The sequence below is a fragment of the Pedobacter sp. Leaf250 genome (genome assembly GCF_920984735.1).
GTDB lineage: Bacteria > Bacteroidota > Bacteroidia > Sphingobacteriales > Sphingobacteriaceae > Pedobacter.
Window position 1 is genome coordinate 1 of record NZ_CAKLBU010000026.1, and the last position, 57,671, is coordinate 57,671.

Genomic DNA, 57,671 nt, shown 5'->3' on the forward strand with positions numbered 1-57,671 from the left:
TATTATATTTGTAATGAGAAAGAAATGTCCGGAAGAACGGCAGATAATAAATGTCTGCTGCTCTAAAGGAAAGCTTTGGCCTTTTCTATGCTAAATGACTAATATTAATCATAGGAGTATTTCCGTTCAATCGGGTTTATTGAACAAAGGTTGGTGCTTTTGGCTAGATATAAAACCCATAGTATTTATTGGCTAAAGTCCACTTGCAATTCTATTATCCGTTTATTGAATCCAAAGGCAATGGATTTAGCCTCATGCCTTTCCCGTTTGATATTTAATTGCCGTCTGCTTCAGCTGATAGTAATTTTTTTTAATTTTATGTTTTATGCAGCTTTTAATAGATATTATACAGCATCCAATCGGGAAAAATAAAGTTGAACACCTGGCAGCAATTGCTTCTAGCGAAACTTTTTCTGTCAAAGATTTAATTGATTTGAGTTTTGACAGAAATGAGCAGATTGGCTTCCGAGCGGCATGGATTTTAGAACGCTTGTACTCCAATCACCAGGAAAGGTTTTTGCCACAAGCAAATTACTTTCTCGAAAAACTTCCTTTTCAGCATAATTTATCGGCACTGCGGCATTATGTGAAAATTTTGGCCTTCATTACGCATAATAAAGCCAATGCTAATGTAAAAAACATCATCAATCATTACGATACAACACAAATTTTAGAAGTTGTTTTTGCCTGGCTAATTGATGAAAAAATTCCTGTTGCGGTAAAATCTCATTGCTTAAACATTCTTGCCAATTTAGTTCCTAAACATAACTGGATTAAAAATGAGCTGATAGAAACTATGGAGTTTTTAGTCGACAAAGAAAGCATTGCCTTTTTTGCAAAGGTAAAACAGATTAGGAAGCAGCTCAGGGTTAAAAGTTGAAAGTGAAAAGTACAAAGTGAAAAGTACAAAGTGAAAAGTACAGCGTAAAAAAGTGTAGAGTGTGAAGACATTAAAAAGTCAAATGTTTATGGAGTAATAGCCTTACAGCCTAATCCTTCCACCTTTTCCCTTATCTTTACACCATGAGCAATTACGATATAGTTTCAAAAGTTATAAAAGAACGCCGCAGTATTTTTCCGGCAAGTTATATAAATAAAGAAATTCCTGTAGAAGTTATCAATCAAATTCTGGAAACTGCAAATTATGCACCAACACATAAATTAACCCAACCCTGGCGTTTTACTGTAATCAGAAAAAACGGTTTGGCAAGGCTAGGCGAGGAGCTTGGTAAATTGTATAAACAACTTGTTTCTCCACAGCAATTCTTACAAAAAAAGTATGATAGCTTTGCCGAAAAAACCAGTCAGGCGAATTGTATCATCGCAATTAACATGGCTGTTAGCGGCAAAATTCCTGAGTGGGAAGAATTGGCAGCGGTATCTTGTGCGGTTCAAAATATGGCTTTAACTGCCGAAAGTTTAAGGGTTGGCGCTTACTGGAGTTCTCCACCTTTGATAGATGATTTGGGCGAATTTTTAGGTCTTGCCGAAAACGAAAAATGTATTGGTCTTTTCTATATGGGCTATCATAATGAAAAACCATGGGAGCCAAACCGCACTTCAATGGCTGAAAAAGTAAAGTGGATTGAGGAATAGATTAGTTGGTTAGTTATTTGGTTGGCTGGTTAGTAAAAATGTCTAGCAGTAGCAATAAAACAATAAATCGATTTCTTAAAATATGCTTAATCCATTAGATAATTTCTTCGAACAAAAAGATGAACCAATAAAGGGTTGCCTTCAATATTTAAGGTTGCTGCTTATTGGTTATGAAGATATTACTGAACATTGGAAATATGGCTTGCCTTTTTATTATTATAAAGGAAAAATGTTCTGCTATATTTGGATTCATAAAAAATACCGGCAGCCTTACATTGGTTTGGTTGATGGTAATAAAATTGACCATGAAGATTTATTGCGGGAGAAAAGAGCCAGAATGAAAATTTTACTGATTAATCATCTCGAAGATATCCCAGAAAAAAAGATAAAATCTATTCTTAGGCAAGCCCTTTATTTACGCAGTTAATCTATCTACTATTATCAAATTCTTTACCCTTTTCTTTCTCCCATTATTAAAACATGTCTACCTTAAAATCGGAACTTTATCAGCTTTGCTTAACCTTTATTCAAAATAGGATAGAGAACATTGAATATTCATTGCAACAAGCCAGGCAAGCATCAAACGACGATACAAAAAGTAGTGCCGGTGATAAATATGAAACCACCCGGGAAATGATGCAGCAGGAAATGGATAGGAATAGTAAACTGCTATACGAGGCTGGTCAACAGAAAATAACTTTGCAACAGGTAGAGCATGTAGATGCGGCTAAAGAAGTAAAAAATGGTAGTTTAGTATTAACTGCAAGCGGAAATTTTTACATCAGTATTAGTGCAGGCGAACTTAAATACGGTGGACAAACATATTTTGCAGTTTCACAAGCATCGCCGATTGGAAAATTATTTATAGGCAAAAAGGTTGGTGAGGAATTAAATTTTAACGGCAAGAAATATCTGATTGAAGAGATTTTGTAGGATTTGATTGTAGGGATTTGAAGGTCTGTTTATGCTTTGTTATAAAACTGACGAAGTTTCTCATCCACTCTTGCCGGCAAAACTTCGTCAGTTAAATTTACTTTAACCCGTTTCTTTCCGCAAATGCTGGATTTAAGTAAGGTTTCAACTCCGTAAATGGTATAAATACAACAATTTGACCTTGTGCATAACTGGCCACCTCGTAAGGATTGTACATAAAAGCCAAACCGTTTTTATTGAAATAGAAATTCTTATTCGGCTTTAAAAAATCGTCAAAAAGAACGCTGCTTATTTTATCTTGGGTCTTGATATTATATTGTTTCCTCAGGTTTTTTTCTAATAGTGATTGCAGTGTGTTAGAATCAATTTTAACCACATCACTTAAAACCATTTGTTTTTTATTTTTCACATCAAAACAAAACATCGTGCTGCCGTAGTTCCCGTGTGCACCACCTGTGTAAGCATCTGCTAAGAAATCGATTACTACGTAGCCGTTTTGATTGTAGGAGACAGATTGCTGACTGTTACTCGAATAATTCATCCATTGCTCAAAACCTCGATCTGGTCCGGTTTTTTGCTGATCTGCAATTTCCTTTCTATAATCGGCAAGATAATCACTTGCGATTTTTTTTAAGCCAGTTTGCCTATCTGTTGTGGCTAAATTAATGCCTGAAATGCGTTTAAGTTGATCATCTATCCACTTACTATTTTCATCTTTTTCAGTCACCTCTAAATATTCAAAATCAATCGTTGCCATTGGAGATTTTTCTTTATCGGCAAAAGCTTTAATCGAATCTGCATAAGCGTTGGTAGTAAATTTATAACTTCCTTCAGGATATTTTTCTGTTAATAAAATAGGGAAATTTTTAGATCCTTTCCCGTCTAACCACATTCCTTTGAAGCCATTTCCTATCCACTTTAGGGCTAAACGATTCTGCTTTGCATCTTTATCGAAATAATAATCGTAAAAACTATTCTCAAATAATACTAAGCTGTCAGTTCCAATTGAGGTGTCTGTAGATAGATTTAGCCATGATCCCCCGTAAAAATAGTTTCCATCAACCTCTCCATTAACTTTTTGCAAATTCACCACAACAGGTTTACCAGCAACGGTGCCTTCTAATCTTTTATAAAAATTATCAGGTAATTCTGTTTTTGTTACTGCTATACTATCGGTTGTACTTTCGGTATTCTGATTGTTTTTTGAATTGTTGCAAGAAGATAAAATGAACAGACTAAAAAGAGCAAGATGAAAATATTTTCTCATGGTAAAACAGTTAGGTATTGTACCTATTTTACAGTTGAAACTATGATTTTGTTTTATTAAAACTCTTGTTAATGCTGTAATAAAGGTTTTTGGCCGAATATCTTCCCGGATCTATAATTCTGCGGATGGTATACAAAGGATAATTTTCATCTCTAGCTGTAGACAATATAAAAGCGGCTTTAAAACCATGTTCTTTTAATTTATGCAAGTTTGAAGCTTTGAAAACACCGTATGGATAGGCAAAATATTCCACCTTTTTTCCTGTGATTTCTTCCAGTTTTTTAGTGGGTTCATCGATCTGTGTTTTCCAATCTTCATCGGTAAAGTGTGCAAAATTTTTATGATCATAAGTATGGCTCGCAATCGTATTTCCTTCATCCGATAACTGTTTAATATTTTCTTTGGTCATGTAATTGATTCGACCTTTTCGCCCGATAGAAACCGTCATGATAAAATACACACCTTTAAAGCCATACTTTTTTAATGTTGCGTTGCCTACCGTAAACTGATCCATATCGGTATCGTCAAACGTTATCATAATAGGTTTTTCAGGAAGTTTTGCGCCAAACACAAGATAATTATAAAGCTGATCTGGCAAAACGGTGTGGTAGCCACTATCGGCCAGCATTTTGATATGATCCCTGAATTTATCCGGCGAAATAATATCATCGCCAGCTCTTTTGCTATCGCTTGCTAAAGCATTTCTAATTTGGTGATAGCACAAAACAGGGACTTCGCGTCGGGCAAGAATAGTTTTGGCATCTGCGGGTTTTTGTTGAGCGGTATCAACTTTAGTTTCTATGGAAGTGTTCAGTTTTTCAGCGTTTTCTTTTGCCTGATTATTAGAACATGAAATTAAAGTGAATGCAAAGAATATTGCAGTAAAAAGGGATTGAGCGGTTGTTTTAAGATTTATTTTCAACTTCTTATTATATTATTTAATCAAAGATACAGCGTTTTAAGAAATTATAAATATTTTTTCAAAAGTTGTTCATTCATGATCAGTAATGCCTGGTTTTAATGTTTGCCTTGTAAAAGGGGTTTAAATTAAAAACCCCGACTTTCGCCGAGGTTTTAATGCTTAAAAACTATTTTTAATGCTGTTGCTTAATGTTTTCGGACTCCAGTAGCCACTTGCTATAATTCTGCGGATAGTAAATAAAGGATCCTTTTCATCGCGTTTCGTTGATAACTGATAAGCCATTCTGAAACCACGTTTTTTCAACTCTGGAATTCCCTCGGCATTCCACAAACCAAATGGATAGGCAAATTCAGTCATTTTTTTACCCGTAATTTCTTCCAATCTTTTTGTTGGTTTATCTAATTGTTCTTCCCAATCTTTACCAGCGTATTTTTTAAAGTTTTTATGGTCGTAAGTATGTGAGCCAATTACGTTGCCTTCATCAGAAAGTTGTTTAATTTGGTCGCTGCTCATATAATCTACAAATTTTCCTTTTTTGCCAATGGAAACAGTCATGATGAAATAAACTGCTTTGTAGCCTAACTTTTTCAATGTTGGGTTTACAATGGTAAACTGATCCAGATCGGTATCATCAAAAGTTAACATAATCGGTTTGCTTGGCAAAGCAGCGCCCGTATTTAAATAAGCATAAAGCTGATCGGGCAGAATGGTATGGTAACCGCTATCGGCCAACATTTTCATCTGGTCTTTAAAGTTTTGAATCTCTACGATATAATCCTTACCCACTTTGCCATCCGTTGGTTTCCAGTTTCTTACCTGGTGATAACATAAAATCGGAACCTGTTTTCTAGCTAAAATCGTTTTGGCATCGGCTACTTTTATTTTCGAAACATCAACAGGTGTTGAAGGATTTTCTTCTGTTTTTGATGTTTGTTCAGTTGAATCTATTCCATCTTTACTTTCCGTTTGAGATTTAGACTGGCAACTGGTAAATAAGATAATTCCAGCCGTTATAATGGTTAATAATTTGTATTTCATAGTTAAATATTATGGATACAAAACTATAAAATCTGCTAATGAATTATACTTCAAATAGGAGTTGTTGATAAATAATTTCCATAGAGAAAAATTTCGCTAACTAACTGTTTTATTACAATATCTACAGATCACAATCAGCTTTTATTAAATAATTTAGCGCCTCAAACAAATTTTGATGAACAAACTTTACAAACTCGTTCTTTGTGCGCAATTTTTATCCCTAACAGTAGCGGCACAAAACAAAACTTTCACATTAACTGAAAATATTCAATCGCAACCAAAAGCCAATTACCAACTCGCTTCGCGATTTTCGCCGAATAAGCTAAAAAAAATGGTTTATTCCACATCGGTTGATCCACATTGGTTAAAATTGAGCAATCGTTTTTGGTATACCTTCGAAAATCCTAAGGGGAAGTTCTGGTATTTGGTAGATCCAGCAGCGAAAAGCAAAAAACAAATATTCGATAATGCTAAATTGGCTGCTGATATTACTATGGTAGTGCGTGATCCTTTTGATGCAGAACATTTGCCTCTAGAAAATTTAAAATTTGCTTCCGATGAAAAAAGTATTTCTTTTGAAGTAAAGAGTTCTATTGACGAGATAAAACCTGATCGTAAGGATAAAAAAGCTGCTGATTCATTACAAAAAAAGATCTTCTCTTTTAAATATGATCTGGCTACCGCAAAGTTAACTGAAGTTCCAAATTTTAGTAAACCTAAACCAAAACCAAGCTGGGGATCGGTTGCGCCAGATTCATCGGCCATTATCTTTTCACGCAACTACAATTTGTATTGGATGGATAAAGAAAACTACAAGAAAGCGGTAAAAAATGAAGAGGATAGTACCATTGTAGAGCATCAACTGACAAAAGATGGCGTAAAATTTTACTCGTATGGGAGTGATGGCGATGGTGAAAACAATGTAGAGAACGAAAAGAACAATAAGAAACGACGTGGTGCTTACGTACTTTGGTCGCCAAATTCAAAATACTTTGTTTTGGATCGTACCGATTCTAGAAAGGTTAAAGATTTATGGGTAATTAACAGTGTAACACCTGGCCGACCAACGTTAGAAACCTATAAATATCAAATGCCTGGTGAAGCAGAAGCGCCACAGGATGAAATTTTACTTTTTGATTTTCCTGCAAAATCATTTAAAAAATTAAATGTTGCTGCTTTTAAAGATCAAAGTATTTCTATTTGGGGAAAACCTGCTTTGGCAAAAGATCGTGATAATGAGTTTCGTCCTTCTGTTTGGTTGGGCGATGATAGCAAACTTTATTTTTCCCGCACCAGTCGCGATTTAAAACGAATTGATATTGGAACCATCGATATTGCAACCAGCAAGGTTACACCATTAATTGATGAGCGCTTTAATACTTATGTTGAAGTTAATCGCCCAGGATTGGTAAACAATGGAAAAGAATTAATTCACTGGAGCGAACGTGATGGCTGGGCTCATTTTTACCTTTTTGATGGTAACGGGAAACTTAAAAACCAAATTACCAAAGGTTCTTTTCACTGTGAGAGCATTGTAAATATTGATGAGAAAAACCGAGTGCTATATTTTACTGCAAATGGGAGAGAAGGGAAGGAAGATCCATACTATTTACACTTGTACAGCATTAATTTCGATGGTTCGAACATGAAGTTGTTAAATGCTGGCAATTTTGATCATGCCATTAGCATGAATGATAACAATACTTATTTTATTGATAACTATTCAAGGGTAAACACGGTTCCAAAATCTACGTTGTACGATAAGAGTGGTAGAAAAGTGATGGAGCTTGAAGCAACAGATCTATCTTTACTAATGGCTGCAGGTTATAAATTTCCTGAGCCTTTTACTGTTAAGGCTGATGATGGCATCACCGATTTATATGGTGTAATGTATAAACCGTTTGATTTCGATCCGAACAAAAAATATCCAATTGTAGAATATGTTTATCCTGGTCCGCAAACAGAAGCGGTAAATAAAGCTTTTAGCAAAGCCATGGATCGCACAGAGCGTTTGGCACAGTTTGGTTATATTGTAATTACGGTGGGCAATCGTGGTGGAAATCCTTCACGTTCTAAATGGTACCATACTTACGGTTACGGAAATCTTCGTGATTATGGGCTAGCTGATAAGAAAACGGCAATTGAACAATTGGCTTCAAAATACAGTTATATAGATGATACGAAAGTTGGAATTACCGGTCATTCAGGTGGTGGGTTCATGTCTACTGCAGCCATGTTGGTTTATCCAAATTTCTTCAAAGCGGCTGTTTCAAATGCTGGTAACCATGATAATAGCATTTATAATCGTTGGTGGAGCGAAAAACACCATGGTGTAAAGGAAGTGATTTCGTTGAAAGGCGATACCTCTTTTAAATACAGTATTGATAAAAATCCTGATTTAGCTAAAAACCTAAAAGGGCATTTATTATTGATGCATGGTGATGTTGATAATAATGTGCATCCTGCTAACTCCATTCGAGTAGCAAACGCATTGATGAAAGCTGGAAAACGTTTCGATTTTCTGATTATTCCAGGTCAGCGCCATGGTTTTGGAGATATGACAGAATATGCATTTTGGAAACTAGCAGATCACTTTAACAAATATTTAATCGGCGACTTCTCCAGCCCGGAAGATGTGGATTTGGTAGAAATGGATCGGGATATTGAGAAGACTGGGAAGTAGAAATTAAAACTTCATTCTAGATCAATTATGGATGAGATTGCCACGTTGTGCCACCTCGCAAGGACGGCGAATGGGTTGGTTTGACGCTCAATTAATATACTCGTCATTGCGAGAAAGAATTTTTAATCGTTTCGTGGCAACCTCATCGTTGAATAAATATTGAAATAGCGAATATGAGATTGCCACGTTATGCCTCCTCGCAAGGAAGGCGAGTGGTTTAGTTTGGCGCTCAGTTAACACACTCGTCATTGCGAGAAACAATTTTTCATTGTTTCGTGGCAATCTCATTACGGAATAAATAATGAAATAGAAGGAGATTGCCGCTTCCTGCATCCTTGCAAAGAAGGCTAAATTTTTTAGTTTGAAATGAAATTTTCTCTAAACCCTCAACCAAAATTTTGTGCTTTGCTCCCCAATTTTCAAGCGCTTTAATAATCGGTTTAAGTGCATATCCAATTTCAGTAAGTTCATATTCCACCTTTGGCGGAACCTCTGCATAAACCGTTCGGATGATGATTTTATTTTCTTCCAATTTGCGCAACTGCAGGGTTAACATCCGTTCTGTAATATTAGGCAAACGCTTTTTTAGTTCGCCAAACCTTAATTTTCCATCCAGTAGCCAGGAGCAAATTACCAAAGTCCATTGGCCACCAATAATATTTGTGGCATAAGCTTCCGGACATTCATCTGCCAAAGCTTGTTTATTGGCGAAATTGGTCGATGTTTCTTTAATATCAGTCATTACTTACATTTTATATAGTACATAACAATGGGTTGTTAATATACAAAAGCCATGCTAAGGGTGTTACTTTTGTATCAAATAATTTAAAATTTCGATAAAATGCAAACATTAATCATTGTCACTCACCCAGATATTAAAAACTCATTAATCAATAAAAGATGGATAGAAGAACTTCAAAAATTTCCTGATCAATTTGTTGTTCATCAACTTCACGAAGCTTATCCAGATGGAAAAATAGATGTGTTGGCAGAGCAAAAACTGATTGAAAAATATGATAAAATTGTTTTCCAGTTTCCTTATTATTGGTTTAATAGCCCCTGGTTTTTAAAAAAGTGGTTAGATGACGTTTTACTCCACGGATGGGCTTACGGTAGCAAGAGCGGATATCCCATATTGAGAAAGAAAATTACTTTAGCCATATCATTAGGCGTTACCGAAGAAGAATTAAATCCTGGAGGGATTTACAAATATCCTTTGGCAGAACTTACCCGACCATTTGAACTTAGCTTTGAATATGTTAAAGCAGATTTCAGACCAATATTTGCTTATTATGGCATAGAATATCATGCAACGCCAGATAGGATTGAGCAAAGTGTAGATCAGTATTTAGATTTCTTGAGGGCTTTGTAGCAACTTATTTCTTTTTGGGTTGAGCAACTTCATTGTATGCACTTTCTAATGCTTCCAATAGCAGTTCATCTCTTAAATTTTCGATTTCGATGGAAGTCCATCCACTTTTGCCCCAACTGCCATTAACCGGATAAATTGATTTGCTTAATGCGCAAAACTGCTGTTGGTCAGCAATCGAAAATTTGAGATTGGCTAATTTTTGATCAATATTCAGGGTAGCGAAAATTTTTCCTTTTACCCTGAATGAAGTTTTCTCAAAGTGTGGTGCTTCAACGGTATTTGGAAACGATAATGAAAATTGCTTGAAAGTTTCTAAATCTGCCATAGTTAAATATAAGAATAGTTTTCTTATCCATTATTTTAGAAATCGTAAATGGTGAATCAAACTCTGCCCTTAAAACCCAAAAACATCAAATCGCTATTTTTTCCTAAATTACCAGCCTAAAATATCCTTAATGAACAAAATTTTATTTTATGGAGCGGCAATTGCCTTGTTTGCAAGTTCTTGTCAGCAAGCATCAGAAAGCGGCAATGCCATTGGGCCAGATTCGTTGGCCATTAAAGCGATTAACGATTCGAGCTTAACTCAATATTTATCTGCTATTGCTGCGGATAGTCTGGAAGGTAGAAAACCCTTTACCAATGGCGAAACCAAAACCATTAATTACCTAAAACGTGAGTTTGAGAAACTGGGCTTAGAACCAGGAAATGGCGATAGTTTTTTTCAGGAAGTACCTATGGTGGAAATTAAATCGGTACCTGAAAGTAAAATGGTAATCAAAGGAAAGAGTGGTAATTTAAATCTGGATTATTTAACGGATTTCGTTGCCGGATCCCGAAGGGTACAAAATGAGGTAAGTATTAGTAACTCGCCTTTGGTTTTTGCAGGTTATGGTATTGTGGCGCCAGAATATGGATGGAATGATTATAAAAACCTGGATGTGAAAGGGAAAACAGTCGTGGTGATGATCAATGATCCTGGCTTTTCAGATTCAACGCTGTTTAAGGGCAAAAATATGACGTACTATGGTCGCTGGACATATAAATTTGAGGAAGCTTCGAGACAAGGCGCTGCTGGGGTTTTGATTATTCATGATACCGAACCTGCGGCTTATCCTTGGAGTGTTGTGAGAAGTGGCTGGTCGAAATCAAAACTGACCTTGCAATCGGCCGATAATGGGATGAACCGAACAGTAGTAGAAGGTTGGATCTCATTGGATAAAGCCAAGCAACTTTTCCAATTGGCTGGCCAAAGCGATGCTTTATTTGCAGCTGCTAGAAAGAAAGATTTTAAAGCGGTGGATCTGAATGCTACTACTTCGCTCGTGGTAAAAAATAACATTAAAAAATCGGTGACTTATAATGTTTTGGCTAAAATACCGGGCGATAAAAAGAAGAATGAGGCCATTATTTATTCAGCACATTGGGATCACTTGGGGGTTGGAGAAAAGATTCAGGGCGATTCGATTTACAATGGTGCAGTTGATAATGCAACCGGTGTGGCTTCATTGTTTGAGTTGGCTTCGGCGTTTAAAAAACTTCCTAAAAAACAGGAGCGTACCATTTTGTTTATTTCCTACACAGCGGAGGAACAGGGTTTATTGGGCTCAGAGTATTATGCTAAACATCCTTCATTCCCTCTGGATAAAACGGTGGCCAACATCAATATGGATATGATGGGCATCGCTGGTAAAACAAAAGATATTGTGGTGTATGGTTTCGGTCAGTCGGAGTTGGAGGATTACGCTGCAGAATCTGCCAAAAAACAGGGAAGGGTTGTGGTTCCTGATCCAGTTCCATCATCGGGTTTATATTACCGTTCTGATCATTTCAACCTGGCAAAAGTGGGGGTACCTTCTTTATTTACGGGTTCAGGAGTAGATAATGTGAAAAATGGAAGGGAATGGGGCTTGAAACAAGTCGCCGATTTTACGAAGTTTAGGTACCATTCTCCACAGGATAATTTCGATGCCAAAACCTGGGATTTATCGGGGATTGTAGAAGATGTGCGATTGGTTTTCGATATGGGTTATCGTTTAAGTAACGAAGATGTTTATCCAAAATGGAAATCGGGTTCGGAATTTAAAGCGATTAGGGAGAAGAAGAAATAATAAGCTCAGATTAAATTTGCATCTAGTTGATAATCGTTATTCCTGCGTATGCGGGAATCTTAAAGCGGATAACCTGTTATTAAGTACAATCCTCATTGCGAGGAACGAAGCAATCTCACATCATAAGAAATGATGAGATTGCTTCAATTTATAAAAAAGACGATTTCCCAAAGACGTAAACTTAAGGTTGACGACTGTTCATTATCGGCGATCCTTAAACTTTACAAGCACCAATCAAGTTCTCGATTTTTCTTTGAATTAAACTAATCGTTTTCTCATCGGTCAAATTCCCCTCCTCATCAAATTTAGTCTGTGCTTGGGCAATCAATACTTCAGGTTGCAAAACCGGATTCATGTTAAGAAAGGTAAAAACTGGGAGAAAGGCAGTTTGCATACGCACCGTTCCCCACATACCTTGTGTAGCACCTAGCATGGCAACAGGTTTATGCATTAGAGGTGCATCTTTACCTCTACTCGCCCAATCAATGGCATTTTTCAAGCCTCCTGGAATCGAATAATTGTATTCCGGAGAAGCGATAATAAAAGCATCGGCTTGTGCCAAAGCCGCTCTAAATTTAACAACGCTTGCTGGTCTTTCTGCTACTTCTGGCGTATCATCATCTGCATTATATACAGGAACATCATCAAAAGGAACAATTTCAAATTCAATTCCTTCGGGAACTAAACTACCTGCAAATTTAAGCAACAAGGCGTTGTATGAACCTTTTCTCAGACTTCCACACAAGCCAACAATTTTTTTATTCTTTTCCATATCGATTAAACCACAGCATAATCAAAATGTTTGAGCGCCACAAGGACATACCGTTCAGAATAAAAAATTATAATTGCTATTTTTGTATACCAGCAATCCCCTTATGACCGAGCAAAATCCCTCCAAAGCAATTATCGAAAAAACAGTATTCCCAATTTTATTTGCGCTTAGTTTTTCACACCTATTAAATGATACGATCCAATCGCTGATCCCAGCGATTTACCCAATCATTAAAACAAATTATAGATTAAGCTTTTCACAAATTGGATTAATTACACTTACCTTTCAATTGGCAGCATCGTTACTTCAGCCTTTTGTTGGTTTATATACCGATAAAAAGCCTCAACCTTATTCGCTTGCCGTGGGAATGGGTTTTACTTTGATAGGGTTAATTACTTTATCGCAATCCACGCATTTTTATACAATGCTGATTTCCGTAGCCCTAATTGGTGTGGGTTCATCGATATTTCATCCGGAAGCATCAAGAATGGCACATGCAGCATCCGGAGGGAAAAGAGGTTTAGCGCAGTCGGTTTTTCAGTTGGGTGGTAACGCAGGAAGTTCTTTAGGACCGCTATTGGCCGCCTGGATCATTGTTCCATACGGACAATTTAGTGTGGTTTGGTTTTCCATTATCGCTTTACTGGCCATTGTAATTTTGAGTTATGTAGGCAATTGGTACAAAGGTTTTGTGGTCGCCAGAAGTAAAAAGGCTGCTGTTGCAAGTGTTGTTAATCAGTTTTCAAGAAATAAAATCGTTTTCTCGGTTGTTATTTTACTCTTGCTTATTTTTTCGAAGTATTTTTATATGGCCAGTTTAACTAGTTATTTCACTTTTTACCTGATCAATAAATTCGATGTTTCGGTTCAAACTTCACAGATTTATTTATTTGTGTTTTTGTTTTCGGTTGCTGCGGGAACATTATTAGGTGGTCCGATTGGAGATAAGATTGGCCGTAAGTATGTGATTTGGGCTTCGATTTTAGGAACGGCACCATTTGCATTGCTTTTGCCACATGCCAATCTGTTTTGGGTTGGCGTTTTAATAGTTCCTATCGGGATGATTTTAGCTTCGGCATTTTCAGCCATATTGGTTTATGCCCAAGAATTGATTCCTGGAAAGGTAGGCTTAGTAGCTGGATTATTTTTCGGCTTCGCTTTTGGAATGGGCGGTATAGGATCTGCCCTATTGGGTAAATTGGCTGATTCTACCAGTATTGAATATGTATTCAACATTTGTGCTTTCCTTCCGCTAATTGGGCTGCTCACCGGCTTTTTGCCAAATATTGAAACAAAGAAGAAATAAAAAAAATCCCGCCTTGATAAAAGGCGGGATTTTATATGACTAAAAGTGGAAGTTAAATCCTAAACTTGGCACAAAGGTATCTAATCCAAATCTGAAGCTGTTATTTTCACTCGCTTGGGAGTTGGATGAATTAATACCACCATCATCTTTTATGCTAGTGTTATTGTATGATAACAATGGGAAAGAAAATTCGATGGCCCATTTCTTTGCTGGAAAAAATGCAAATCCTGGATTAATTGAGGCACTATACGCTCCAGTTTTGTAATTTGAACGCTGATAATTGTAACTACCGCTGCCACTTTGTGATTGGCTAGACTTGCCAAAGGCAATATCAAAACTTCCTTGTCCGAAAAATTTGAACTTTTCTACAATGTCTACATAATATCTAACAAAAGGCCCCACATTAAAAGACTTATTTCTTTGGATTGAAGTTGAGGTAATTAAACTATTTCCATCCAGGAAATTTAAATCTGAAATATTTTTAGTTTCGTAATATCCGATACCTAAACCTATCGCTAAATTTTTGCTAAAAAAATGACCAAACTTTGGATTTACATTGAAGGATGTCGATTCTCCATCCCCGTAAGCGTAATTATTTGGGTATGTGATTGTGGGTTTGCTTTCACTTTTTGAATACCCAATTGAACCACCAATTAAGTTTTTACCTTTTTCAGTTTGGGCATTAACTGTGAATGCGACAGCGCATAGCACCGCCAGAGATAATAATTGTTTTTTCATTTCATTTGTGTTTTTGTGTCCTCAATGATAACACAAAAAGGTTGTAAAACTATTTCGTTAGTTATTTTAATTTTTAAAATATTGATTATCAATAAATAAAAAATGCAGCTTATGGCAAGCTGCATTTTCCAAAATTTTGATTAGTAATTTTATTGGTGGTTTAGCCTTTCAATGAAATAATAAGTGTCTAATGCATTTTCCGAATCGAGATTTTCACCATCATTACTAATCGATTTCACTTTGCCTTCGCTGTTATTAAAGCCGCTGCTATTATATTCAAATTTTATACTGCCAATTGATTTAAGTTTTCCATTTTCTGAAGGAAATACCGAATTGTAATAATCCAAACGCACATTACCAATTGATTTTATTTTGCCATCTTCAGAAGGAAAAACACTGTTGTAATATTCTACTCGGGTATCGCCAATTGATTTTACTTTTCCATCTTCAGATTTAAAAACAGAATTATAGTATTCAATTTTAGTGTTGTTGATAGATTTGATCTTCCCATCTTCTGAAGGAAATGCACTGCTGTAATATTCTATTTTGCCACGAAAGTGTTGTGCATTTACGTGTAGGGAAAAAGTTAAAAATAGGAATATGGCTAAGCTTTTCAAGTTTAAAGCTTTTACGAATATATTTTTCATGAGAGGGGAGTTAAAAGTGTAAATTAATGGTAAAAGTAGGGGTGAAGTTATCTAACGCCAAACGTAAATTGTTCTTCTTATCAAAATTATAAAGTGATTCTTCTGCATAATAATTCTGATGAAAAAATGTCAGTATTGGGAATGAAAAATCGATACTTGAATCATCCGAAAGGAGATAAGTGAAGCCTGGAGTTAAGCTGGCGCCCCAACCTTTTGGCCTGACGTCGGTTCTGATCAAATAACCGGCATCATCTATTCTATTGAATGTATTAATTTGCAAAAGCAGGTTAGCTTGTACAAAAAACTTAAACCTTTCTTTTACATCAACATATTTTCTTATAAAAGGAGATAAGCCAAAACTGAATTCTTTTGGTCCGTAGCGATCTTCATATCTACCGTCTTCTTCATCCCAAGAGATATAACTTTCTCCGCGAAGCCTAGATAGATTTAATGGAATTTCCAGACCAATAGCTAGATTGTTTTTGATAAAATAGCCACCCCTTGGTGTTGCGGTAAAGGTATTGATGGATGGTGTTGAATTATTTTGTTTCGAAGTTCCGAAGCTGAAGCTTATTCCGGCAAAGCCTGATCCTTTTTCAGTTTGGCCATAGCTATGCCAACTGACGGCACATAACAGTGCCATGATGATTAATTTAGGTTTCATTTTGTGTTGTTTTTGTGTGTAATCAATAATAATCAAATTTGATACAAAAAGCAATACCGAAATTTGGCTGTCATCCTCATCTTAATTGTGGATTTTAATTTACTTAGATGCTTTAAGATTCCCGCTTTTGCGAGAATGATGGAAAACACTACTGATATTTTATGAACTTATTACATCAACGGTCGTCATCCAGCTTGACTGGGGATCTTAATGCTTTTAGATTCTTAAATACGCGGGAATAACTGCTTTGGATAAATTAACTTAATCAGATTGCCACTTATGAAAAAAAAAACCTCGCAATGACGATTATCCAATTTTTAAACACAAAAAAAATCCCGTAGAAATTAATCTACGGGATCTTGTTTAAATGATTTTGCTTAATCCTGGTTTTGGTTCAGAAACACAAAATTATGATCAAACATATCGAGCTTAATTTTGCTGTCTTTATCTATTTTACCGGCCAATATCTCTTTCGACAATTCATTTAATATTCTCTTTTGAATAACACGTTTCAATGGTCGTGCACCAAATTGCGGGTCGTAACCCAATTGTGCCAACCAGTCTAATGCTTCAGGCGATGCATCCATTTCAATACCCATTTCAGCTAAAGTTTGCTGAACATGTTTAAATTGAAGTGACACAATATCTCTGATTTCGTTGCGATTTAGAGGCGTAAACATAATCAGTTCATCAATACGGTTTAAAAACTCCGGACGAATTGTTTGTTTCAATACCTCGAACAATTCGTTTTTCGTTTTCGCAATTACTTCATCACGGTTTTCATCACTCAAATTTTTAAAATTATCCTGAATCAAATGAGCACCAATGTTCGATGTCATGATGATGATGGTGTTTTTAAAATTCACCGTTCTGCCTTTATTATCAGTTAAACGGCCATCATCTAAAACCTGAAGTAAAATATTGAACACATCAGGATGGGCTTTTTCAATCTCATCGAGCAATACAACAGAATACGGTTTGCGTCGAACAGCTTCCGTTAACTGCCCGCCTTCATCGTAACCTACGTATCCCGGAGGCGCACCGATTAAGCGAGAAACCGCATGGCGTTCCTGATATTCACTCATATCAATTCGGGTCAAAGCATTTTCATCGTTGAATAGAAACTCAGCAAGTGCTTTCGCCAACTCTGTTTTACCCACGCCGGTTGTGCCTAAAAAAATGAAAGATCCGATGGGTTTACGTTTGTCCTGCAAACCTGCACGAGAGCGACGGATGGCATCAGAAATGGCTTCAATCGCTTCATCCTGACCAGCTACGCGTTGGTGCAATTCCGCTTCCAGATTCAATAATTTTTCTCTCTCACTGGCGATTAGTTTCGTAACCGGAATCCCTGTCCAACGGCCCACTACACCCGCAATATCATCAGCTGTAACTTCCTCTTTAAGCATTCGGCTATCCGTTTGCTGACTCTCTAAATCTGATTTCAGTATTTCTACCTGATCTTGTGCTTCCTTAATTTTTCCATAGCGGATTTCGGCAACTTTACCATAATCTCCAGCACGTTCAGCCTGTTCGGCTTCCAGTTTATAGTGTTCAATTTGCTCCAATTGATTATTTACCGCATCAACCAGGTCTTTTTCACCTTGCCACTTTGCTTTAAATTCATCACGCTCTGCGGATAAATTGGCAATTTCTTCAGATAGTTCTTTAACTTTCCGATCATCTTTTTCGCGTTTGATGGCTTCACGTTCAATTTCCAAGCGCATAATCTCACGATCTAAGGCATCAACATTTTCAGGAACACTATCCATTTCCATACGTAATTTTGAAGCTGCTTCATCCATTAAATCGATGGCTTTATCTGGCAGGAAACGGTCGGCAATATACCGCTGGCTCATTTCTACTGCCGCAATAATGGCCTCATCCTTAATCCTCACTTTGTGGTGGGTTTCGTAACGTTCTTTCAAACCACGAAGAATGGAAATGGCATCCTGAGTATCTGGTTCTTCAACCATTACCTTTTGGAAACGACGTTCGAGTGCTTTGTCTTTCTCCAGATATTTTTGATATTCATCTAAAGTAGTAGCTCCAATTGCCCTCAATTCTCCACGAGCCAAAGCAGGCTTTAGAATGTTTGCAGCATCCATAGCGCCTTCTCCACCACCTGCGCCAACCAAGGTGTGGATCTCATCTATAAATAAAACAATGTCTCCATCACTCTGCGTAACTTCTTTAACAACTGCTTTTAACCGCTCTTCAAATTCACCTTTATATTTCGCACCTGCGATAAGTGAACCCATATCTAAAGAATAAACGGTTTTGGTTTTCAAATTTTCGGGAACATCACCTTTAATAATTCTAAACGCAATACCTTCGGCAATGGCAGTTTTACCAACACCAGGTTCTCCGATTAAAATGGGATTGTTTTTCGTTCTGCGTGATAAAATCTGAATCACCCGACGAATTTCTTCATCGCGACCAATAACCGGATCAAGCTTGCCACTTTCTGCGTATTCATTTAAATTACGGGCATATTTGCTTAAAGCTTGATAAGTTGCTTCTGCATTTTGATCAGTAACTCTGTTATCGCCACGCAATTCTATAATTGCTTTTTTAAGGTCTTTTTCATTAACACCTTGTTCCTTTAATAATTTTGAAGTGCTGTCGTTAACCGCTAGAATTCCCAGTAATAAGTGCTCTACAGATACGAACTCATCTTTAAATTCTTTTAAAAATGTTTGCGCTTTCTGCAAAACGCTATTGGTATTTGATGACAAATAGACATTGCTTCCGCTTACTTTTGGAAATTTTGCAATCTCTGCATCTAAATTTTGATTTAAGGAATTAAGGTTAACGTTTAGTTTTTTCAAAACATAAGAAACTACGTTTTCATCAACAGTAAGCAAACCTTTAAGGAGGTGTGCCGTTTCAATAGCCTGTTGCTGATTGCCTTGGGCTATTTCAGAAGCCTGTTGAATTGCTTCCTGGGCTTTTATTGTAAAATTGTTGAAGTTCATATAACCGTTTTAGTCAAAACAAATGCCATAGCCAATTTGATTTTTGAATCGGAAATTTTGTCGGTATGTTTTTGTTTTGTGTGACTAATTTTCTGATTATTAGTGTTTTGTGCTGAAATTTTGGCGTTTAAAGGTTTTTTAAAATGATATGGAAATGTGCGTTTGTTATTTTTGGAAACTGTACTTCTTTCTATTTACTCTTGAAAAAAATATTGGGATTTATATCAGTAAGGTTCAGGTTACGAAATGTTATAAATAAAGAGCTATAATTTATATCTACGTTCGATAACATACTTTCCAGCTACCAAATTAATTCTCTCAATATTATTTGCTCTTCCATTTACAAAAATGTCTGATCCACGAACAAGACTTAAACTAATTGTAGCGGTTGAATTAGCGGGAATAGTGATATCGTACTGAATACCTTTAGTCGTTTTTTTCCATGCGCTGATAATTTTTCCAAATGGACCAACATGGCTGGCCTCGAAAGAATCTAATCCTTCCATAATGTGTGGATCTAAAATCACATGCTTAAAACCAGGTTGGCTTTCATCTGGCTTGATACCACCAGGAGATTTATATAGCCAAGCACCAATTTCTCCAAACATGATATGGTTCATCGAAATATCGGATTTTGCATCAATTGGCCAATTTTCGTATAATGTTGTGGCACCATTTTCCATCCACCAGCCCCAGCTTGGATAAGTTTTCTGCGCTGCCACTTTATAAGCCACATCGCTGTACCCATTTTCTGATAAGGCATTTAGAATCGCTTTTGTGCCTAGTAAACCAACATCTAAATGAAAACCATCAGCTTCTACACGTTTTGCTAAATTTTCTGCAACTAATTGAATTGATTCCTCTGGTACTATTTTCCAATATAACGGTACGCTCATTTCTGTTTGTACTCCGGAAGCATAAATACCTGTAGCTTTGTTTAAGTATTTAGCGTTGAAGGCATCTTTAATCCTTTTTGCTAACGCTGTATATTTCTGAAAATCAGCTTCCTTTCCTAAAATTTTAGCTGCCTTTGTTAAAACTATAACATCAGCATAATAATAACAGGTAGAGGTTAATTCAACTGGTGATTTGGATTTTACCGGAATCCAATCGCCCAAACCCCAGGTGGTTAAGCCTGTCGGATAAGTTTCATCGATATGATTTACATACTTTTTGATATTATCGTAGCAATCGGCAAGTAGTTTTTTATCACCATAAAATAAATATATATTCCAGGGAATTATTGCAATGGTACTTGTCCAATCTGGTCCATTTCCCCATTCATAACCCCAACCATCGGTAGGGATAATAGATGGAAGTACGCCATTTGGCTGTTGTTCATCTCGATGATCGGCCAACCATTTTTCGTAAATGGTGATCCCATCAAAACCATACAGTCCGGTTTCAATGGCAATTTGCGCATCTCCAGTCCAGCCATTTTTTTCCCGCTGCGGACAGTCAGTTGGGTAACCAAAAAGATTAGATAGGTATGAATTATTTGTTGCGTAATATATTTTGTTAATGATGGATTCTGATGATTTTATATCGCCAGAAACCGGAACATCGCTATGCATAAAATAACCAACAAGATCTTCTTTCTTCAGTTTAATAGGAGCGGAGGTAGTAATTTCTACGTATTGGAAACCTTTATAATTAAAATGTGGCATGAAACTTTGCTCACCTTTACCACTTAAAATTAAAATATCGGTTTGAAAGGGATCTGTATTATCCGTTGGGCGATAATGTGCATCGATATTTGAAATGTCCAATCTGCCATTTGCATATAAACGTTCTCCATGTTTTAACCTCACTACTGTACCAGCGGGGCCATCAATTTTTATTTTGCTTACACCAGAAATATTTCTTCCCAAATCAAAAAGGTAAGTGGTATCGTTAATTTTTTTGATCATTTTGGTTGAAATTTCTTCCACATTTCTAATGGGGTGAAGGGCTTGAGCAACAATATTTTTGGATGGGGCAGAGCGATACATCACAGCTTTCCACTCTTTATCATCAAAATTAGCAGTATTCCATCCGGGTTTTTCCATTCGGGCATCGTAATGTTCGGCGGTATAAATGCTATTAAAAACGATCGGACTTAAAGCTGTTTTCCAATCTTTACCTGATTTTATGGTTTCAGTGGTTCCATCCTCATACGTTATGCGAACATCTAAACAAAATGCTGGTCGGTTTCTCCATGGCGCTCTGTCAAAATACCAAACCGCAGTTGATTGATGGTTATACCAACCGTTGCCTAACAAAACTCCAATGGCATTTTTTCCTTGATTAATTTCTTGGGTCACATCATAGGTTACATACAATGTTCTTCTGTCGAAGCGGGTATACATAGGATCCATGCGATGATTGCCTATTTTTTTTCCATTGATCGATAATTCGTACAAACCTCCGGTAGCAATATAGGCCCTGGCAGATTTCACTTTTTTTGCAGAATTGAACGTACTTCTAAAATACGGTGCAGGTTTAAGTTTAATATTTTCATTGTCTGATATCCAAGCCCCTTGCCAATTGGCCATGTTCATCATTCCCATTTCGAAACTTGCTATTTTACTCAAAGTTTTTTTGCTTCCATTAATTACATCAATCCTCCAAAAATATTTAGTAAAAGGTTTTAGTGGTTTGCCGGAAAAAGAAGCCAAATTCCCGTCAGATTTAATCCAACCAGTATTCCACATGACTGCTTTTTGATTGACCAAAGATGTGGAATCAACATCAACCAGTATTCGGTAAGCTGTTTGTTTTGCGCCTTGGCGGGCATCATTCATTTGCCAGGTAAACCGAGGATTTGGATTATCCAATCCGATTGGGTTGGTTAAATATTCAGCTTTTAATGCAGTTAGTGATTGTGCAAAAACATTGGAAACTGTGAAAAGGAATAGAATCTGAATGGAAATTTTCAGGAAATTAAATCTCATAATTTGGGGCTTAGCTTTAACTAAGGTATCAAAATTTAATATTGATAAATAAACATCAATAGAATTTTTACGCATAAAAAAAGCGAAGAAAAATCTTCGCCAGAATTATATTTAAAATGAACTTAACTTGTTAAAATTAACCCAAAATCTCTTGTAATTTCTCTGTTTGATGATCTACTAATTTTTGAAGCGGACCAGATGCCAACATTTTCATCATCATATTTAAATCTGCTGAAATAATATGTTTAGCTGTAGTAGTTCCGTTTCCATTATCTTCAACTGTCCATTTTAATTCTATATCAAATGGAACTTTTTCCGTTGGAATGGCTGTTAATTCCTGGTTTTCTATACGATTAGAAATTTTGATAGCCAATTTAGCCATGTTTTGAATGGTAAAACGAGCATCATCTTCAGTTGATTCCCAATTGTAAATATTTTCGGGCATTAATTGTTGATGATTGTTCATATTAGAGAGAAAAGCATAAACCTCGGCAACAGGTTTATTTACTTCTACAGCGCTTTCAATTATTGTCATTATAATATTTTATAGGTTAGTTTCTTATTCTGTGATTAAGATTCAGGACTTACCACCTGACCCCATTCTGATGGATTTAAGCGCCATTTGCCTAACAACTCCATATCGTTTTTTGCAATTATACTGTGCTCGGCAGCATATTCAATTAATGCAGCGTAGTTAGATAAAGTTAAGTAACGGCATTTTGCAGCGGCGAAATTTTCGTCAGCTTTTTCAAACCCATAGGTGAAAATTGCGGCTAAGCCTGCAACTGATAAACCTGCAGATCGTAATGCTTCAACTGCTTGTAAACTGCTTTTTCCTGTAGAAATTAAATCTTCAATAACTACCACGCGTTGGCCTTCTACAACCTCACCCTCAATTAAACTTCCGGTACCGTGTTCTTTTGCTTTTGCCCTAACATAGATGAAAGGTAAACCCAATTCTTGTGCTACTAAAACACCTTGGGGAATACCGGCTGTGGCTACACCAGCAATTACATCTACCGAACCAAATTCCTCCTGGATAGCTTGTGCCAGCTTCTGGCGAATGTACGTTCTAACTTGTGGATGAGATAACGTAATCCGGTTATCGCAATAAATTGGCGACTTCCAACCAGATGCCCAAGTAAAAGGATTATTAGGTTGCAATTTAATTGCCTTTATTTGTAATAAAAATTCCGCTACCTTTAATTCAATATCACTTTTATTATACATGGCTCAAAAATACAGAATTTATATTAACGATAACACCCTCTTTATATCAGATGTTTTGCCAGAACAAAAAGAAAAAATTCAACAGCTTGAATTTCAGGATTTTGATTTGCAGACATTTTATAAAAAATTAAAAAACGGTTCAAAAAAAAGCTACATTTTTTTAAGTAAAAACCCACAAGAAACATTCAGGAAGCTGAAAAAGAACTGCGAGATTATAAAAGCAGCCGGCGGTTTGGTAGAAAGTGCAAATGGTAATTATCTATTTATTTTCAGAAATAAAAAGTGGGATTTGCCAAAAGGAAAGCTTGAGGATGGCGAAAAAATGAAAGAAACCGCCGTTAGAGAGGTAGAAGAGGAGTGTGGAATCAAAGTGTTTAAACGTGAAGAAAAGCTTTGCAAAACCTATCATGTTTATCCAATTGGATCAAGAATGGTAATTAAAAAAACCAGTTGGTATAAAATGAAAGTTAAAGGCGAACCAAAATTAATTCCTCAAAAAGAGGAGGGAATTGATGAGGCGGTTTGGTTAGATAAAGGGCACATTGGTCCTGTGGTAAAAAACACTTTTCCATCGATTATGGATGTGTTGAAGGCTGGCGGAATTTTATAAGGTTTGATTTCGTCCCTAATCGAAAACTTAAGTTTGCTTGTAAGTTGAAAAGTTGATAACCTGTTACATCAACTATTATTCAATTGTAGGTGATGTAAAGAATCTGTGTTCATCCTGTACATCTATGGTTAAAATTTTTATTAATTCTCAAAATCCAACTCATCAACTATTTTTTTAACACGTTTAAGATACTTACCGTAATAATACCAAGCCCAGAGTTCGGTTATAATGCCGATAATAATAATAGTTACGAAACAATTCAAAAGTATATAAGTAGGCGAAAGTTTGGCTAAAACTTTATTTATTGCACCAGTTTTTTCTATAAGCAAATAAACAGCGATAAAACCTACCCATATAAAAGCAATAATGTAAGTGAGTGCTTTGTATAGCTCGATATTTAGTTTCATTTCGTAGAAAAACCAAAGAATACTTTTTCTGCTGTCCATGGTCATATCATATGAATTTTTATAGAAACGGTAAAATTTAGAAAAATAATGAGCTGTAAAACCACACGTAATTGCATAAAAAGCCAGATATACCAGTTTCATTTGGGGCGAAAGTCCGAATAGGTAAGGAAATGCAGCCATTAAAACTAATGCAACTAACTGATAATTTAATTCGTGTTTCATTTTTCTCCTGATGATATCAATAGGTGTTCGGGCTTGTTTAATTTTAAGCATATCTTCCGAAATGTTGGTTTCTTCAGCACCATATGCATTCCATTCGTTTTTTAATTCGTCAAAATTCATAACCATTTTTCTTTATGATGAATTGTAATTTTTCTTTAGTTCTGTTGAGTTTTACCCGGGCATTCACTTCACTGATACCGAGGTTTTCGGCAATTTCTTTATGTGATTGATTTTCAAGAAAGAGGAATATTAAGGCTTTTTCAATTGCATTTAACTCCTGAACGGCTTTGTACAGGTAGGCGAGTTTCTCTTCTTTTGATTCATTTTCATTAATATCAATCACATCGATATTTTCATCAAGCGGTGTTTTGTCAACTTTTCGATTGTCCTTTTTGAAGTAAACCAAAGCAGTATTTAAAGCCACACGATACATCCAGGTAGAGAATTTACTATTGCCCTTAAAAGTTGGGTAGGCTTTCCAGAGTTGCATCACGATTTCCTGAAACAAATCCCGCTGTTGCTCGGCATCGTCCATATACATTTTCGAAACTTTATGTATAATCGCTTTATGCTGATTAATCAGGGAGAGAAATATGTTTTCAGCTTCTTTCATTCAGTGCTTTAGGATTTGCTAAATGAATAGAATTATTTGAAAATGTAACTGAGTTTTCTAAAAACCTTCAGCGATTGAGCTTTCATAATTTGATTTATTTACTCAATTGGTATTCGATTTTTAAAAACGTTACATCATTTCAGAAAGATTTTTTTGAGTTAAATCTTATGGTTTGTACAAAAACCCTAAAGCCTCTTTTGGCACAAACGGACTCACATCGCCGTGGTTTCTTAAAATATCACGAACAATAGTAGAACTGATGGCTGAATATTCTGGTTTGCTCAAAAGTAGAATGGTTTCCACTTCGGGCATCATAGTTTGGTTGATTTGAGCAATGGCTCTTTCGTATTCAAAATCTGATGCTGAGCGAATACCTCGAACCATATAAGTTGCATTTATTTTGCGACAGAAATCGACGGTTAAACCTTCGTAAGTTTGAATTTCGATGTTTTTATAACCCTCAAAAACTGTTTCTAAAATTTGAAGCCGCTGTTCGGCAGTAAGAAAATTTTGCTTGGAACTATTTAAACCGATGCCAATTACAATCTTATCAAAAAGGGGTGTAGCACGTTGCAAAATGTTTACGTGGGCAATTGTAATGGGATCAAATGAACCTGGAAATAGCGCTATCTTCATATTTCAAATATAGATTTTTAAGCGGAAAGGAGAAAGGCTAAAACGGCATATCATAAAGGGTCGTCTTTTCGACTGGAACGCAGCGAAATGGAGAAATCTTGAAACTAGATTATTTTTAATTTTCAAAGATTTCTCCACTGCGGTCGAAATGACGAGTATGTTTTTAGCCATTTGGCTTTGCGTCCTTTGCGAAAAACTTAACGCTCTTTGCGGTTAACCAAATTCAAAAAAACTAAAAGAAGAATTTCCGTATTTTCTGGTTTCAGTATAGCCTGGCTGGCTGTTTAGTTTCATGTTGCTTTGATGTTCTACAACTAAAAGTCCATCAGGTTTAAGCAATTTTTGCGCTTCAATTATCACTGGGATTTGTGGAATATTCGGCATGTTGTAAGGCGGGTCGGCGAAGATTAAATCATAAGAACCTGTCATTTGTTTCAGTAACTTGAAAACATCTCCTTTGCGAACATCTACCTGATTAAATTCGTGTTTTTTAGCTACTGTTTTAACCCAATTAACGCAGCCATAATCCATATCAATAGCCAATACACCTTCGGCGTTGCGAGAGGCAAATTCAAAAGTCAGGTTTCCTGTTCCGCAGAATAAATCAAGAACGGAACAAGTTTCTAAATCGAACCGATTATTTAAGATATTGAAAAGTGCCTCTTTTGCCATATCCGTAGTGGGGCGCACAGGTAAATTTGCAGGCGGCTGCAAACGAATTCCTTTTAATCTGCCTCCTATTATTCGCATAAATCTAAAGCAAGCAACCCGCTGAAATAGTGTTTCGGCATATCGGCCAATAATTCACTGTTTTGTTTTCCTGCGGGAAGAAAAAAATAAAGGTTATTGAAATATTTTAGAAGCGTGTTATAATAATCATCGTCTTCGTTAATAATGCCTTGTAAATAAACCGGAGCAGATTCTGTTAAACCCAATTGCTCAATAATTAATAACAAAAAGTAATTAAATTCCTCTGCCGTTTCTGCTTCGTAATGGTTTTGAAAATTGATTTTTTTATCTTTTACAAACAGGACATTAAATGAGGATGCCGTAAAATCAATCAATAAAGCATCGCCAGATAAATGACTGAACAAAGCCAACAGCGGAGAAGATTGAGGGTAAAAAACCGTGTTTTCGGGAAGCTTTTCTTCCACCTTTTCATCCAATGAAAAAAGCGTATTAAAGCCCAATTCATCATGATGTTTGGTGTAAACTTTACCTTCCGGACCCAGAAATTTAGAATAAACGGAAAGGTTATCTTTATCAAACCATTCATCGGGAATGAAAATGAAATTCGAAGTGTGAATAGCAGCTTTTATAGCTGAATATTTCTGAGATAAAAAGGAGTCTGATTCAAAAGCTACCTTCAAATCTTGCTTTAAATCCTCACAACCTTGTTTATCAAAAATTACATTAATCTCCTCTGAATCTTTATTTATAACGGCGTAAGAAAAACTGTCATTCGTTATTTTTAATAATAAATGGCAGTTCACCGATGTGTCAGCTTTAAAATTCGGGTCGACTAATAAAAGGCTGTTTTTACTCATTAAAACAAAAATAGAGTTTTTTAGAGATTTACCGCAACCCAAAACCAACAAAAGAAATTAACAACAGATAAATAGAATAGACACAGATGTTTTTTTGCCACAGTTTTTTGCCACGGAAACACGGATTGACACGGAAGTTTAATCGATTTCTTTCCGTGATTTCAGAGTTTCCGTGGCAAATGTTTTAGACATAATAATCCGTGTTTATCTGTGTACATCTGTGGTAAAAACCCAACTAAATCTTTTTACCAAAATCAAACCTTTCGCTTATCTGAAATCCAAAATATTCAGCTTAAATTCGAAACATGAGTTACAAGCCTACTTATAAAGCAGCAAACACAGTTGCGGCTAAAATTGAGCAACATTTTATAAAACTGCATGCAAATGCAGCGGCGCAGGGCGAGTTGGATTTGGCGACACAGCCAGATAAAAAAATTATTGAGGCACTGATTGATGTTGCTTTTTGGAGTAGCTTGCGTAAAGAAGAAGGGCATTCGCCTCGCATTTCTGTGGCTTTTATGCCTCCATCGCAAACTTCTAAACCGCTAAAATTTGCTAAACCTTTGCCTTTAAATGCCAATACTTTGACCAAAATCGCTCCTGGTATTGAGCGTTCGGGTATTCACTTAGGTGTTTGGGAAGAAAATGGCGAACTATATATATGGGGCACAACATTAAACATTCCGAATTTTTGTTTCGTGGTTGATGTTTCTGAACCAGGACTTATTGTAATTAAACACCGTAGGATTTATGGCATTGGGAAATATACCAATGTTGCCGTTTTAAAGGGCGAGCAAATTAGAATTGTTGACGATACTTCTTGCTCTAATCGCGATTGTCCGCCGATTTTAAAAGCCTTGCTTGATTTAACTGTACTCGCCAGTTGGAACGATCCGATAAATATTTTGATTCAGTTTTCTGTTTCTATGCGTAGCCATGGGCGGGGCGGGGCGTTACTGATTGTTCCAAAAAATGATACCAAATGGGAAGAATCTATTATTCATCCGATACAATACTTAGTTGAACCACCTTTCTGTGGTTTATCAAACCTGGCCAAACAAAGTGGCAACCAAAGTGAGATTTTTTCTCAAGGTGCTTTACGTCGCGAGGTGGAGCATTTGGCAGGGTTAACCGCTGTTGACGGTGCAACTATAATTAATGAGCAATTTGATCTGATTGCTTTTGGAGCAAAGATTGGCCGTGCGAAAGGCAAACCTACAGTAGAGCAAATTGCTTTTTCTGAACCGATTGTTGGTGGCGAAGACAAAATTTTATATCCAGGACAATTGGGTGGTACAAGGCATTTTTCAGTTGCGCAATTTGTTAACGACCAGCCGCAGGCTATTGGTTTAGTGGCTTCGCAAGATGGGCATTTTACTATTTTTAGTTGGAGTAAGCAGCAGAAGATGGTAATGGCACACCGTATTGAAACGTTGTTGTTGTAATTGGAAAGGCGTCATTGCGAGGTACGAAGCAATCTCTTTACTTTTTTTCTTTTTGTCCTGGCCGGACGGGCTTTTTTCTTTTTGACAACAAAAAGAAGCAAAAATTGCCGGGCTGAAAATTTTCTTTTGAAATTAGTGGTTTGGCTTTGACAAGCTATCCCGAAAAATTTGATAGGCCGGATTTAAGTGGAACGGAGATAGAGTGGTAAGGCTTAGCTGGGTGGGTTTGGCGTTCATGCATTTCGCAGGGACTAACATTAAAAAGAGCTTGTATCTTTGCTACCTAAACCGTATTGAAGCGGCATCTTTTTTGTTTCTGTACTTCGACAGGCTCAGTATGACATTTACAAAAAAGATACAGCGGAAAGACGGGCTGCTGCAAACGATTCGCAATACAATTGCTTTCCAAATTAATTATCAAAGCGAACAATTAACCGATTACCCAGTTAAAACAATTAAACAACCTACATGTACATCGATAAAAGTCAACTAATTGCCCAATCTTACGAACATATGCCAACAAAAGAGCAGTTGCTTTTTTGCGAGCAGATGTCGAGGTTTTTGCAGGAGGCTGATGAGTACAAATGTTTTGTGCTGAAAGGTTATGCGGGTACGGGAAAAACGACTTCGGTAGCGGCATTGGTAAAAGTTTTGGCAAAGTTTAATCTGAGGAGCGAATTATTGGCGCCAACCGGGCGGGCGGCGAAAGTAATGAGTCAATATTCTTATCGGAAAGCATTAACCATTCATAAAAGAATTTATAGAAAACGTTCAGCGGCATCGCCTGAAATGCAATTCCAACTAGCGCCAAACCTATCAGAAAATACACTTTTTATTATCGATGAAGCTTCGATGATTGCTGATGAATTTAATGAAACGGGTTCCTCAATTTTGAGGGATTTATTGGAGTTTGTATACAACACGAAAAACTGTTTTCTGCTTTTTGTTGGCGATACCGCACAGCTGCCACCTGTTGGGAGTTTGGATAGTCCTGCTTTGAACGAACAGTATTTGAAAGATAAATTTGCATTAACTATAACCTCAGTGGAGTTAAAAGAAGTGGTTCGGCAGGAAAAAAAATCGGGCATTTTAGCCAATGCAACGATGTTGAGGAACCAGATCTCTAAAAATCCTGAAAATCCGCTACCTAAATTTCTAACTAAAAAATACAAGGACATTTATAATATGGCGGGCGCCCGATTGGTTGAGGGTTTGGAATATGCCTACCGAAAATTCGGAATTGAAAATACGTTGGTGGTTTGCCGGTCTAACAAATCGGCGAATGTTTACAATCAACAAATCAGGGCTAGGTTGCTTTATCGTGAGGAAGAATTAACAGGTGGCGACCAGATTATGGTGGTTCGGAATAATTATTTTTGGCTGCCCGAAAATGAGGAAACTGCTTTCATAGCCAATGGCGATATGGCCAAGGTAATTCGGGTGCGTGGCGAAGAAGAACGTTATGGTTTTCGCTTTACTGATGCTACGTTAGAATTTTTGGATTTTCCTGCTGCAGGACAAATTAGCTGTAAAGTGATGCTGGATACCTTGAACTTGGAATCAGCAAATCTGCCATACGAGCAGAATAAGAAACTTTTCGATGGTTTAAATGCAGATTATGAACACATCGCAAATAAAAGAGAACGTATGCTGGCCATAAAAGCCGACCCATTTTATAACGCATTGCAAATTAAGTTTGCCTATGCGGTTACTTGTCACAAGGCACAAGGCGGTCAGTGGGATGCGGTTTTCGCCGACCAGGGTTATTTAACGGAAGAAATGATCGATTTGGATTTTCTACGCTGGTTGTACACGGCAGTAACAAGAGCTAAAAAGGAGTTGTATTTGGTTAATTTTGCTCCACAGCTTTTTGCGAAAACTGCGCAGGAAGATTACTTTTAGGAGATGATGAATGATATTAACCACAGATATACAGGATAAACACAGATAAGTTTGCCATTATTTCAGATTAGAATTCATTATATAACACATCAACTTAAATGCGCTAAAATGTTTTACATGGTTCAAAAAATCGATAACATCTGCGGTCAACCACGCTTTAATTTTTACCTTGAATCGCTAACCAAAATTATACTATGAAATTCGCATTTAGCCTTAAAAATAAGCTGAAAGTTGCATTCTTGCTATTCTGTATCATGTGTTGCACTTTGCTTATTCGTTTTTTGGAAGATAAAAGTGTAACAAAAATTAACGAGTCTTTTATCTCAATGTATAATGATCGATTGGTTCCGGCAACTGATTTATTTTTTATTGCCGAAAACCTTTATCATAAAAACGCCATTCTACAGGATGTTTTTTCAAGTGGAATGGATCCGTCGACCATCATTTCAGAAATTAATAAGAACAATCTAAAAATCGATTCTGTTATCACTAAATACGAATTGACACTATTGGTAAAGCAAGAAAAAACCTTTCTTAACGATTTTAAAGAAGCCTTGAATATTCAACAACAATTGGAAAATAAGATGTTGACTTTAGCAAGCAATGAGGGAAAACAAATCTACGAGTCGATTGGAAGAACTGCATCGACGAAAACACTCGAGAAACTTTCTGCATTGATTAAAATTCAATCGAAAGTGGGAGACGAGCTGATTAAAGATTCTAAAATCTTTGTCTCAGGAACGAAAATTTACTCCACATTTCAAGGTATTCTGGCCGTTATCATCGGCATCATGATTGTGTCGATTATCTCAGCATCCAACATGGTAAAAATTCAGAATGATAAGTTTAATCTGAATTAGTTTTATCGCAGTTAAAAATTAACCACATAAGAAACATAAGAACATATCAGCTCAAATGACCTTATATGTCTTATATGGTTCAAAAATTGTAGCACCCTATTCCGCATCCTCATCGGTTAACAACCGAATCGAATCATCAGAAAGTACAATTAACCGCTCTTTATAAAGCGAACCTATCGTTTTCTTAAAGGCACTTTTGCTAATCTGAAAACGGTGGTAAATTTCCTCTGGAGAACTTTTATCACCCAATTCAATTACACCGCCACTCTTTTTCAATTCAGCCAAAATCATTTCTTTCGAATCAAGAATATGCCCATAACCGCTGGGTTGTAAAGTCAAATCAATTTTACCTTCAACTCTAATTTTTTTAATCCAACCTTTGCGCTGTTCGCCAACTTGAAGGTTATCAAAAACCTCGTTGTGGTACAATAAACCAATATAAGTATTATTAATAATCGCGTTGAAGCCCAAATCAGTTTCTTCAGTAATTAACAAACTAACCTCGTCGCCCTCTTCAAAATCGAAGTCTTCCTCTTCAACAAAATCGTACAATTTCGATGATGCCAAAAGGCGTTCGCTATTTTCGTCCAGGTACAAATAAACTACGTATTTGTAGCCTTTTTGCATTGGTCGTTTTTGTTCTTTAGTTGGCACATAAACATCTTTATCTATACCTAAATCGATATAAGTGCCATCTTCGCCATCAGCAACAACTTTTAAGAAAGCAAAATCTCCTACTTCGGCATAAGCTTTTTGCGTAGTTCCAGTTAAGCGGCCATCTTTTTGAATGTAAACAAAAACGCTCACATTATCACCAATTTCCAAACCTTTTGGTACATATTGGTAAGGCAAAATGACTAATTTATCGCCATCAGTTAAGTTTAAACCAGCCTCGGTTTTGCTTAAAACTCTTAATTCGTTGTATTTTCCTATTTCAATCATAATATGGGCACCATTTTCTTCAATGGTTACAACAAAGGTAGCAATGTTTGAGTGGATTATATTTTAATTATTTGGAAAGGTGCTGTTATGTTTCATCGGATTGGTTCTGTCGGGCTGTTCGCTAAATCTTTTAAAACATCTGTCATTCCGAGGAACGAAGAATCTGTTTCATCGGTTGCAGAGAATGTGAACTTAGGTAGTTGCAATTTTAAAAGTATACCGCTGCCATCCCGTTTAGAAACAAAGGATTTTGCAAAACGCAATAAACTTTGGGAGTTAATTTCTATTTGATTCCGTTGGTTGAAACCAACAGCAATGAATATCGAGCGCTAGCCATTATGCTATTCATTGCAGGCTGATTTGACTGCCTTTCATCAAATAATTGACCAAGGCTTTAGCCGAATTAATGTAACCAAATCACAATGGTAAAAATTAAAATAAACATACCATCTATTCAGATAATTGGGTTAAATTTGATGTTTACAATAGTTCATATCACAACATGGCAAAACTCAAAGAGGCTAAAAAACCAAGTGTTTTTAGTTTACTTGCATCATATAAAGGCTTAATTTTCCTGCTGATTTTATTTGCGTTATTAAGTAATGGCATTAATTTATTATTGCCAAAAATTATTGCCCATGGAATTGATTCTTATACCAATAACACTTTTGATTTAGATTCGATTTTATTGCAGTTTGCGCTTGCGATTGTATTGGTTTTTATCTTCACTTACCTGCAGAGTATTGTGCAAACCTACGCATCAGAAAGGGTAGCACGAGATTTACGAACCAAACTATCCGACCAGATTTCGCGTCAAAGTCATGCCTATATTATTCAGGCGAATCCATCTAAGCTACTTACTAACCTTACTTCCGATGCCGATTCAATAAAGATGTTCGTATCGCAGGCAATTGTTTCTCTTGCATCCTCTATATTTTTAATTGTTGGCGCCAGCATTTTATTAATGATGATCAATTGGAAATTGGCTCTTTGTGTCATTGCCATTGTGCCTATAATTGGTGGTGCTTTTTTCTTCGTTTTGAAAAAAGTAAGGGTGTTGTTTATTAAAAGTCGTGAAGTGATCGATTGGCTGAATAAAGTAATCAGCGAAAGTATTTTAGGGTCTGCCTTAATTCGTGTAATCAATTCGCAACAACTTGAATACAACAAATTTCTGGATGCAAACGCGAAAGCCAGAGATTTAGGATTGTCGATTCTTCGTCTTTTTGCAGGTTTGATACCAATTATTGTATTTGTAGCTAACCTTGCAGGTTTAACTATTTTAGTTCTCGGTGGTCATTTTGTGATTAACGATACCATGAGTTTGGGTGAATTTGCCGCATTCAATAGTTATTTATCACTTATTATCTTCCCGATTTTGGTGATTGGCTTTATGAGTAATGTGATTGCACAGGCAACGGCATCATACCAAAGAATAGAAAGTGTTTTAAACGCACCAGAAATTAAACATCCGGGAACTTTAACAGATGAACTGGTAGGCGATGTAGAAGCCAAAAACATAACACTAACCATCGGACAAAAACCGATATTAAAATATATTTCCTTTGCAACCAAAGCTGGTTCAAAAACGGCAATTATTGGTCCTACAGCTGCGGGGAAAACTCAATTACTTTATATTCTCACGGGTTTAATCCATCCAAATAGTGGAGAAGTTCTTTTTGATGAAAAGGAAATTAATCAATATAACCAAGAGAATTTTCACAGGCAAGTGGGTTTCGTTTTTCAGGATAGCATCATGTTTAACATGAGCATTCGCGAAAATATTGCGTTCAGCGATACCGTTACCGATGAATCATTAGCAAAAGCAATTCAAACTGCCGAATTAAAAGATTTTGTAGACAATCTACCCGATAAATTGAATACCATCGTTTCTGAACGTGGAAATAGTCTTTCTGGAGGGCAAAAACAGCGAATTATGTTGGCGAGAGCACTGGCTGTAAATCCGAAGATTTTATTGCTCGATGATTTTACAGCAAGAGTGGATAACAATACCGAAAAACGAATTTTGGAAAACATTCAACAAAATTATCCTGGTTTAACCTTATTATCAGTTACTCAAAAAATAGCATCTGTTGAAAATTACGATAAAGTTATCTTGCTGATGCAGGGCGAAATCATCGCAGAGGGAACACATCAGGAATTGCTAAAAAGCAGCCCTGAATACGTTCAGATTTACAATTCACAACAGAGCACCAGCAATTATGAACTACAATCTTAACCAGCTTACTCAAAAGCAGGAAAAGCAATCTACCTACCAGGCGCTTAAAAGATTGCTTAAATTTATTTCTGGCGAACATAAAAATTTATGGCTGGCACTAATTGCAATTCTGGTAAATTCTGGCTTGCTGTTACTTGGGCCACTTTTGATAGGCCATACTATCGATGCCTATATCCGAACAAAACAGTTTAATGGTGTATTAATGTTCGCCGGAATTATTCTTGTAATGTATTCGATTGCCATGGTTACAGGTTACACGCAAACTAAATTAATGGGTGGCATTGGTCAACGAATGCTTTTTACCTTGCGCAATGCTATTTTTAACAAACTTCAAGAATTACCAGTTTCTTTTTTTAATGAAAATAAAGCTGGCGATTTAATTTCTCGCGTAAACAATGATACCGATAAGCTAAACCAGTTCTTTTCGCAATCACTGATGCAATTTGTAAGCAGTATTATCACCATGATTGGCGCTGGCATTTTCCTGTTGTCTATCAATTTTGAACTAGGTGCTGCAGCACTTTCGCCTGCAGTTGTAATTGTACTTTTTACCGTGATTTTATCTCCATGGGTAAAGAGAAAGAATGCAAAGAATTTAAAAAGCGTTGGCGGAATGAGTGCCGAAATTCAGGAAAGCCTGAATAATTTTAAAGTTATTATTGCTTTTAACCGTCGCGATTACTTTAGGAAACGTTTCGATGAAGCCAACAGAGAAAATTACAAAACAGCAATTGGTGCAGGTTTGGCTAACAATATTTTTGTACCGGTTTATGGTTTACTTTCGAGTGCAGCACAATTAATTGTTTTGCTTTTCGGTATATATTTAATTTCCATTGGAAATTTTTCTTTGGGCCTGTTAGTGAGTTACATTTCTTACTGCACTAATTTTTACAATCCGTTAAGGCAGTTGGCGGCACTTTGGACAAGCTTTCAAGTGGCAATGGCCAGTTGGGATCGGATTTCGCAAATCCTGTTGCTGGAAACAAACCTTACTCAGGTTGACGACGATAAATCTGTCACATCAGATGCTTTGCTGGAATTTAAAAACGTTCATTTCTCATATAATGATTCGAAGGAGATTCTGCATAACATCAATCTAAAATTCGAAAAAGGTAAAACTTATGCCCTGATTGGTCCAACGGGTGGTGGTAAAACTACAACCGCATCATTAATTTCTCGTTTGTACGATGCTACAAAAGGTACCGTTTTACTAAATGGAAGAGATATTCGCTCATTTACTGCAGAAGAACGTACCAAGAAAATCGGATTCATTTTACAAGAGCCATTTTTGTTTACAGGAACCGTAAAAGATAATATTCTTTATGGCAACAGTCAGTATAAAGACGTGAGTGATGATGAATTAAAAAAAATCATTCAGGATGCTAACCTCGATGCACTTCTGGCCATTTTTGATGAGGGATTAAATACCCAAATTACATCAGGTGCTGATAGTATTAGTTTAGGGCAAAAGCAGTTAATTGCTTTCATGAGAGCAGTATTGCGTAACCCTGAATTGTTGATTTTAGATGAAGCAACAGCAAATATTGACACCATTACAGAGCAATTGTTAAGCAGTATATTGAATAAATTATCAAAAGAAACAACCCTGGTGATTATTGCGCACCGCTTAAATACCATTGAAAATGCCGATGAAATTTATTTCGTAAATGAAGGTGAGGTGCAAAAAGCTGGAACACTAAATGATGCTCTTGATATGTTATTAAAAGGGAAGAGGGTAAGTTAAATTTTCCAAACAACAAATGGTTCATCGCTCAAATCAATTTCAGAACCATATAGCTGATTTATTAATTTTATTTTCAGTAAATTTTGAAAGTTTAAAACATTAGGCTATTTTTGTTTGTAAATTAATATTTATGAAGCAATCTAATAAGAAGGTTTTAGGTTTTATCATTCCGAATTTGGTCATTTTATCCATTATTGGTAACAATAAAATGCTCAATCCAGCAAGTGGTGGTGTGTTGGTGTTTTCCGAATTTGTAATTCTGCCAATGCTTATGGGCATTATGAGCGCCTGGTTTTGGAAAGACTTTAAGCTATCGAGTAAAGCATTAATCTGGAATTCTATTTTAAACGGCTTTATTGCCATATTACTTAGTTTTTTATTCTTGGGAGAAGGCACTATTTGCTTAATTATCGTATCTCCATTGATATTTGCATTTGTTATTACCGGGGCATTTATTGGCAAAACAATGTTCAAAAGAAATAATCAAAAATTTAATGTCAGTTTTGTTTTCTTACTACTCTTCATTTTTATCACCGATTCCATATCTGATCATCATTATGAAAATATGGTTTCAGATAAAATCGTAATTAAAGCAACGCCAGAAAAAATCTGGAAAAATGTTGTGGCATTTGAAAAAATCAAAGAACCAAATCAGTACTGGCTATTTAAAGTTGGTATGCCAAGCCCAATGCAAACTACCGTAACAGCAAATAAGCTTGGCGCCGGCAGAAAATGTATTTTTAGTAATGGTTACACTTTTGATGAAAAGATAGTTGCTTTTGATGTAAACAAAAATCTAACTTTCGATATCGTCAATCAGCCTCAAGATCCGGAAATAATGGGGCACATTGATATTGATAGGGGGCAATTTATTTTAAAAGATAACGGTAACGGTACCACAACGCTCATCGGGAATAGTTGGTATAAACTTCATGTTTTCCCTATTTGGTATTATGATATTTGGGCAGAAAGCATCACCAGAAATGTGCATTTAAGAGTTATGGAACATATCAAAACCCTAAGTGAAAAATGATATTTCGTTTTGTTGTAAAATACCTGGGTTTTTTGAAATCAATACCATTTTTCTCATTGATTTATGATAGCTTAATAAAACTTTGGATAATGATATCAAATCCACATATGTTATCATGGTGTGATGATATAGAAAATGAAGTACTAAAATGGGAGGGCACCTCCATCTCCTTACACAAATTTGGTGGTACCCAGTTTAACTTTTATAACAAAGAGTTAGGTCATTTGCATAGCAATGGCATTTTAGATATACGCTTGAACCAAAAGTTGAAAAAAATACTTACCGATAAAAAGCTTGCTCATGATCATCATATTTTTGAACAATCAGGATGGATTAGCTTTTATATTCATAACAAAGCTGATGTGGTTAGTGCTATATCTTTATTACGCCTGGCTTATGGTAAAATGCAGGAAATTTATTTCAAAAACCAGATTGTACAATAATAATTTTGTTCAGTTTATTCATCCAGCGAAATTGTAAATCGTGTTAATTAATTTTGTTATTCCTAATTATATAGGGATAGACAACTAAAAAAGCCCTTTCAGGATTGAGGGGCTTTTTTAATATTCTGAAAATTATGCTAACTAGGCTGCTTAAAATAATCTTGAATCAGCTGATGTTTTTCTGATGATACTGGTTGTAGTGTACAATTTATTAATCTGTGCTGAGATGAATTGTATTTCTCAATAAAGGTTGCTTCAGTATTACTGAATTTTAAATATCCTTGTTCAAAATATCTTTCTTCAATTTCGGCTGATGAATCCATTGATCTAAACCATAATTTAACCATCGATGAAGTTATTTTATCCAGGTAAAGCCAGTGATAAACCTGCGAGATATCTGTTCCTTCAGGCAGATCAGTTCGCTTAACTTCCATTATTAAAGTTTCAGCGTTTTCAAAAAGATAGAGTATTTTATAGTTGGACAACATTGTGGGCAAAAGTAATACAACAATTATAACTTCTAACAGGATGTTTTCAACATAATGAATTATAAAAGTTGAACACGTATTTTTTTATTGCTGATGACTCCAGGGTAGAGACTATAATTATTATTTACAGCTGTCTTTAAAAAAAGGGCTGCTAATACTAATGCCCACATTTATAGAGATTTTTAGAGTAAGATGATATAAACAATGGATAAAGATATGCTGTTGTTTAAAGTAAATAACATATCGAATAATATGAACGAGCCAAAAAATAATACTGATCAAAATCAGGGTACAGAATTAAAAGGATCGAATACAATTAAAGATCCAAATGATTGGAGTACAGGAGAAGAGCCTATGACAGGCGCACAGCAATCTTATTTAAAAACTTTATCTGATGAAGCTGGAGAACCATTTGACGAAAATTTGAGTAAAGCGCAAGCTTCCATACGAATTGATGAACTTCAGCATAAAACTGGTAGAGGTTTAGATCAAGATTAATATATTGATAAGCTAAATCATGTATGAATTAATAAAAATAAAGTCTGCAATTTTTTGCAGACTTTATTTTTTAGTAAATTTTCGCAAGAATTATGGAGCCGAAATAAAATGTTCATAAGTGCTCATTTAATTTTTATTGAACGATACTAATTGGATATTTTTTTAACGACTAAATAGGCCATAAGCAGCCCTCATTACTATACCTAAAATAGCCTTAAAAATACAAAAGACCCGCATAACTTAATATGCGAGTCTTTAATTGTGGAGCCGAAGGGAGTCGAACCCTTGTCCAGTTGTGAGATAACCTATACCTTCTACATGCTTATTTTTCAATTGATTTTCGGGAAATAAACGGGCTGAAAACCGACCTTATTTAAATCCTTAGATACTTTATCTCACTTCAAATCGCATCTCTTTGAAGCCAGCTTTGTTGTTTCGATGCCCCGATTTCTAACCCAACAATGCAGCAGTTAGAGGGACAAAAGCTAAGTAGTTCTAAACTAGGCAGCTAAGGCGTAAGTATTTTCGCCAACTAAAATGTGAACGTTCACTTTAAGTGCTCTCCGTACAACGCACTGCATGCTAACATAACCTTCGCCACCCTGTCAAATCCAAGAACGGCCCCAATAATCAATTATAAAATTGAAAATCGAATAACAAATGTACAAAAAATACGCCAAAGATGAATGATTGTTGTCTATAATTCAATCATTCTTCTTTATTGGAATTAAATCGTCCGCCCAGGATATTGTTGCAATGCAATCTCCAAACAATCCATTGCAGCATTCAAATCATCTGTATTTAATACATATGCCATACGCACCTCATTTTTGCCAGAACCTGGCGAAGAATAAAAGCCAGTTGCTGGGGCCATCATTACTGTTTGGTTGTTTTGGCTAAAATCTTCTAAAATCCACTGACAAAACTTATCTGCATCATCAATGGGAAATTTAGCCACCACATAAAATGCGCCACCAGGATTTGGACAGAAAACACCTTCAATGTTATTTAAACGGCTAACTAAAGTATCTCTTCTTAGGGTATATTCAGTGTTTACTTTTTCAAAATAACTATCAGGAGTATCAACAGCTGCTGCACCTGCAATCTGTTCAACCATTCCCGGACTTAATCTGGCTTGTGCAAATTTCAATCCTGAAGCAATAACTGCTGCATTTTTGGTAATTAAACAACCTAAACGGGCACCACAGGCGCTATAACGTTTTGATACTGTATCCATAATCACTACGTTTTCGTCTAATCCATCTAAATGCATTGGTGAGATAAACGCTCTGCCATCATAGCAAAATTCACGATAAGCTTCATCAGAAAATAAAAACAAATCATATTTAACACATAATGTTTTTAACGCTTCTAATTCTTCTTTTGAATATAAATAACCAGTTGGGTTATTCGGGTTACATATGATTATTGCCTTGGTTTTATCTGTAATCAATTTCTCAAATTCTGCAATAGGAGGCAAGGCAAAACCATTTTCAATGTACGATAAAATGGGTTTAACAACTACGTTACTCATGCAAGCAAAACCATTATAATTTGCATAAAAGGGTTCTGGAATTATAATTTCATCACCTTCATTAACACAAGTTTGCATGGCAATCGTAATCGCTTCTGATCCACCTACAGTTACCAAAATATTTTCTGGTTTGATATTGTAGCCCAGTTTATTGTAGTATTCAGTTAATTTTAAGCGATAAGCCAAAGTACCTTCTGATGGTGTATATGCCCAAACATTAAAGTCAATATTTTTTATTGCGTTTAACATTCCTTCAGGGGTTTCAATATCTGGTTGACCTATATTAAGGTGGAAAACCTTTTTACCATCTTGTTTTGCTTTATCGGCAAATGGAGTTAATTTTCTGATCGGCGAAGCAGGCATCTGCAAGCCTTTTTGTGAAATTTTTGGCATGGCACAAAAATAAAAAAGTCCCGATTAAAATCGGGACTTTTAAATATTATTTAATTTAAATGTTATTTTGAACTGGCAGAAGTAGCTGCAACTGTTTCTCCTTTAATATAAAGCACTTTAATTGGCGTTTTAGCATTTGAAGTAATGGTTACTGCTTTCGAAAAAGGTGATGGGCCAGCTGCTGCGTTAAAAGTAACTGAAATAACACCAGATTCTCCTTTTTTAATTGGTGTAACTGTGTATTTTGGAACTGTACAACCGCAACTTGCTTCCGCTTTGGTAATAATTAATGGTTCCTCACCAACGTTAGTATATTTGAAATCATAAGTAACCGGCTTGTTCAAAGCAATTTTTCCGAAATCGTGAGTTTCTGATTCGAATTTAAATTCTGCTGGTTTAGCTTGTGCGTTTGCTGCGATACCAAAACCTAAAACAAAAGCGAATAATACTAAGATCTTTTTCATGTTATATTGAAATTATTTTTCTAAAACTTATTAAAACAAATTTAATGTTTTCAGCTTAAAACAAAAACTATTCCAATTAAATTTTGCTTTTCCATATATAATTTTACAATTGAAGATAAAGGCAAACTTTTAATTTTGTATATATTTGCCGCAACCAATATTTGATTATGATGCATGATGAAAAATTTATAACCAACTCTATTGACCGTTCCGAATTAAGTTTTAACGATTTTAAAAGTATCGTTATCAATGATTATAAAATCGCCTTTGAAAGCAGACAAGCTAGTGTTTTAGGGCGTAGGGAAGTGTTAACAGGGAAGGCTAAATTTGGCATTTTTGGCGATGGTAAAGAAGTACCTCAGGTGGCAATGGCTAAGGCTTTTAAAAATGGCGATTGGCGCTCCGGATATTACCGGGATCAAACATTTGCATTTGCTACAGGCATTTCTACAATTAAAGAATTTTTTGCGCAATTGTATGCAAATCCTACAAATGGAGCAGATCCATTTTCTGGAGGAAGACAAATGAATTGCCATTTCGCAACCAAATCAATTAATGAAGACGGAAGCTGGAATGATTTAACCCAAATCAAAAACTGTTCATCTGATATTTCCCCTACTGGTGGGCAAATGGCCCGATTGGTGGGTTTAGCTTACGCCTCGAAACTTTTTAGGAACAACAAAGAATTAGATTATTTAAAAAACTTTTCTGTTCATGGAAATGAAGTAGCATTTGGTACAATTGGTAACGCATCCACATCAGAAGGGGTATTTTTTGAAGCCATAAATGCTGCTGGTGTGCTACAAATTCCTATGGCAATTTCTATTTGGGATGATGCTTACGGAATTTCTGTTCCTGCTAAATATCAAACTACCAAAGAAGATATTTCTGAAGTTTTAAAAGGTTTTCAAAGAGATTCAAAACAGCTTGGTTACGAAATATATAAAGTAAAAGGTTGGGATTATCCTGCTTTATGCGAAGTTTACGAAAAAGCAATTGCAGTTTGTAGGGAAGAGCATGTGCCTGTATTAATTCATGTTACCGAACTTACGCAGCCGCAAGGACACTCTACTTCGGGTTCTCATGAAAGATATAAATCTAAAGACCGTTTAACGTGGGAAAACGAGCACGATTGCATCTTAAAAATGCGTGAATGGATGCTTGATTCGGCTGTAGCAACCGAAGAAGAAATTGCAGAAGTAGAAAAAAAGGCAAAAATATTTGTTCGCAATGCACAAAAAGAGGCTTGGAACGAGTTTTTAGATAGTATAAAACCAGAACAAAAACAAGTAATCGATCTTGTTAACGGATTGGTTAAACATCAGCCAGAGTTGGCAAAAATCGCCGCTCAGTTGGCTGCAACTGCCGATGCACAACGCAGAGAGGTATTTACTTCGGCCAGGAAGGCAATCCGTTTATCAACCAAATTTCCATCACCAGAAAGAGATGAATTACTTCAATGGTATAAAGCACAAAACACTTTAAACTACGAGCGATACAACTCTAAACTGCATACAGATGGTAAGGATGCTCCTGACCAGATTGAAATTATCAATGCAGTATACGATGATCAATCGAAAATGGTCGATGGTAGAGAAATATTAAATGCTTGTTTTAATAAAAATTTTGCCCGCGACCAGCGATTGGTTGCCTTTGGTGAAGATTTAGGAAATATTGGGGATGTAAACCAGGGATTTGCTGGTTTACAGGCAAAATATGGCGAATTACGGATTACTGATACTGGTATTCGCGAAATGACCATTATGGGGCAGGGTATTGGATTGGCTATGAGGGGATTAAAGCCCATTGCTGAAATTCAATATTTGGATTATTTAATCTTCGCATTAAATGTTTTAAGCGATGATTTAGCTTCATTATCCTATAGAACTAAAGGGATTCAAAAAGCACCGGTTATTGTTCGTACCCGAGGGCATCGTTTAGAAGGCGTTTGGCATTCTGGTTCACCAATAAGTATGTTATTAGGCTCGTTAAGAGGAATGCATTTATGTGTTCCGAGAAATATGACTCAAGCTGCTGGGATGTATAACACGCTTTTTAGAGCTGATGAACCGGCTGTAGTGATAGAATGCCTTAATGGTTATCGCTTGAAAGAAAGCCTCCCAAATAATGTTGGTGAATTTACTATACCTCTTGGCATAGCAGAAGTTTTGGAATCAGGGAATGATATTACAGTGGTTTCTTATGGTTCAACTTTAAGATTGGTTCAGGAGGCAGCCGAAGAATTGGCTGTTATGGGTATTTCTGTAGAGATCATCGACCCTCAAACCTTATTGCCTTTTGATAAGACGAATGTTTGTTCATCATCATTAGCAAAAACAAATAAGCTTTTAATTGTGGATGAAGATGTTCCCGGAGGCGCATCATCTTATATCCTGCAAAAAATATTAGAAGATCAGAAAGGATATTTTAGTTTGGATGGTCAACCTAAAACCTTAACTGCAAAAGCGCATCGCCCACCTTTTGGATCGGATGGAGATTATTTTAGTAAGCCATCAGTTGATGATATTATTGAAACCATATATGGAATGATGCATGATGCAAATCCTTCTAAATACCCTTCTATCTACTAAATAACGTAAAGAAAAATAGGAATATATAAATCGCTTAAAGCATTTTGATCAAAAAAAAATTTGATTATTTGTTAATTTTGTATTAAACATTTATCTTACAAGGTTAAAAGTCTATTATTCCCTATATTATGCTTTCAAAAGTCTATTATCGCATTATTTATGCTATAACATTTCCTACACTAACTTTTCTTAGTATTTAATATTTTGAAAAGATCAGTTGGAAATAATAGGTTAAGATTATCACGTACAGAAATGTATGGAGCTTTTTGGCTATTCAGGATACTTGTTATTATTTCACTCTTATTCCCATTGCTTTCATCTGCCCAAACAGCAGAACAACAAAAGCGGCTGGATAGCTTATTATCCATAAACCAGAATTACAATCAATTCGACTCGGTAAAGGTTAAACTCCTTATTGAAGTATACCGGCAGTACATGCGGATGAAAGATGTAGATCGTGTAGAAGATTACACCGATCGTGCCATCCAATTGGCCCAGCAGTTAAAACTCAGAAACTTTGCAGCCATTACTTATTACAGAAGAGGCTTATTTTATCATGGAAGAACAAACTATGTTAAGGCTGAAGCAAACTATGTTTCTGCAATAAATGAGTATAACCAGCTTAAAGATTTAGATATGGTGGCCGGCACTTATCTAAATTTGGGAGCCATGTATGCCAACATACCAGATTATGCAAAATCTCTTGAAGTAAACCAAAAAGCAATAGCCATATATGAAAAGTTAGGAAATGAACCAGACCTGGCCAGCTGTTACACAAATATTTCAAGCATTTATCAAAATCTCGGAAAGGCGAGTCAATCATTAGTCTACCTTCAAATGGCGCTTAAAGTTTTTATGAAGGATGATAACAGCGTTAGGGGTGTTTCGGTGGTATATAACTTAATTGGTTCAGCTTATTTTGACGCTTCGAAAGAAGAATTGGCAAAGATGGGAAACTCAAATAAAGAAAGGCTACAAATTGCACTCTTCAACTTTGAAAAATCTTTGGCCATAGCCGAATCATTAAAGGATAATGGATTAATTGCTTCAAATAAGCGAAATATAGCAAACGTTTATAATGAAACTGGTGAAAATGATTTAGCACTAAAGTCTTATCAAAAAGCCATTCAGATTAGTCAGCTGGGAGATGATAAAAATTTGTATGCTGAATGTTTATATGCACTTGGTAACTTTTACCACAAACAAAAAGATTTTGATAATGCAGTAGTACTTTATTCAAACAGTTTTGATATTGCGAAAGAAAATAACCTTTTAGAAACCAAGAAGAAATCGGCATTAGGCTTAAGCGATGTTTATGAAGGGTTAAATAAATATGATGAATCTTTAGCTTTTTATAAAGAATATATCATTGTAAAGGACCAAATTTTTAATAGAGATAAGGAAAGAGAAATTACCCGCAGACAGATGCAGATCGACTTCGGTTTTAAAGAAAAGGATTATCAGTTTCGGCAGAAAATAACAGATGTAGAGCTACAGAAACAGGTTTTGTTGGCGAGACAACAGCAACAGGAACTTTATTTAAAACAACAACAATTGGCATTAAGTGATAAGGAAAAAACGCTTCAACGCTTAACATTTTTAAAGAAACAGGCTGATTTAGAAATGGATCGCCAATTGCAACAGAACAAGTTCGAACGGGCAAAGTTACAGGCTAAATATGAAACCTCATTAAGAGATAAGCAAATAATTAGGCAAGAACAGCAAATCAAATTTGATTGGCGGGTGAAAATATTTCTTACTGTGGCCATTACGCTACTTCTTTTAACTGCATTTCTTATCTTTTTAAATCAACGAAAAACAACCCGCTTAAATATTATCATCAGTACACAAAAAAGAGAATTAGAGCAATTGGGTAGAGTAAAAGATCGAATATTCAGTGTGGTAAGTCATGATATGCGAACACCTGTAAATTCACTCATATCTTTTATTCAACTATTGGAAGGTGGAAATATTGAGCAGGATAAATTAACAAGATATGCCTCTTCTTTGAGGAATAACTTAAGCTATACTTCAACCATGATGGAGAATCTGTTGAATTGGGCCGCAAGTCAGATGCAGGGTTTCAATCCGCATTTGGAAGTTTTAAATATTCGCGATTTGGTATCAGAAGTGGCACAATCATTACAGGATCAGGCTAAACAAAAGCATATTACTGTTGCCAATAATTTAACCGAACAAATTTTATGCAAAGCAGATGCTAATATGCTTTCTCTTGTCATTCGAAATTTATTGAACAATGGAATAAAATTTACTCCTGAAAATGGGAGGATTGATATATGCGCAATCACAAACTCCGAAAATGTACAACTTAAAATAGCCGATACTGGTGTTGGATTAAGTATGGGTCAGATTAATCACTTTAATAAATCTGAATATTTAGGTGCAGGTGAAAGTAGTTTAGGAACTAATAATGAAAAGGGAACAGGATTAGGATTAATGCTTTGCCGAACATTTATAACCTTGATGGAGGGTGAAATAAAGGTTGGGCAAAATGAAGGTGGCGGAACAATATTTACCATTACCCTACCAAAATAATATGCCCCTTTTTTAATAGATTAATTATTTGATAAACCTGGAAAGGATTTTTTTGTCAATAGAATTTTCCATTAATTCCTGTCTATTTGCAGCACTAATCGGAACAACAAAATTGAAATCTAAATGGACCTCATGATTGGTTAATGTTGCAATATGATTTATGTTAATGATATATTGCTTGTGTACACGTGCGAAAATTTCTTTTGGAAGTTGCTTTTCTAAATTTTTTAAACTTACTAATATTATGTGCTTATCGGTACTTGTAAATAGTTTTGAAAAGTCACCCATACTTTCTATATAAATAACATCATTATATTTCAGTTTGGTAATTCCCTTGGTTTCCTTAAAATAAAAGAAATCATTTTGATCATTTTTGAATTCATTATGATCAGTTCCATCATTTATAAATTGCTTTTTTAATTCAAGATATTCGATGGCTTTATTTGCTGCTTTTAAAATTCTTTCGAATGTGGCCGGCTTTACCACAAAATCAATTGCATCTAAATCATAGCTTTCTACAGCATACTCGCTATGTGAGGTGATAAAAATAAATAGAGGTTTTTGTTTTATACTTTTTAATAATGCCGTTCCCGATAGTTCGGGCATATCAATATCAGAAAATACAATGTCGATATCAGTGTTGGATAATATACTCGCTGCTTCGATTCCACTAGTACACACTTTTATTATATCTAGTGATGGAATTTTTTTAAGGTGCATTTCCAGTGCATCTCTTTCAATTTCATTATCATCAACGATAATACATTTATACAACATTGTTCAATTTGTTAAATTTATAATAATACAGGCTTAACACTGTATTGTTTTAAATATACTCTAAAATTATGTCGATTAGAATAAAATATTTTTAATAATTCTAACGCTATTCTTTCTGCTCTATTTCCTGTGTTTTTTCTCTCCTGTATATGTTTTTTCTCCGGCTTTAAGGGCGATTTGTAAATCATTTTCTTCTGGCGGAACTGGGCAGCGATAGCCATCGCTGTAGGCACAATAAGGATTGTATGCTTTATTAAAATCGATTTCAATTTTATTATCGATGATTTCTTTCGAGCTTAAATCGATATACCTGCCACCGCCATATGTTTCTTTATTGTTTGTTTCATCGGTAAATGGCAAAAAGAGTAAATCCTTATAAATCGGATTACTAGCCAGTGCGATGCTTTTGTATAAAGTCATAATGATTGCTTTGCCGTTTATTTTAAAATTTACTTTTGCATAGCGATAAAATTCCTTGCTTGTTCCATCATACGTGGGCATTTTAAAAACCTTTTCATTCTTTAAAATTTCAACATCTGCTAAAATTTTATATGTGCTATCTGCCTCAAAGAAATGAAGATTTTGTAAATCACTTTCTTTTAACGGCGAATTCGATTCTTTGATAAAATCTTGTTTGTAGCTTTCGCGATGCTTGGCTATTTGCTCGGAGTAGGATTGAGCAAAAGTATTTAAGCTGATGAAGAGAAGTAGGATAGGGAGGAGTTTCATAATTGGTTGTAATTGAATGAATTATATGTTTTCGTCATTGCGAGGCACGAAGCAATCTTTTCCTTAGTGAGATTGCTTCGTACCTCGCAATGACGGATTTTAAATTACACTCGCTTTGTTTCTTAAAAACTGGTCGGCCAAAACCAAAGCAGCCATAGCTTCTACGATTACAACTGCTCTTGGAACCACACAAGGATCGTGGCGACCTTTGCCTTTAATTTCTGATGCCTCACCAGCAGCATTTATGGTTTGCTGATTGTGCATAATGGTAGCAACTGGTTTAAAAGCGACTTTAAAAGTGATGTCCATTCCGTTTGAAATGCCACCTAAAATACCACCTGCAAAATTTGTGGTGGTTTTAAAAATTTTTGAATCGGCAGCTTTCGGTTGAGGAATATCGTTGTGTTGCGAACCTCTTAACTCGCTTCCTGCAAAGCCAGAGCCATATTCAAAACCATGAACAGCATTAATGCTTAACATGGCTTTGCCTAAATCGGCGTGTAACTTATCGAAAACGGGCTCACCTAAACCTGCCGGACAACCTTTAATTACGCAACCAATTTTCCCACCAACAGTATCGCCGTCTTTTCTAACAGAATCAATAAATTCAATCATTTCATGCGCTGTTGCCGGGTCGGCACAACGTACAATATTATCTTCTCTAATATCCAGCAAAGCTGATAAATCGTTACTTTCTAAATTTGGCGCTTCAATGGTGCCAACTGACGTTACATGGGCAAAAATCTCGATGCCTTGTTGCTTTAAAAATAATTTTGCAATTGCACCAGCAGCCACACGGGCAGCAGTTTCACGGGCAGATGAACGCCCACCACCGCGATGGTCGCGGATGCCATATTTTGCATCATAAACATAATCTGCATGGCTTGGTCGATAAACATCAACATTATGACCATAATCTTTAGAACGTTGGTCTTCGTTAGGAATTAACAACGCAATCGGTGTACCTGTACTTTTTCCTTCAAATATTCCGGATAAAATTTGAACGGTATCGCTTTCTTTTCTTTGTGTAGTAATTTTCGATTGACCAGGTTTGCGTTTATCCAATTCTGATTGAATAAAATCCATGTCAATATCCAATTGCGCCGGACAGCCATCAATAATTACCCCAATGGCTACACCATGAGATTCCCCAAAGGTGGTGATGCGAAAAAGTTGTCCGAATGAGTTGCCTGCCATTTTGAGTTAAAAGTTTTAGGTTATAAGTTGTAAGTTTTGTGGTCTTTAATCTTTGCTCTTTTATCCTTGTTCTTATACTGAAAACCCTGCCTTTTTTAAATCCTCCCAAAAATATGGATAAGATTTTTCTACAACTTGCATTTCTTCAATTTCAACTTCGTTGATTAGTAATGCAAGCGGTGCAAAAGCCATAGCCATGCGGTGGTCCTCGTAAGTAGCTATTGTAATTTTTTCGGGGAAATGAAGTTCGTCAGTATTAAGTGTATAAACAAAATTATCTTCAGTTAAAGTTACACCGATTTTCGCAAGCTCGTTTTGTAGCGCAGCAATTCGATCAGTTTCTTTAATTTTTAAAGTTTCTAATCCGGTAAACGACATATTTTTACCTAGAGCAGCAGCAATAACTATAATAGTTTGCGCCAAATCAGGGCAGGTTTTTAAATCCAGAACTTGATTAGTTTCTAATGATAAACCTAAATTGCTGATCAAAATTCCTTTTTCAGTTTTTTCAGTTGCAATGCCAAAAATCTTCATGATTTTTTGAATCTGGCTATCGCCCTGCAGGCTTTTTTCTTTCAATGCAGGTAAACTGATTTCAGCTTCATCAGCCAACGCTGCGATGCTGTACCAATATGATGCAGCGCTCCAATCGGGCTCTACAATTAACGTTCCTTTCTGAAAAGATTGGGGTTTTATTGATATCGAATTTCCGTTCCAAGAATGTTCAATACCAACTTCAGCCAGCATATCCAAAGTCATATCTACATATGGCTTTGAAGTGAGTTCTCCTTCAATATCTAAGGTTAAACCTTGAGGCAATGTAGGCGCAATCATTAGCAATGCTGAAATATACTGACTGCTCACATCACCTTTAATTTTAACTTCAGCGGTTTTTTGATTTAAAGGGCCAACAATATTCAACGGAGGAAACCCATCATTTTCTGCATAAGAAATCTCTGCCCCAATAGTTTTCAGCGCTTCCGCCAAAATACCAATCGGGCGCTGTTTCATGCGCTCGGTTCCAGTTAATAAGAAATTGCCGTTTTTTGCAGATAGATAGGCTGAAAGAAATCTCATCGCTGTTCCCGCAGGACCAACATCAACGGTTTTAGATTCTTCAATTTCTACCTCTAACTCTTCTTCCAAATTATTTAAAATATCATTCAAAGTTACCGTATCAGCAGCATTCGAAAGATTTTCTACTTTAACCAATTTATTGCTTAAAGCGCTAATTATCAAGGCTCTGTTGCATTCGCTTTTTGAGCCAGTTAACTGGATTTCCGTATTAATATTCTTGGTTCCTTTAAAAGAAACTAAGGCATTTTTTGACATTGTATTCTGGTTTTATTCTTAAATGCAATTGTCAGACGTTTCCGACTGACAATGCATTGTAATTTATAGTATCATTTTGATTTTGCAGCTACCGTTTTAAGATTGCTACCCCGAAGTGTCGGGATAAACTGTGCCTCGCAATGACGTGGAGAAAAGGTTTTTTGTTAAGTTTTTGGTTTTACCCTCTACCTTAAACCTCTAAACCCTTTACCTTATTTTGAAACTACTGTATGTTGTTCTGCAGCAATTCCTTTTTCAGCTTTGCCAGCATTCATAATTTCAGTTTGTTTACGGATAGATTCGCCGTGCATCAATTCTAGGAATTTTTCTGTGAAGTTCAAATCTAACTTTAAAGCTTTTGCAAAGGCATGTCCTTTCTTGATAATGGCATCCCAACGGTTAACCTGTAAAATTGTTACCTGATTATCACGTTTGAATTCGCCGATTTTTTCTACGATAGCCATACGTTCACCTAATTTTTGCAATAAGATGTCATCAATTTTATCGATTGATTTACGTAAATCGGCTAGTTTATCAGCAAAAGCTTCATTTGGTGCTTCAGGCTCACGAACGGTTAAACGGTCTACCAATTCAGATAATGCAGCAGGCGTAACTTGTTGTTTAGCATCTGTCCAGGCCACTGAAGGATCGACATGAGATTCGATCATTAAACCTTGCATATCTAAATCCAATGCTTTTTGAGAAATGTAAGGAATTAACTCACGGTTACCGCAAATGTGACTTGGGTCGTTAATAATTGGCAATTCAGGACATAAAGTTTTCAACTGAATAGCAAGTTCCCACATTGGTTCGTTACGGAAAGAGCTCTTCTCGAATGAAGAAAAACCACGATGGATAGCACCAATTTTAGTGATACCAGCACCATTAATACGCTCGATCGCACCAATCCACAATTGTAAATCAGGGTTAACCGGGTTTTTAATTAATACAGGAACATCATGACCTTTTAAAGCATCGGCAATTTCCTGAACAGTAAATGGGTTCACTGTAGAACGAGCCCCAATCCAAAGAATATCTACGCCTGCAGCCAAAGCCTCTTCAACGTGTTTTGCATTTGCAACCTCAACAGCCGTTGGTAAACCAGTTTCTGCCTTTGCACGTTTTAACCATTCTAAACCAATACTTCCGATACCTTCGAACTCTCCCGGACGAGTACGTGGCTTCCAGATACCTGCTCTTAAAACGGATACTTTACCAGTTGCAGCTAATAAATGTGCTGTAGTTAATAATTGCTCTTCAGTTTCTGCGCTGCAAGGGCCAGAGATGATTAATGGTTCGTTGTTAACGTTTAACCAAGTGTTTAAAGGTTGGATGTTTAAATTAAGTTTCATGATTTATGGCTTGTTTTTTAGTCCGAAGTCCGTAGTCGGGTGTCCGGAGTTATATTTTGATTTTAGTTATTATATTTCTTACTATTTATCTTCGGACTCCTGACTCAGGACTTCCGACTTATTTATACTTTATCGTTCTTTTGATACTCTCCGAGGATATTAAAATTCGAAGTGTATTTTAATGCTTTTCTAATGGCTTTATCATACTTTTCGGTACTTGGCCATTCTAAGTCGACGTAAAAATAATATTCATTTCTTTTACCCAACACCGGCATAGATTGTATTTTTGTTAAGCTTACTTCTTGTTCTGCAAAGATATTTAATACTGTTGCTAAAGAGCCAGCTTTATGACCAACCTGAAAACAGATTGAAGCCTTATTTATTTTTTTTCCCTCGTCTGTTTTATCTTTTTTCAGGATGAGGAAACGGGTATAGTTTTTCTTGTTCGATTCTACCCGGCGCTCCAATATGTTTAACCCATAAAGCTCTGCGGCTAAACTATTTGCTATAGCCATCGTGTCGGTTAGTTTTTCTTCCTGAATACGTTTTGCGCAAGCAGCTGTATCATTGCTTTCTACAATTTTAATGTGCGGGTAATCGTAAAAAAAATCGATACACTGACGGATGGCGATAGGGTGAGAAGTTACGATTTTGATATCTTCGAATTTCACACCTGGCAATGCCATTAAGTGCAATTGTATTGGCAAATAAACCTCGCCAACTACCGAGAAACCATAATCGCGAATTAAGGTATAATTTGGTAACAGACTTCCTGCAATAGAATTTTCAATAGCCATTACTACGAAGTCAGCCTCGTTTTTTTCCAGCTTGTCGCATGTTTCTTTAAATGAATTGCATTCTACAGTTTCGATGTTTTTACCAAAGAATTTGTAAGCTGCTTCTTCATGAAAAGATGCTTTAATACCTTGAATTGCTACTCGTTTTGTCGTTTCCATTTTTGCGTAAAACAAAAAAAGTCCCGGCTGTTTGCCGGGACTTTTTTATACATTTTAATATTGTTATATATCTTTTTGCATATTAGCCCCGGCTCTTACTAAAATAGTAAAAGTAACCAAAGTAATATGTGTTGAATAATTTCATTTTTGTTTTTTGAATGAGCCAAATTTAATAACAAAATTTAATTTGTCAATAGGAAAATGAAATTATTTTTAATAAAATTTAATTTTGTTTGATTTAGGCCGTTTTTGAGATGGGTATGAAATGGGGGAATGTGGAGGTTGAGGGGGTAGAGTGTTTTTGTCTTAGCCAGACGGGCTTTTTTCTTTTGACAACAAAAGAAACAAAATTGCCGGCTGAAAATTTTTGTTTTGAAGTTTCTGCTTTGGCACATACAGTGCATCCCCAAAAATTTGTTAGGCCGGATTTAAGTAGAACGGAGATTGTGTGGTAGGGCTTTGCTGGGTGAAAATTTGAGTCCCGATTACTTTATAATTATTAGGTTGTAAATCGAATTGTTATGTTGAAAGTAAAAATATTTCCAAAGAAGCAGTTCGTTGTTCCTAAACCTCCTATGAATAAACCTCTTTTTCCAGTGGCTTTGAAAGCTATTCCCTTTTAATGAGCAAAATAATGCCCTTGCCCTGAGAATTGGCTCTATCTAGAATTTATATTAATGCCTCTCAGAAGCTGTTATTTTATAAAAATATTAAAAACTTAGCTATATCCTCCTATTAGCGGTCATTAATTTGCCGCAGGTATTTATTAATACTCAAGTTTAAAGATAGCCGCACACTGATTAAAGCAGGTTGACGCGCAAGGTTTAGAAAGCAGTCTATCATATCTTTACAGCTAGTTTCGTTTTTATTTGACCAGACCCGGCACATATGGTACCGAATGAATTCAGACATATCTTATCCTTTGTAATAGCTTTCTGGCTACTTTGATTATGGCCCTGCGGGAACCAATCCTTGCAGACCATCTGCTGTAGCACAGGGTTAAAGCAGGATCTGTTCTTATACCCACCCATGCAGACTCTACAAGTAAATACCTAAGCCGGCGGTGCTGTCTTGTTGTTATACTTCCTTTTCTATCGTCTTCACCTGAGGAATGCTGCATTGGGCATAACCCAACAAATGAATTGAGCCTATCTGAATTCTCAAAACGGGTAACGTCAACAATTTCTACAATCAGCACAGCGGCTGTTACGGGCCCTATGCCTGGTATTGAGCAGAGCAGCCTGAAAATAGTTTGATAACGTACCTTACACATGAGTTTGCGTATCTCCTTTAAGGTATCTAGTTTCTCAGATCTGATGGTTTCCATTATCGAGATCTGCCTGTCCAGCACAACTCTGATGCTCGACTCCCCACAGCTAATCTGTTTTAGCCATTCCACAAATGCATTGCTCCAATTGGCCTTTGCAAATCTATGGGGTATTTCAATACCCATCAGGCGTAGAAGCCCTTTTATCCTATTTTTTGCCCGGGTGAGGTCATTACTGTAACGCTCATTGAGACGTACAAGTTGTCGATCGGCTTCAAGCTCAGGATCAGGAACATAGACACCTTCCAGCTGGCCAGCCTGAAGTGCCTCTGCTATTCGCCGGGAATCATTCCTGTCGTTCTTATTCTTCGTACTCTTATCAGTCCTGGGAACATCCGCTGCATTCACCGCAATGCAGCTTATCGATAGGGCAGCAAAAGCACGCTGTATCCAAAACCCACAGAATCCACTTTCGTAGGCACATTCATAATTCGCCTTAGGGTAACTGGTTAGAAGAAAATTCCTAAGCCCCTCAACAGAAGGAGGAGACTGAACAAAACTTTTAAGGTACTGCTTACCTAAGTAGAGGGAGATGGTCCAACTTTTAAGGTGCACATCGATACCACAGCTTATCGTGTGACCGCTAAAATCTAATTTTTCTGCTAAATTTGTCATGATCTTAGTTCTCTTGTTTATATAAATTTAACTATTGTGGCTTGCAAAAGACCACTCGAACTAAGATCACTTTATTACATAGATACTGATAGAAATGAAAATACTTTTTGTTGCAGGTACTCAACAAGCCATTACTGGCAACAACAAAAAGATTGTAATGGATAGCAGGGCTACATAAGCCAAATGAACCGAACCTTACATTTCCAAAATCTTTAAAAAATTAGTCATCCGATGAATATCTGCAAAATGCCAATATTTATCGAATGACTTTAGTTTACAGCTATAAAACAAAAAACGGTCTGTAAAATACAAACCGTTTTAAATATTATCCTGTTGAACTTAGCGTTCGCTGTTTTTCGTTAAAATCTTTAACGTTGTTATTCTTGGCTTGCTCTTCAGCTTCGTGTAATTCTTGCTGCATTATTTTCGCAATTTTGGTGCTGCCATCATGACTCCAGCCTGGTGGATTAAACAAGTATTTAACCTTATCCGTAAAAGTTGGTGCCTTTTTAACATCTGCTTTAAGTGCAATAAACTCATGGAAAATAATGTTAACCGGACCGGTATCTTTAGGTTGCGTGGTTAAGCCATATTTGATTTCATCTTCAGGTAACTCAGCCTGGAAAGTGCCAAACATTCTATCCCAAAGAATTAACACCATACCCATATTTTTATCCAGATAACGCACATTGCTGGCGTGATGAACGCGATGGTGTGATGGTGTGACGAAAACATACTCATACCATTTCGGGAAGTTGATTTTATATTGAGTATGGACCAGGTTGCCGTAAATTTGAGTGACCAGATACGCAAAAAGTATATCCATTGCAGTGAAACCCATAAAAGCAAGTGGTAGATAGAAGAATACCCGGTATAAAGGTTCGAATACGGTTGAACGAAAACCAGTTGTTAAATTAAAATGCTCTGATGAGTGATGGGTAACATGCATGGCCCAGAAAAAACGCACATAATGACCAACTGTATGCAGAAACCAATAAAGAAAATCTTGTGCTAAAATCAGAACCAACCAATAAATCCAAACGTTTGAGATTTGAAATAAACGAAACTGGTAGCAGTATTCTAATAAAAAGAAAGTGGCTGTTTTCATACCTAAATTAATGATTACAGCGGCAATCATCAAATAAATATTGGTCCAGGTATCGCGTTTGGTATATAATTTTTTGTCGTGTGCATAGCTGAAATACATTTCAACCAAGGTTAAAACGATTACAAAGCCAAATAAGCCGCCAACAGAAATATCACTTCCGGTAAACTTCATTTTTTATAAACTATTATAATAATCCAAACTGCTCAAAATATCGGCATTGGTTACACGGCAGTTGAACGTGCATTTGCCTGTCGTTTCTAAAAGAGAGAACAGAATATTTCCATCTTCATTCTTTTTATCACTTTGCATTAATTCTAAAAGCGTTTCGAAACTTTCTTGTTGAATATGATATTTTGGATATAACGATAAAATATAGCCGCTGATATCTTTAAATTCTTCTTTTGTTAATCCGCTGTTTTTGATGGATAAAGCTGCCTCGCAAACAAAACCAATGGTAATCGCCTCGCCGTGAGTAAGTGGGTTTTCATCGTTAGCGAGCGAATAACTTTCTACAGCATGACCAATAGTGTGACCGAAGTTTAAAATTTTACGCAGATTTTTTTCATGCGGATCTATAGTAACCACTTCGTTTTTAATTTCTACCGATCGGTAGATATCTTCGGCTGATGGCGTTAAATAATCGGTAGTTTTTAATTTTTCATAATAGGCCTTATCATAAATTAAACCATGTTTAATCATTTCTGCAAAACCCGATAAAAGTTCGCGTTGAGGTAAGGTTTCTAAAAACTTTGTTTCGATAAAAACCATCTGGGGCAAGGTAAATGTGCCCACCATATTCTTCACATTATCAATATCAATCCCAGTTTTGCCACCTACAGAGGCATCAACCTGCGATAGTAGGGTAGTAGGAACATTAATAAAATCAATACCACGCTTGTAAGTTGAGGCAATAAAACCACCCATATCGGTAATTACACCACCACCTAAGTTAATCATCAAACTTTTGCGGTCGGCTTCAAAATCAAGCAAGGTTTTCCAAATACCGATGCAAAAATCGATGTTTTTATTTTCTTCGCCAGCAGAGGTTTCAATTAAATCAAAATCAGCAAAATCATCCATCATCGATTGAAAAACAGGCAAACAGATTTCGCTTGTATGCTCATCAGCAAGAATAAAAACTTTACTGTATTTATTGCTTTCTAACAGTATTTTTAAGGCGTTTAAACTGCTTTCGAAATAAAGCGAATGGCCTGCACTAGTTAAGGTTTCCATTATATTATTTCGATTTTATCTTGTTCAAAAGTGATGATATCGCCAACTCTAACTTTATAACGTTTGCGAAATTCGACTTCTCCGTTACATTTTACTAAGCCATCCATTACAGCAGCTTGCGCATCGCCTCCAGTACCTACCAAGCCAGTTGCTTTTAAAAGCTGGATCAATGGAATAAACTCGCCCTCTAATTTGAATTGTATCATTTTGCTGCAAAAATACGATTATTTCGATGTTTTACGTTCGTAGAATGGATGCTTTTTATAATTTTGCATCCATCTGACTTATTATACATCAAATGATTGATTCTATTCCCAATAAACAACCTAATTTCGACAATACGGAAGTTGCTTTCCGACAAAAAACTAACGCCGAATTAAAAAAGGCATTCTGGTTATTTAAAATGATTGGTAGCAATTTCTTAACTAAAGTTGGGCCAGCTATAACTAATTTCTTTTTAAATATTGGCTTGCCGATTCAAGGCGCCATAAAAGCCACCATTTTTCAGCAGTTTTGCGGTGGCGAGACCATTGCAGAATGCGATAAAGCCATTGTTCAATTGGCTAAAGGTGGCGTTGGAACTATTTTAGATTATTCTGTTGAAGGTGAAGAAGAAGAAATCGTATTTGATGAAACTTGTCAGGAAATTATCCGTACCATTCTTCGTGCTGATGGCGACCCTAACATC

Annotated in this window: 52 protein-coding genes and 1 other RNA gene (1 of these 53 running past the window's edge); 20 read left to right on the top strand and 33 right to left on the bottom strand. The window is 36.1% G+C overall.

Features of this window, described 5'->3' with window-relative positions; genetic code table 11:
- Positions 1 to 325 precede the first annotated feature (325 nt).
- From LUA91_RS18370 to LUA91_RS18385, 4 genes are all read left to right on the top strand, one after another.
- A complete protein-coding gene (locus LUA91_RS18370) occupies positions 326 to 880 on the top strand; it encodes a hypothetical protein (protein WP_231427569.1) in 555 nt (184 codons plus the stop codon).
- A 143-nt stretch (positions 881 to 1,023) separates the two neighbouring features.
- On the top strand, positions 1,024 to 1,596 hold the full coding sequence (locus LUA91_RS18375; protein WP_231427570.1) for a nitroreductase: 573 nt from the start codon (positions 1,024 to 1,026) through the stop codon (positions 1,594 to 1,596).
- Positions 1,597 to 1,678: 82 nt separating this feature from the next.
- Positions 1,679 to 2,023 (top strand): DUF1801 domain-containing protein, encoded by a 345-nt coding sequence (locus LUA91_RS18380; RefSeq protein WP_231427571.1) that lies wholly within the window; start codon positions 1,679 to 1,681, stop codon positions 2,021 to 2,023.
- A gap of 53 nt (positions 2,024 to 2,076) precedes the next feature.
- Entirely contained in the window at positions 2,077 to 2,529 is a 453-nt protein-coding gene (locus LUA91_RS18385) for a 3-oxoacyl-ACP synthase (protein WP_231427572.1), read from the top strand.
- Between the two features lie 97 nt (positions 2,530 to 2,626).
- Here LUA91_RS18385 and LUA91_RS18390 read toward each other — a convergent pair whose 3' ends face one another.
- From LUA91_RS18390 to LUA91_RS18400, 3 genes are all read right to left on the bottom strand, one after another.
- Positions 2,627 to 3,796, bottom strand: a complete 1,170-nt coding sequence (locus tag LUA91_RS18390) for a DUF3298 and DUF4163 domain-containing protein (protein ID WP_231427573.1) — start codon at positions 3,794 to 3,796, stop codon at positions 2,627 to 2,629.
- Between the two features lie 40 nt (positions 3,797 to 3,836).
- Complete coding sequence (locus tag LUA91_RS18395) at positions 3,837 to 4,718, bottom strand: polysaccharide deacetylase family protein (protein WP_231427574.1); 882 nt, start codon at positions 4,716 to 4,718, stop codon at positions 3,837 to 3,839.
- Positions 4,719 to 4,877: 159 nt separating this feature from the next.
- Positions 4,878 to 5,756 (bottom strand): polysaccharide deacetylase family protein, encoded by an 879-nt coding sequence (locus LUA91_RS18400; RefSeq protein WP_231427575.1) that lies wholly within the window; start codon positions 5,754 to 5,756, stop codon positions 4,878 to 4,880.
- 175 nt (positions 5,757 to 5,931) lie between these two features.
- On the opposite strand from LUA91_RS18400, the gene LUA91_RS18405 reads away from it, so the two are divergent.
- The gene (locus LUA91_RS18405) at positions 5,932 to 8,439 is read left to right on the top strand and encodes a DPP IV N-terminal domain-containing protein (protein ID WP_231427576.1); all 2,508 of its coding nucleotides are present in this window, start codon (positions 5,932 to 5,934) and stop codon (positions 8,437 to 8,439) included.
- A 265-nt stretch (positions 8,440 to 8,704) separates the two neighbouring features.
- Here the strand turns inward: LUA91_RS18405 and LUA91_RS18410 are convergent, their stop codons facing one another.
- Positions 8,705 to 9,181, bottom strand: coding sequence for a winged helix-turn-helix transcriptional regulator (locus LUA91_RS18410; protein ID WP_370633676.1), 477 nt, complete (start codon positions 9,179 to 9,181; stop codon positions 8,705 to 8,707).
- Positions 9,182 to 9,280: 99 nt separating this feature from the next.
- On the opposite strand from LUA91_RS18410, the gene LUA91_RS18415 reads away from it, so the two are divergent.
- Positions 9,281 to 9,811 (top strand): NAD(P)H-dependent oxidoreductase, encoded by a 531-nt coding sequence (locus LUA91_RS18415; protein ID WP_231427577.1) that lies wholly within the window; start codon positions 9,281 to 9,283, stop codon positions 9,809 to 9,811.
- Positions 9,812 to 9,815: 4 nt separating this feature from the next.
- Here LUA91_RS18415 and LUA91_RS18420 read toward each other — a convergent pair whose 3' ends face one another.
- Positions 9,816 to 10,136: an MmcQ/YjbR family DNA-binding protein gene (locus LUA91_RS18420; protein WP_231427578.1), complete on the bottom strand. Its 321-nt coding sequence runs from the start codon at positions 10,134 to 10,136 to the stop codon at positions 9,816 to 9,818.
- Between the two features lie 130 nt (positions 10,137 to 10,266).
- Between LUA91_RS18420 and LUA91_RS18425 the strand changes: the two genes are divergently transcribed.
- Positions 10,267 to 11,922 carry a M28 family metallopeptidase gene (locus LUA91_RS18425; RefSeq protein ID WP_231427579.1) on the top strand — a complete coding sequence of 552 codons (1,656 nt, stop codon included), beginning with the start codon at positions 10,267 to 10,269 and terminating at the stop codon, positions 11,920 to 11,922.
- 214 nt (positions 11,923 to 12,136) lie between these two features.
- Here the strand turns inward: LUA91_RS18425 and LUA91_RS18430 are convergent, their stop codons facing one another.
- Positions 12,137 to 12,694, bottom strand: a complete 558-nt coding sequence (locus tag LUA91_RS18430) for an NADPH-dependent FMN reductase (protein WP_231427580.1) — start codon at positions 12,692 to 12,694, stop codon at positions 12,137 to 12,139.
- 103 nt (positions 12,695 to 12,797) lie between these two features.
- On the opposite strand from LUA91_RS18430, the gene LUA91_RS18435 reads away from it, so the two are divergent.
- Positions 12,798 to 14,000: an MFS transporter gene (locus LUA91_RS18435; RefSeq protein WP_231427581.1), complete on the top strand. Its 1,203-nt coding sequence runs from the start codon at positions 12,798 to 12,800 to the stop codon at positions 13,998 to 14,000.
- A 39-nt stretch (positions 14,001 to 14,039) separates the two neighbouring features.
- Here LUA91_RS18435 and LUA91_RS18440 read toward each other — a convergent pair whose 3' ends face one another.
- The 7 genes from LUA91_RS18440 to pyrE all read right to left on the bottom strand — a co-directional run bounded on the left by LUA91_RS18440 (position 14,040) and on the right by pyrE (position 23,190).
- Positions 14,040 to 14,738, bottom strand: coding sequence for an outer membrane beta-barrel protein (locus LUA91_RS18440; RefSeq protein ID WP_231427582.1), 699 nt, complete (start codon positions 14,736 to 14,738; stop codon positions 14,040 to 14,042).
- A 149-nt stretch (positions 14,739 to 14,887) separates the two neighbouring features.
- Positions 14,888 to 15,385, bottom strand: a complete 498-nt coding sequence (locus tag LUA91_RS18445) for a hypothetical protein (protein ID WP_231427583.1) — start codon at positions 15,383 to 15,385, stop codon at positions 14,888 to 14,890.
- Positions 15,386 to 15,395: 10 nt separating this feature from the next.
- The gene (locus tag LUA91_RS18450; RefSeq protein WP_231427584.1) at positions 15,396 to 16,049 is read right to left on the bottom strand and encodes a hypothetical protein; all 654 of its coding nucleotides are present in this window, start codon (positions 16,047 to 16,049) and stop codon (positions 15,396 to 15,398) included.
- 377 nt (positions 16,050 to 16,426) lie between these two features.
- The gene (clpB, locus tag LUA91_RS18455) at positions 16,427 to 19,027 is read right to left on the bottom strand and encodes an ATP-dependent chaperone ClpB (RefSeq protein WP_231427585.1); all 2,601 of its coding nucleotides are present in this window, start codon (positions 19,025 to 19,027) and stop codon (positions 16,427 to 16,429) included.
- 263 nt (positions 19,028 to 19,290) lie between these two features.
- Positions 19,291 to 21,960 carry an alpha-L-rhamnosidase gene (locus LUA91_RS18460; protein ID WP_231427586.1) on the bottom strand — a complete coding sequence of 890 codons (2,670 nt, stop codon included), beginning with the start codon at positions 21,958 to 21,960 and terminating at the stop codon, positions 19,291 to 19,293.
- Between the two features lie 136 nt (positions 21,961 to 22,096).
- Positions 22,097 to 22,495 carry an SRPBCC family protein gene (locus tag LUA91_RS18465; RefSeq protein ID WP_231427587.1) on the bottom strand — a complete coding sequence of 133 codons (399 nt, stop codon included), beginning with the start codon at positions 22,493 to 22,495 and terminating at the stop codon, positions 22,097 to 22,099.
- A gap of 35 nt (positions 22,496 to 22,530) precedes the next feature.
- Positions 22,531 to 23,190 carry an orotate phosphoribosyltransferase gene (gene pyrE, locus LUA91_RS18470; RefSeq protein WP_231427588.1) on the bottom strand — a complete coding sequence of 220 codons (660 nt, stop codon included), beginning with the start codon at positions 23,188 to 23,190 and terminating at the stop codon, positions 22,531 to 22,533.
- Between pyrE and LUA91_RS18475 the strand changes: the two genes are divergently transcribed.
- Complete coding sequence (locus LUA91_RS18475; protein WP_231427589.1) at positions 23,189 to 23,800, top strand: NUDIX hydrolase; 612 nt, start codon at positions 23,189 to 23,191, stop codon at positions 23,798 to 23,800. The genes pyrE and LUA91_RS18475 overlap by 2 nt on opposite strands.
- 140 nt (positions 23,801 to 23,940) lie before the next feature.
- On the opposite strand, the gene LUA91_RS18480 is transcribed toward LUA91_RS18475, so the two are convergent.
- The 5 genes from LUA91_RS18480 to LUA91_RS18500 form a co-directional block, all read right to left on the bottom strand.
- On the bottom strand, positions 23,941 to 24,549 hold the full coding sequence (locus LUA91_RS18480) for a hypothetical protein (RefSeq protein ID WP_231427590.1): 609 nt from the start codon (positions 24,547 to 24,549) through the stop codon (positions 23,941 to 23,943).
- Entirely contained in the window at positions 24,539 to 25,042 is a 504-nt protein-coding gene (locus LUA91_RS18485) for an RNA polymerase sigma factor (protein ID WP_231427591.1), read from the bottom strand. Before LUA91_RS18485 ends, LUA91_RS18480 begins: the two co-directional genes overlap by 11 nt.
- Before the next feature lie 165 nt (positions 25,043 to 25,207).
- Positions 25,208 to 25,678: a pantetheine-phosphate adenylyltransferase gene (coaD, locus tag LUA91_RS18490; protein ID WP_231427592.1), complete on the bottom strand. Its 471-nt coding sequence runs from the start codon at positions 25,676 to 25,678 to the stop codon at positions 25,208 to 25,210.
- A gap of 213 nt (positions 25,679 to 25,891) precedes the next feature.
- Positions 25,892 to 26,428 carry a 16S rRNA (guanine(966)-N(2))-methyltransferase RsmD gene (gene rsmD, locus LUA91_RS18495; protein ID WP_231427593.1) on the bottom strand — a complete coding sequence of 179 codons (537 nt, stop codon included), beginning with the start codon at positions 26,426 to 26,428 and terminating at the stop codon, positions 25,892 to 25,894.
- The gene (locus tag LUA91_RS18500; RefSeq protein ID WP_231427594.1) at positions 26,419 to 27,225 is read right to left on the bottom strand and encodes a DUF3822 family protein; all 807 of its coding nucleotides are present in this window, start codon (positions 27,223 to 27,225) and stop codon (positions 26,419 to 26,421) included. The genes rsmD and LUA91_RS18500 overlap by 10 nt, the downstream gene beginning before the upstream one ends.
- Before the next feature lie 305 nt (positions 27,226 to 27,530).
- On the opposite strand from LUA91_RS18500, the gene LUA91_RS18505 reads away from it, so the two are divergent.
- The 3 genes from LUA91_RS18505 (at position 27,531) to LUA91_RS18515 (ending at position 31,432) form a co-directional block, all read left to right on the top strand.
- Positions 27,531 to 28,670, top strand: coding sequence for a putative sensor domain DACNV-containing protein (locus LUA91_RS18505; protein WP_231427595.1), 1,140 nt, complete (start codon positions 27,531 to 27,533; stop codon positions 28,668 to 28,670).
- Positions 28,671 to 29,138: 468 nt separating this feature from the next.
- Positions 29,139 to 30,572, top strand: coding sequence for an ATP-dependent RecD-like DNA helicase (locus tag LUA91_RS18510; RefSeq protein WP_231427596.1), 1,434 nt, complete (start codon positions 29,139 to 29,141; stop codon positions 30,570 to 30,572).
- A gap of 194 nt (positions 30,573 to 30,766) precedes the next feature.
- On the top strand, positions 30,767 to 31,432 hold the full coding sequence (locus LUA91_RS18515) for an MCP four helix bundle domain-containing protein (protein ID WP_231427597.1): 666 nt from the start codon (positions 30,767 to 30,769) through the stop codon (positions 31,430 to 31,432).
- A gap of 96 nt (positions 31,433 to 31,528) precedes the next feature.
- On the opposite strand, the gene LUA91_RS18520 is transcribed toward LUA91_RS18515, so the two are convergent.
- Positions 31,529 to 32,374: a S1 RNA-binding domain-containing protein gene (locus tag LUA91_RS18520; protein WP_231427598.1), complete on the bottom strand. Its 846-nt coding sequence runs from the start codon at positions 32,372 to 32,374 to the stop codon at positions 31,529 to 31,531.
- Positions 32,375 to 32,876: 502 nt separating this feature from the next.
- Here LUA91_RS18520 and LUA91_RS18525 point away from each other — a divergent pair.
- The 4 genes from LUA91_RS18525 to LUA91_RS18540 all read left to right on the top strand — a co-directional run bounded on the left by LUA91_RS18525 (position 32,877) and on the right by LUA91_RS18540 (position 37,833).
- Positions 32,877 to 34,613 (top strand): ABC transporter ATP-binding protein, encoded by a 1,737-nt coding sequence (locus tag LUA91_RS18525; RefSeq protein WP_231427599.1) that lies wholly within the window; start codon positions 32,877 to 32,879, stop codon positions 34,611 to 34,613.
- Positions 34,597 to 36,357 (top strand): ABC transporter ATP-binding protein, encoded by a 1,761-nt coding sequence (locus LUA91_RS18530; RefSeq protein WP_231427600.1) that lies wholly within the window; start codon positions 34,597 to 34,599, stop codon positions 36,355 to 36,357. Before LUA91_RS18525 ends, LUA91_RS18530 begins: the two co-directional genes overlap by 17 nt.
- 130 nt (positions 36,358 to 36,487) lie before the next feature.
- Positions 36,488 to 37,390 carry a hypothetical protein gene (locus tag LUA91_RS18535; protein WP_231427601.1) on the top strand — a complete coding sequence of 301 codons (903 nt, stop codon included), beginning with the start codon at positions 36,488 to 36,490 and terminating at the stop codon, positions 37,388 to 37,390.
- Between the two features lie 89 nt (positions 37,391 to 37,479).
- Complete coding sequence (locus LUA91_RS18540) at positions 37,480 to 37,833, top strand: luciferase family protein (RefSeq protein WP_231427602.1); 354 nt, start codon at positions 37,480 to 37,482, stop codon at positions 37,831 to 37,833.
- Positions 37,834 to 37,970: 137 nt separating this feature from the next.
- Here the strand turns inward: LUA91_RS18540 and LUA91_RS18545 are convergent, their stop codons facing one another.
- A complete protein-coding gene (locus LUA91_RS18545; protein ID WP_231427603.1) occupies positions 37,971 to 38,267 on the bottom strand; it encodes a hypothetical protein in 297 nt (98 codons plus the stop codon).
- A gap of 306 nt (positions 38,268 to 38,573) precedes the next feature.
- Between LUA91_RS18545 and LUA91_RS18550 the strand changes: the two genes are divergently transcribed.
- Complete coding sequence (locus LUA91_RS18550; protein WP_231427604.1) at positions 38,574 to 38,819, top strand: DUF3072 domain-containing protein; 246 nt, start codon at positions 38,574 to 38,576, stop codon at positions 38,817 to 38,819.
- A 259-nt stretch (positions 38,820 to 39,078) separates the two neighbouring features.
- On the opposite strand, the gene ssrA is transcribed toward LUA91_RS18550, so the two are convergent.
- From ssrA to LUA91_RS18565, 3 genes are all read right to left on the bottom strand, one after another.
- Positions 39,079 to 39,444, bottom strand: a transfer-messenger RNA (tmRNA) gene (ssrA, locus tag LUA91_RS18555).
- 102 nt (positions 39,445 to 39,546) lie between these two features.
- Positions 39,547 to 40,746 (bottom strand): pyridoxal phosphate-dependent aminotransferase, encoded by a 1,200-nt coding sequence (locus tag LUA91_RS18560; RefSeq protein ID WP_231427605.1) that lies wholly within the window; start codon positions 40,744 to 40,746, stop codon positions 39,547 to 39,549.
- Between the two features lie 62 nt (positions 40,747 to 40,808).
- On the bottom strand, positions 40,809 to 41,210 hold the full coding sequence (locus LUA91_RS18565) for a DUF1573 domain-containing protein (protein ID WP_231427606.1): 402 nt from the start codon (positions 41,208 to 41,210) through the stop codon (positions 40,809 to 40,811).
- 167 nt (positions 41,211 to 41,377) lie between these two features.
- Here LUA91_RS18565 and LUA91_RS18570 point away from each other — a divergent pair, with 167 nt between their 5' ends.
- A complete protein-coding gene (locus LUA91_RS18570) occupies positions 41,378 to 43,801 on the top strand; it encodes a thiamine pyrophosphate-dependent enzyme (protein ID WP_231427607.1) in 2,424 nt (807 codons plus the stop codon).
- A 204-nt stretch (positions 43,802 to 44,005) separates the two neighbouring features.
- Positions 44,006 to 46,357, top strand: coding sequence for a tetratricopeptide repeat protein (locus LUA91_RS18575; protein ID WP_231427608.1), 2,352 nt, complete (start codon positions 44,006 to 44,008; stop codon positions 46,355 to 46,357).
- 24 nt (positions 46,358 to 46,381) lie between these two features.
- On the opposite strand, the gene LUA91_RS18580 is transcribed toward LUA91_RS18575, so the two are convergent.
- The 10 genes from LUA91_RS18580 to LUA91_RS18625 all read right to left on the bottom strand — a co-directional run bounded on the left by LUA91_RS18580 (position 46,382) and on the right by LUA91_RS18625 (position 57,189).
- Entirely contained in the window at positions 46,382 to 47,134 is a 753-nt protein-coding gene (locus LUA91_RS18580) for a LytTR family DNA-binding domain-containing protein (RefSeq protein WP_231427609.1), read from the bottom strand.
- Positions 47,135 to 47,254: 120 nt separating this feature from the next.
- On the bottom strand, positions 47,255 to 47,863 hold the full coding sequence (locus tag LUA91_RS18585; protein WP_231427610.1) for a DUF1684 domain-containing protein: 609 nt from the start codon (positions 47,861 to 47,863) through the stop codon (positions 47,255 to 47,257).
- Positions 47,864 to 47,962: 99 nt separating this feature from the next.
- Positions 47,963 to 49,060: a chorismate synthase gene (gene aroC / locus LUA91_RS18590; RefSeq protein WP_231427611.1), complete on the bottom strand. Its 1,098-nt coding sequence runs from the start codon at positions 49,058 to 49,060 to the stop codon at positions 47,963 to 47,965.
- 72 nt (positions 49,061 to 49,132) lie between these two features.
- Positions 49,133 to 50,392 carry a 3-phosphoshikimate 1-carboxyvinyltransferase gene (gene aroA, locus LUA91_RS18595; protein ID WP_231427612.1) on the bottom strand — a complete coding sequence of 420 codons (1,260 nt, stop codon included), beginning with the start codon at positions 50,390 to 50,392 and terminating at the stop codon, positions 49,133 to 49,135.
- Positions 50,393 to 50,604: 212 nt separating this feature from the next.
- Positions 50,605 to 51,744 (bottom strand): chorismate mutase, encoded by a 1,140-nt coding sequence (locus tag LUA91_RS18600; protein WP_231427613.1) that lies wholly within the window; start codon positions 51,742 to 51,744, stop codon positions 50,605 to 50,607.
- A gap of 122 nt (positions 51,745 to 51,866) precedes the next feature.
- The gene (locus tag LUA91_RS18605; RefSeq protein WP_231427614.1) at positions 51,867 to 52,700 is read right to left on the bottom strand and encodes a prephenate dehydratase; all 834 of its coding nucleotides are present in this window, start codon (positions 52,698 to 52,700) and stop codon (positions 51,867 to 51,869) included.
- Positions 52,701 to 53,604: 904 nt separating this feature from the next.
- Positions 53,605 to 54,642, bottom strand: a complete 1,038-nt coding sequence (locus LUA91_RS18610; protein ID WP_231427615.1) for an IS110 family transposase — start codon at positions 54,640 to 54,642, stop codon at positions 53,605 to 53,607.
- Between the two features lie 325 nt (positions 54,643 to 54,967).
- Entirely contained in the window at positions 54,968 to 55,921 is a 954-nt protein-coding gene (locus LUA91_RS18615) for a sterol desaturase family protein (protein WP_231427616.1), read from the bottom strand.
- A gap of 3 nt (positions 55,922 to 55,924) precedes the next feature.
- A complete protein-coding gene (gene aroB / locus LUA91_RS18620) occupies positions 55,925 to 56,983 on the bottom strand; it encodes a 3-dehydroquinate synthase (RefSeq protein ID WP_231427617.1) in 1,059 nt (352 codons plus the stop codon).
- The gene (locus LUA91_RS18625; RefSeq protein ID WP_010599515.1) at positions 56,983 to 57,189 is read right to left on the bottom strand and encodes an RNA-binding S4 domain-containing protein; all 207 of its coding nucleotides are present in this window, start codon (positions 57,187 to 57,189) and stop codon (positions 56,983 to 56,985) included. The genes aroB and LUA91_RS18625 overlap by 1 nt, the downstream gene beginning before the upstream one ends.
- A gap of 92 nt (positions 57,190 to 57,281) precedes the next feature.
- On the opposite strand from LUA91_RS18625, the gene LUA91_RS18630 reads away from it, so the two are divergent.
- A protein-coding gene (locus LUA91_RS18630) for a proline dehydrogenase family protein (protein ID WP_231427618.1) crosses the window boundary here: on the top strand, positions 57,282 to 57,671 show its 5' portion. 798 nt of this gene lie beyond the right edge of the window; the window shows 390 of its 1,188 coding nt (coding positions 1–390); it begins with the start codon at positions 57,282 to 57,284; its stop codon lies beyond the right edge, outside the window.

Bases quoted from the DNA above. Each gene is read 5' to 3' on its own strand.
- LUA91_RS18415 (WP_231427577.1), top strand. From the start codon at position 9,281: ATGCAAACATTAATCATTGTCACTCACCCAGATATTAAAAACTCATTA.
- LUA91_RS18525 (WP_231427599.1), top strand. From the start codon at position 32,877: ATGGCAAAACTCAAAGAGGCTAAAAAACCAAGTGTTTTTAGTTTACTT.
- LUA91_RS18600 (WP_231427613.1), bottom strand. From the start codon at position 51,744: ATGAAACTTAATTTAAACATCCAACCTTTAAACACTTGGTTAAACGTT.
- LUA91_RS18580 (WP_231427609.1), bottom strand. From the start codon at position 47,134: ATGTTGTATAAATGTATTATCGTTGATGATAATGAAATTGAAAGAGAT.
- LUA91_RS18550 (WP_231427604.1), top strand. From the start codon at position 38,574: ATGAACGAGCCAAAAAATAATACTGATCAAAATCAGGGTACAGAATTA.
- LUA91_RS18570 (WP_231427607.1), top strand. From the start codon at position 41,378: ATGATGCATGATGAAAAATTTATAACCAACTCTATTGACCGTTCCGAA.
- LUA91_RS18370 (WP_231427569.1), top strand. From the start codon at position 326: ATGCAGCTTTTAATAGATATTATACAGCATCCAATCGGGAAAAATAAA.
- LUA91_RS18480 (WP_231427590.1), bottom strand. From the start codon at position 24,549: ATGAATTTTGACGAATTAAAAAACGAATGGAATGCATATGGTGCTGAA.
- pyrE (WP_231427588.1), bottom strand. From the start codon at position 23,190: ATGTATAATAAAAGTGATATTGAATTAAAGGTAGCGGAATTTTTATTA.
- LUA91_RS18475 (WP_231427589.1), top strand. From the start codon at position 23,189: ATGGCTCAAAAATACAGAATTTATATTAACGATAACACCCTCTTTATA.
- aroA (WP_231427612.1), bottom strand. From the start codon at position 50,392: ATGTCAAAAAATGCCTTAGTTTCTTTTAAAGGAACCAAGAATATTAAT.
- clpB (WP_231427585.1), bottom strand. From the start codon at position 19,027: ATGAACTTCAACAATTTTACAATAAAAGCCCAGGAAGCAATTCAACAG.
- LUA91_RS18610 (WP_231427615.1), bottom strand. From the start codon at position 54,642: ATGACAAATTTAGCAGAAAAATTAGATTTTAGCGGTCACACGATAAGC.
- LUA91_RS18505 (WP_231427595.1), top strand. From the start codon at position 27,531: ATGAGTTACAAGCCTACTTATAAAGCAGCAAACACAGTTGCGGCTAAA.
- LUA91_RS18405 (WP_231427576.1), top strand. From the start codon at position 5,932: ATGAACAAACTTTACAAACTCGTTCTTTGTGCGCAATTTTTATCCCTA.
- LUA91_RS18605 (WP_231427614.1), bottom strand. From the start codon at position 52,700: ATGGAAACGACAAAACGAGTAGCAATTCAAGGTATTAAAGCATCTTTT.
- LUA91_RS18500 (WP_231427594.1), bottom strand. From the start codon at position 27,225: ATGAGTAAAAACAGCCTTTTATTAGTCGACCCGAATTTTAAAGCTGAC.
- LUA91_RS18420 (WP_231427578.1), bottom strand. From the start codon at position 10,136: ATGGCAGATTTAGAAACTTTCAAGCAATTTTCATTATCGTTTCCAAAT.
- LUA91_RS18445 (WP_231427583.1), bottom strand. From the start codon at position 15,385: ATGAAAAATATATTCGTAAAAGCTTTAAACTTGAAAAGCTTAGCCATA.
- LUA91_RS18385 (WP_231427572.1), top strand. From the start codon at position 2,077: ATGTCTACCTTAAAATCGGAACTTTATCAGCTTTGCTTAACCTTTATT.
- LUA91_RS18535 (WP_231427601.1), top strand. From the start codon at position 36,488: ATGAAGCAATCTAATAAGAAGGTTTTAGGTTTTATCATTCCGAATTTG.
- LUA91_RS18400 (WP_231427575.1), bottom strand. From the start codon at position 5,756: ATGAAATACAAATTATTAACCATTATAACGGCTGGAATTATCTTATTT.
- LUA91_RS18390 (WP_231427573.1), bottom strand. From the start codon at position 3,796: ATGAGAAAATATTTTCATCTTGCTCTTTTTAGTCTGTTCATTTTATCT.
- aroC (WP_231427611.1), bottom strand. From the start codon at position 49,060: ATGGCAGGCAACTCATTCGGACAACTTTTTCGCATCACCACCTTTGGG.
- LUA91_RS18430 (WP_231427580.1), bottom strand. From the start codon at position 12,694: ATGGAAAAGAATAAAAAAATTGTTGGCTTGTGTGGAAGTCTGAGAAAA.
- LUA91_RS18465 (WP_231427587.1), bottom strand. From the start codon at position 22,495: ATGACAATAATTGAAAGCGCTGTAGAAGTAAATAAACCTGTTGCCGAG.
- LUA91_RS18520 (WP_231427598.1), bottom strand. From the start codon at position 32,374: ATGATTGAAATAGGAAAATACAACGAATTAAGAGTTTTAAGCAAAACC.
- LUA91_RS18560 (WP_231427605.1), bottom strand. From the start codon at position 40,746: ATGCCAAAAATTTCACAAAAAGGCTTGCAGATGCCTGCTTCGCCGATC.
- LUA91_RS18450 (WP_231427584.1), bottom strand. From the start codon at position 16,049: ATGAAACCTAAATTAATCATCATGGCACTGTTATGTGCCGTCAGTTGG.
- LUA91_RS18440 (WP_231427582.1), bottom strand. From the start codon at position 14,738: ATGAAAAAACAATTATTATCTCTGGCGGTGCTATGCGCTGTCGCATTC.
- LUA91_RS18435 (WP_231427581.1), top strand. From the start codon at position 12,798: ATGACCGAGCAAAATCCCTCCAAAGCAATTATCGAAAAAACAGTATTC.
- LUA91_RS18375 (WP_231427570.1), top strand. From the start codon at position 1,024: ATGAGCAATTACGATATAGTTTCAAAAGTTATAAAAGAACGCCGCAGT.
- coaD (WP_231427592.1), bottom strand. From the start codon at position 25,678: ATGAAGATAGCGCTATTTCCAGGTTCATTTGATCCCATTACAATTGCC.
- LUA91_RS18410 (WP_370633676.1), bottom strand. From the start codon at position 9,181: ATGACTGATATTAAAGAAACATCGACCAATTTCGCCAATAAACAAGCT.
- LUA91_RS18585 (WP_231427610.1), bottom strand. From the start codon at position 47,863: ATGAAACTCCTCCCTATCCTACTTCTCTTCATCAGCTTAAATACTTTT.
- aroB (WP_231427617.1), bottom strand. From the start codon at position 56,983: ATGGAAACCTTAACTAGTGCAGGCCATTCGCTTTATTTCGAAAGCAGT.
- rsmD (WP_231427593.1), bottom strand. From the start codon at position 26,428: ATGCGAATAATAGGAGGCAGATTAAAAGGAATTCGTTTGCAGCCGCCT.
- LUA91_RS18460 (WP_231427586.1), bottom strand. From the start codon at position 21,960: ATGAGATTTAATTTCCTGAAAATTTCCATTCAGATTCTATTCCTTTTC.
- LUA91_RS18515 (WP_231427597.1), top strand. From the start codon at position 30,767: ATGAAATTCGCATTTAGCCTTAAAAATAAGCTGAAAGTTGCATTCTTG.
- LUA91_RS18545 (WP_231427603.1), bottom strand. From the start codon at position 38,267: ATGGAAGTTAAGCGAACTGATCTGCCTGAAGGAACAGATATCTCGCAG.
- LUA91_RS18380 (WP_231427571.1), top strand. From the start codon at position 1,679: ATGCTTAATCCATTAGATAATTTCTTCGAACAAAAAGATGAACCAATA.
- LUA91_RS18625 (WP_010599515.1), bottom strand. From the start codon at position 57,189: ATGATACAATTCAAATTAGAGGGCGAGTTTATTCCATTGATCCAGCTT.
- LUA91_RS18540 (WP_231427602.1), top strand. From the start codon at position 37,480: ATGATATCAAATCCACATATGTTATCATGGTGTGATGATATAGAAAAT.
- LUA91_RS18565 (WP_231427606.1), bottom strand. From the start codon at position 41,210: ATGAAAAAGATCTTAGTATTATTCGCTTTTGTTTTAGGTTTTGGTATC.
- LUA91_RS18425 (WP_231427579.1), top strand. From the start codon at position 10,267: ATGAACAAAATTTTATTTTATGGAGCGGCAATTGCCTTGTTTGCAAGT.
- LUA91_RS18530 (WP_231427600.1), top strand. From the start codon at position 34,597: ATGAACTACAATCTTAACCAGCTTACTCAAAAGCAGGAAAAGCAATCT.
- LUA91_RS18510 (WP_231427596.1), top strand. From the start codon at position 29,139: ATGTACATCGATAAAAGTCAACTAATTGCCCAATCTTACGAACATATG.
- LUA91_RS18485 (WP_231427591.1), bottom strand. From the start codon at position 25,042: ATGAAAGAAGCTGAAAACATATTTCTCTCCCTGATTAATCAGCATAAA.
- LUA91_RS18615 (WP_231427616.1), bottom strand. From the start codon at position 55,921: ATGAAGTTTACCGGAAGTGATATTTCTGTTGGCGGCTTATTTGGCTTT.